The 55370-nt window shown below is 69.3% G+C and carries 53 protein-coding genes (2 of these 53 running past the window's edge); 17 read left to right on the forward strand and 36 right to left on the reverse strand.

Features of this window, described 5'->3' with window-relative positions; all coding sequences use genetic code 11:
- Positions 1 to 368, forward strand: the 3' end of a protein-coding gene (locus FFI97_RS30275) for a LysR family transcriptional regulator (protein WP_139704012.1). It extends 532 nt beyond the left edge of the window; only the last 368 of its 900 coding nucleotides appear in the window; its start codon lies off the left edge, out of view; the stop codon is at positions 366 to 368.
- A gap of 3 nt (positions 369 to 371) precedes the next feature.
- On the opposite strand, the gene FFI97_RS30280 is transcribed toward FFI97_RS30275, so the two are convergent.
- Genes FFI97_RS30280 through FFI97_RS30295 form a run of 4 tightly spaced genes read right to left on the reverse strand, consistent with a single transcriptional unit; the run spans position 372 to position 5363 of the window.
- Positions 372 to 2375 carry a DUF4034 domain-containing protein gene (locus FFI97_RS30280; RefSeq protein WP_139704010.1) on the reverse strand — a complete coding sequence of 668 codons (2004 nt, stop codon included), beginning with the start codon at positions 2373 to 2375 and terminating at the stop codon, positions 372 to 374.
- Positions 2376 to 2388: 13 nt separating this feature from the next.
- Positions 2389 to 3198, reverse strand: coding sequence for a DUF1266 domain-containing protein (locus FFI97_RS30285; protein WP_139704007.1), 810 nt, complete (start codon positions 3196 to 3198; stop codon positions 2389 to 2391).
- The gene (locus tag FFI97_RS30290; protein WP_139704005.1) at positions 3195 to 4544 is read right to left on the reverse strand and encodes a PcfJ domain-containing protein; all 1350 of its coding nucleotides are present in this window, start codon (positions 4542 to 4544) and stop codon (positions 3195 to 3197) included. Before FFI97_RS30290 ends, FFI97_RS30285 begins: the two co-directional genes overlap by 4 nt.
- Positions 4545 to 4559: 15 nt before the next feature.
- On the reverse strand, positions 4560 to 5363 hold the full coding sequence (locus FFI97_RS30295; RefSeq protein WP_062472711.1) for an exodeoxyribonuclease III: 804 nt from the start codon (positions 5361 to 5363) through the stop codon (positions 4560 to 4562).
- 12 nt (positions 5364 to 5375) lie between these two features.
- On the opposite strand from FFI97_RS30295, the gene pyrE reads away from it, so the two are divergent.
- On the forward strand, positions 5376 to 6056 hold the full coding sequence (gene pyrE / locus FFI97_RS30300) for an orotate phosphoribosyltransferase (protein ID WP_056583914.1): 681 nt from the start codon (positions 5376 to 5378) through the stop codon (positions 6054 to 6056).
- 12 nt (positions 6057 to 6068) lie between these two features.
- Positions 6069 to 6761, forward strand: a complete 693-nt coding sequence (locus FFI97_RS30305; protein ID WP_139704002.1) for a DUF4124 domain-containing protein — start codon at positions 6069 to 6071, stop codon at positions 6759 to 6761.
- A gap of 48 nt (positions 6762 to 6809) precedes the next feature.
- Here FFI97_RS30305 and gatB read toward each other — a convergent pair whose 3' ends face one another.
- Genes gatB through gatC form a run of 3 tightly spaced genes read right to left on the reverse strand, consistent with a single transcriptional unit; the run spans position 6810 to position 10091 of the window.
- Positions 6810 to 8300, reverse strand: a complete 1491-nt coding sequence (gene gatB, locus FFI97_RS30310) for an Asp-tRNA(Asn)/Glu-tRNA(Gln) amidotransferase subunit GatB (protein ID WP_139704000.1) — start codon at positions 8298 to 8300, stop codon at positions 6810 to 6812.
- Between the two features lies 1 nt (position 8301).
- Positions 8302 to 9792: an Asp-tRNA(Asn)/Glu-tRNA(Gln) amidotransferase subunit GatA gene (gatA, locus tag FFI97_RS30315; protein WP_139703997.1), complete on the reverse strand. Its 1491-nt coding sequence runs from the start codon at positions 9790 to 9792 to the stop codon at positions 8302 to 8304.
- The gene (gene gatC / locus FFI97_RS30320) at positions 9792 to 10091 is read right to left on the reverse strand and encodes an Asp-tRNA(Asn)/Glu-tRNA(Gln) amidotransferase subunit GatC (RefSeq protein ID WP_056583926.1); all 300 of its coding nucleotides are present in this window, start codon (positions 10089 to 10091) and stop codon (positions 9792 to 9794) included. The genes gatA and gatC overlap by 1 nt, the downstream gene beginning before the upstream one ends.
- A 216-nt stretch (positions 10092 to 10307) precedes the next feature.
- On the opposite strand from gatC, the gene FFI97_RS30325 reads away from it, so the two are divergent.
- From FFI97_RS30325 to mrdA, 4 genes are all read left to right on the forward strand, one after another.
- The gene (locus FFI97_RS30325) at positions 10308 to 11351 is read left to right on the forward strand and encodes a rod shape-determining protein (RefSeq protein WP_056583929.1); all 1044 of its coding nucleotides are present in this window, start codon (positions 10308 to 10310) and stop codon (positions 11349 to 11351) included.
- Between the two features lie 86 nt (positions 11352 to 11437).
- Positions 11438 to 12400 (forward strand): rod shape-determining protein MreC, encoded by a 963-nt coding sequence (mreC, locus tag FFI97_RS30330; protein ID WP_095743224.1) that lies wholly within the window; start codon positions 11438 to 11440, stop codon positions 12398 to 12400.
- Positions 12397 to 12918: a rod shape-determining protein MreD gene (gene mreD / locus FFI97_RS30335; protein ID WP_062472721.1), complete on the forward strand. Its 522-nt coding sequence runs from the start codon at positions 12397 to 12399 to the stop codon at positions 12916 to 12918. Before mreC ends, mreD begins: the two co-directional genes overlap by 4 nt.
- 147 nt (positions 12919 to 13065) lie before the next feature.
- Positions 13066 to 15063, forward strand: a complete 1998-nt coding sequence (gene mrdA / locus FFI97_RS30340) for a penicillin-binding protein 2 (protein WP_062472723.1) — start codon at positions 13066 to 13068, stop codon at positions 15061 to 15063.
- Between the two features lie 42 nt (positions 15064 to 15105).
- Here the strand turns inward: mrdA and fahA are convergent, their stop codons facing one another.
- The 6 genes from fahA to FFI97_RS30370 form a co-directional block, all read right to left on the reverse strand.
- Positions 15106 to 16371, reverse strand: a complete 1266-nt coding sequence (fahA, locus tag FFI97_RS30345; RefSeq protein WP_139703994.1) for a fumarylacetoacetase — start codon at positions 16369 to 16371, stop codon at positions 15106 to 15108.
- A gap of 22 nt (positions 16372 to 16393) precedes the next feature.
- Positions 16394 to 17368 carry a Bug family tripartite tricarboxylate transporter substrate binding protein gene (locus tag FFI97_RS30350; RefSeq protein WP_139703992.1) on the reverse strand — a complete coding sequence of 325 codons (975 nt, stop codon included), beginning with the start codon at positions 17366 to 17368 and terminating at the stop codon, positions 16394 to 16396.
- The gene (gene hmgA, locus FFI97_RS30355; protein ID WP_139703990.1) at positions 17365 to 18675 is read right to left on the reverse strand and encodes a homogentisate 1,2-dioxygenase; all 1311 of its coding nucleotides are present in this window, start codon (positions 18673 to 18675) and stop codon (positions 17365 to 17367) included. The genes FFI97_RS30350 and hmgA overlap by 4 nt, the downstream gene beginning before the upstream one ends.
- A gap of 46 nt (positions 18676 to 18721) precedes the next feature.
- On the reverse strand, positions 18722 to 18916 hold the full coding sequence (locus tag FFI97_RS30360; protein ID WP_070063480.1) for a DUF2783 domain-containing protein: 195 nt from the start codon (positions 18914 to 18916) through the stop codon (positions 18722 to 18724).
- A gap of 5 nt (positions 18917 to 18921) precedes the next feature.
- Entirely contained in the window at positions 18922 to 20559 is a 1638-nt protein-coding gene (locus tag FFI97_RS30365) for an FAD-dependent oxidoreductase (RefSeq protein ID WP_139703988.1), read from the reverse strand.
- A gap of 64 nt (positions 20560 to 20623) precedes the next feature.
- Entirely contained in the window at positions 20624 to 21583 is a 960-nt protein-coding gene (locus FFI97_RS30370; RefSeq protein ID WP_062472733.1) for an MBL fold metallo-hydrolase, read from the reverse strand.
- A gap of 149 nt (positions 21584 to 21732) precedes the next feature.
- Here FFI97_RS30370 and FFI97_RS30375 point away from each other — a divergent pair, with 149 nt between their 5' ends.
- Together FFI97_RS30375 and FFI97_RS30380 are read left to right on the forward strand one after the other, a co-directional pair.
- Positions 21733 to 22596, forward strand: coding sequence for an IclR family transcriptional regulator (locus tag FFI97_RS30375; RefSeq protein ID WP_062472735.1), 864 nt, complete (start codon positions 21733 to 21735; stop codon positions 22594 to 22596).
- A complete protein-coding gene (locus FFI97_RS30380) occupies positions 22593 to 23372 on the forward strand; it encodes an SIR2 family NAD-dependent protein deacylase (protein WP_139703985.1) in 780 nt (259 codons plus the stop codon). Before FFI97_RS30375 ends, FFI97_RS30380 begins: the two co-directional genes overlap by 4 nt.
- A gap of 4 nt (positions 23373 to 23376) precedes the next feature.
- On the opposite strand, the gene FFI97_RS30385 is transcribed toward FFI97_RS30380, so the two are convergent.
- The 7 genes from FFI97_RS30385 to FFI97_RS30415 form a co-directional block, all read right to left on the reverse strand.
- A complete protein-coding gene (locus tag FFI97_RS30385) occupies positions 23377 to 23871 on the reverse strand; it encodes a GFA family protein (protein ID WP_139703983.1) in 495 nt (164 codons plus the stop codon).
- Between the two features lie 18 nt (positions 23872 to 23889).
- Complete coding sequence (locus FFI97_RS30390; RefSeq protein ID WP_070063477.1) at positions 23890 to 24111, reverse strand: hypothetical protein; 222 nt, start codon at positions 24109 to 24111, stop codon at positions 23890 to 23892.
- Between the two features lie 40 nt (positions 24112 to 24151).
- A complete protein-coding gene (locus tag FFI97_RS30395) occupies positions 24152 to 24841 on the reverse strand; it encodes an ABC-type transport auxiliary lipoprotein family protein (RefSeq protein WP_240531270.1) in 690 nt (229 codons plus the stop codon).
- 23 nt (positions 24842 to 24864) lie between these two features.
- A complete protein-coding gene (locus FFI97_RS30400; protein ID WP_139703980.1) occupies positions 24865 to 25821 on the reverse strand; it encodes an MlaD family protein in 957 nt (318 codons plus the stop codon).
- Positions 25822 to 25829: 8 nt separating this feature from the next.
- On the reverse strand, positions 25830 to 26684 hold the full coding sequence (locus FFI97_RS30405; protein WP_095949775.1) for an ABC transporter ATP-binding protein: 855 nt from the start codon (positions 26682 to 26684) through the stop codon (positions 25830 to 25832).
- On the reverse strand, positions 26681 to 27853 hold the full coding sequence (locus tag FFI97_RS30410; RefSeq protein WP_139703979.1) for an MlaE family ABC transporter permease: 1173 nt from the start codon (positions 27851 to 27853) through the stop codon (positions 26681 to 26683). Before FFI97_RS30410 ends, FFI97_RS30405 begins: the two co-directional genes overlap by 4 nt.
- Before the next feature lie 133 nt (positions 27854 to 27986).
- Positions 27987 to 28895 carry a LysR family transcriptional regulator gene (locus FFI97_RS30415; RefSeq protein ID WP_062472753.1) on the reverse strand — a complete coding sequence of 303 codons (909 nt, stop codon included), beginning with the start codon at positions 28893 to 28895 and terminating at the stop codon, positions 27987 to 27989.
- 86 nt (positions 28896 to 28981) lie between these two features.
- Here FFI97_RS30415 and FFI97_RS30420 point away from each other — a divergent pair, with 86 nt between their 5' ends.
- Complete coding sequence (locus FFI97_RS30420; RefSeq protein WP_139703976.1) at positions 28982 to 30499, forward strand: CoA-acylating methylmalonate-semialdehyde dehydrogenase; 1518 nt, start codon at positions 28982 to 28984, stop codon at positions 30497 to 30499.
- 66 nt (positions 30500 to 30565) lie between these two features.
- A complete protein-coding gene (locus FFI97_RS30425; RefSeq protein WP_139703974.1) occupies positions 30566 to 32200 on the forward strand; it encodes a GMC family oxidoreductase in 1635 nt (544 codons plus the stop codon).
- A gap of 301 nt (positions 32201 to 32501) precedes the next feature.
- Here the strand turns inward: FFI97_RS30425 and FFI97_RS30435 are convergent, their stop codons facing one another.
- A complete protein-coding gene (locus FFI97_RS30435; RefSeq protein WP_070063470.1) occupies positions 32502 to 32777 on the reverse strand; it encodes a GIY-YIG nuclease family protein in 276 nt (91 codons plus the stop codon).
- A 181-nt stretch (positions 32778 to 32958) separates the two neighbouring features.
- Here FFI97_RS30435 and FFI97_RS30440 point away from each other — a divergent pair, with 181 nt between their 5' ends.
- The 4 genes from FFI97_RS30440 to FFI97_RS30455 all read left to right on the forward strand — a co-directional run bounded on the left by FFI97_RS30440 (position 32959) and on the right by FFI97_RS30455 (position 38423).
- A complete protein-coding gene (locus tag FFI97_RS30440) occupies positions 32959 to 34497 on the forward strand; it encodes an aldehyde dehydrogenase family protein (protein ID WP_139703972.1) in 1539 nt (512 codons plus the stop codon).
- Between the two features lie 100 nt (positions 34498 to 34597).
- A complete protein-coding gene (locus FFI97_RS30445) occupies positions 34598 to 35506 on the forward strand; it encodes an amino acid ABC transporter substrate-binding protein (protein WP_095743237.1) in 909 nt (302 codons plus the stop codon).
- Positions 35503 to 36720 carry a pyridoxal phosphate-dependent aminotransferase gene (locus FFI97_RS30450; RefSeq protein WP_139703970.1) on the forward strand — a complete coding sequence of 406 codons (1218 nt, stop codon included), beginning with the start codon at positions 35503 to 35505 and terminating at the stop codon, positions 36718 to 36720. Before FFI97_RS30445 ends, FFI97_RS30450 begins: the two co-directional genes overlap by 4 nt.
- Before the next feature lie 29 nt (positions 36721 to 36749).
- The gene (locus FFI97_RS30455) at positions 36750 to 38423 is read left to right on the forward strand and encodes a thiamine pyrophosphate-binding protein (protein WP_139703968.1); all 1674 of its coding nucleotides are present in this window, start codon (positions 36750 to 36752) and stop codon (positions 38421 to 38423) included.
- Between the two features lie 7 nt (positions 38424 to 38430).
- Here the strand turns inward: FFI97_RS30455 and FFI97_RS30460 are convergent, their stop codons facing one another.
- Positions 38431 to 38733, reverse strand: a complete 303-nt coding sequence (locus FFI97_RS30460; RefSeq protein ID WP_082818034.1) for a hypothetical protein — start codon at positions 38731 to 38733, stop codon at positions 38431 to 38433.
- 18 nt (positions 38734 to 38751) lie between these two features.
- Positions 38752 to 39990 carry an ammonium transporter gene (locus FFI97_RS30465; RefSeq protein WP_139703965.1) on the reverse strand — a complete coding sequence of 413 codons (1239 nt, stop codon included), beginning with the start codon at positions 39988 to 39990 and terminating at the stop codon, positions 38752 to 38754.
- Positions 39991 to 40409: 419 nt separating this feature from the next.
- On the opposite strand from FFI97_RS30465, the gene FFI97_RS30470 reads away from it, so the two are divergent.
- The gene (locus tag FFI97_RS30470) at positions 40410 to 41168 is read left to right on the forward strand and encodes a sulfite exporter TauE/SafE family protein (protein ID WP_139703963.1); all 759 of its coding nucleotides are present in this window, start codon (positions 40410 to 40412) and stop codon (positions 41166 to 41168) included.
- 49 nt (positions 41169 to 41217) lie between these two features.
- On the opposite strand, the gene FFI97_RS30475 is transcribed toward FFI97_RS30470, so the two are convergent.
- The 5 genes from FFI97_RS30475 to FFI97_RS30500 form a co-directional block, all read right to left on the reverse strand.
- Entirely contained in the window at positions 41218 to 42729 is a 1512-nt protein-coding gene (locus FFI97_RS30475) for a tripartite tricarboxylate transporter permease (RefSeq protein ID WP_139703961.1), read from the reverse strand.
- Positions 42730 to 42742: 13 nt separating this feature from the next.
- Complete coding sequence (locus tag FFI97_RS30480) at positions 42743 to 43231, reverse strand: tripartite tricarboxylate transporter TctB family protein (RefSeq protein ID WP_070063464.1); 489 nt, start codon at positions 43229 to 43231, stop codon at positions 42743 to 42745.
- Positions 43232 to 43540: 309 nt separating this feature from the next.
- On the reverse strand, positions 43541 to 43948 hold the full coding sequence (locus tag FFI97_RS30490) for an RNA recognition motif domain-containing protein (protein WP_095950733.1): 408 nt from the start codon (positions 43946 to 43948) through the stop codon (positions 43541 to 43543).
- Positions 43949 to 44130: 182 nt separating this feature from the next.
- The gene (locus FFI97_RS30495) at positions 44131 to 44367 is read right to left on the reverse strand and encodes a DUF3820 family protein (RefSeq protein ID WP_056584018.1); all 237 of its coding nucleotides are present in this window, start codon (positions 44365 to 44367) and stop codon (positions 44131 to 44133) included.
- 7 nt (positions 44368 to 44374) lie between these two features.
- Positions 44375 to 44755 (reverse strand): translation initiation factor Sui1, encoded by a 381-nt coding sequence (locus FFI97_RS30500; protein ID WP_062472780.1) that lies wholly within the window; start codon positions 44753 to 44755, stop codon positions 44375 to 44377.
- A 48-nt stretch (positions 44756 to 44803) separates the two neighbouring features.
- Between FFI97_RS30500 and FFI97_RS30505 the strand changes: the two genes are divergently transcribed.
- Positions 44804 to 46081 carry a DEAD/DEAH box helicase gene (locus tag FFI97_RS30505; protein WP_139703956.1) on the forward strand — a complete coding sequence of 426 codons (1278 nt, stop codon included), beginning with the start codon at positions 44804 to 44806 and terminating at the stop codon, positions 46079 to 46081.
- 77 nt (positions 46082 to 46158) lie between these two features.
- Here FFI97_RS30505 and FFI97_RS30510 read toward each other — a convergent pair whose 3' ends face one another.
- From FFI97_RS30510 to FFI97_RS30545, 8 genes are all read right to left on the reverse strand, one after another.
- Entirely contained in the window at positions 46159 to 46920 is a 762-nt protein-coding gene (locus FFI97_RS30510) for a slipin family protein (RefSeq protein ID WP_139703953.1), read from the reverse strand.
- A 95-nt stretch (positions 46921 to 47015) separates the two neighbouring features.
- On the reverse strand, positions 47016 to 48182 hold the full coding sequence (locus FFI97_RS30515; RefSeq protein ID WP_139703951.1) for an acyl-CoA dehydrogenase family protein: 1167 nt from the start codon (positions 48180 to 48182) through the stop codon (positions 47016 to 47018).
- A gap of 5 nt (positions 48183 to 48187) precedes the next feature.
- Positions 48188 to 49348 carry an acyl-CoA dehydrogenase family protein gene (locus tag FFI97_RS30520; protein WP_095747399.1) on the reverse strand — a complete coding sequence of 387 codons (1161 nt, stop codon included), beginning with the start codon at positions 49346 to 49348 and terminating at the stop codon, positions 48188 to 48190.
- Between the two features lie 24 nt (positions 49349 to 49372).
- Positions 49373 to 50269, reverse strand: a complete 897-nt coding sequence (locus FFI97_RS30525) for an SDR family NAD(P)-dependent oxidoreductase (RefSeq protein WP_139703948.1) — start codon at positions 50267 to 50269, stop codon at positions 49373 to 49375.
- Positions 50270 to 50300: 31 nt separating this feature from the next.
- Positions 50301 to 52250 carry an acetyl/propionyl/methylcrotonyl-CoA carboxylase subunit alpha gene (locus FFI97_RS30530; protein ID WP_139703946.1) on the reverse strand — a complete coding sequence of 650 codons (1950 nt, stop codon included), beginning with the start codon at positions 52248 to 52250 and terminating at the stop codon, positions 50301 to 50303.
- Positions 52247 to 53857 (reverse strand): acyl-CoA carboxylase subunit beta, encoded by a 1611-nt coding sequence (locus FFI97_RS30535; RefSeq protein ID WP_139703944.1) that lies wholly within the window; start codon positions 53855 to 53857, stop codon positions 52247 to 52249. Before FFI97_RS30535 ends, FFI97_RS30530 begins: the two co-directional genes overlap by 4 nt.
- 73 nt (positions 53858 to 53930) lie before the next feature.
- Positions 53931 to 54707, reverse strand: coding sequence for an MHYT domain-containing protein (locus FFI97_RS30540; RefSeq protein ID WP_062472795.1), 777 nt, complete (start codon positions 54705 to 54707; stop codon positions 53931 to 53933).
- A gap of 118 nt (positions 54708 to 54825) precedes the next feature.
- Positions 54826 to 55370 carry the end of a hypothetical protein gene (locus FFI97_RS30545; RefSeq protein ID WP_139703941.1) on the reverse strand. 1114 nt of this gene lie beyond the right edge of the window, so 545 of the gene's 1659 nt are visible here — the last part of the coding sequence; the start codon falls outside the window, past its right edge — the gene reads right to left on this strand; it ends in the stop codon at positions 54826 to 54828.

Raw genomic sequence — 55370 nt, forward strand, 5'->3', positions numbered from 1 at the left:
AACCGGTCGGCACCGCGCCCTGGTCCGCGCTGCGTGGCGCCACGCTGATCGGCCTGCCGCCCGGCAACCCGATCCAGAAGGTGATCGAGCGCCAGCTCGGCGAGATCGGCCTGGCCGACGCGCAGCGGCCCGCCTTCAACTTCTTCGGCACGCTGATCTCGATGGTCGAGGCCGGCTTCGGCACCGCCGTGATGCCCACCTTCGCGCTGGCGGCTTGCCGCCGTCACCGCGTGAAGACCGACGTGCTGCTGAAGCCGCGCGTGGGCATGGACTTCTTTCGCCTGACCAAGCGCGGCACGCACGAGACCGAGGCGATGCGCGCCTTCAGCGAGACGCTGGCCAAGGCCTTGCCGGCGTTGTCCCGCTAGCCGTTACACCATCGCGTTGTCGCCGCCCGGGATCTCGTGCGCCTTGATCTGCCGGCGCGTGAGTTTGTAGAGCGTGGACGACAGGAAGCCGTCCTGGTGGGTGTTCTTGGTCACGTTCACCACGAACTCGTCCTCGGGCGCCACGGCCTGCGCGCCCATGATCCAGCGCACGCTCTCGCGGTAGTTGTAGAGCACCTTGTCGTTGGCGTCGGCCAGCAGGGTCGACAGCGTGGCCATGGCGATGGCGTCGCCGTTGGTGGCGTGCTCGCGCACGAAGTCCAGGTGGCGGTGGCGCACGGGGATGTCGGACAGGTCGCTGATGAACATCAACGCGCCCTCGGTGGCGTCGTCGTGGCCCAGCTCGCGGGCCTTCAGCATGGCCTCGACCGCCTGCGCCTGCAGCGCGGGGCGTTGCGCCGCGGGCGTGGCGTCTTCCCAGGCCATGTCGTGGCAGAGGTAGCCCAGCTTGTAGGCCGCGACGCTGTTGCCGGCCTGTGCCGCCTGGCCGTAGCAGTGCATCGCCTGCTGCCGGTCCTTGGTGCCGTGCTCGCCGCCCGCGTGGAAGATGCCGAGCGTGAGCAGGCACGATTTGTCGCCGGCGGCCAGCCCCATCTCCAGGATCTCGAAGGCTTCCTGGTTGCGCGGCACGCGCCACAGTGCGCGCGCCAGGTCGTCCCAGTTCTCGGTACCGGCGTTGCGTTCGCGCGCGGCCGCCAGCCAGGCGTTGCCGGTCGCCGCGTTGGGCACGAAGCCGAAGGCGCCCTTCAGGCTGCAGTAGCCGTGCAGGATCAGCGCGGTGTTGCATTCGTAGGCGTTGGCGCTGTTGCAGATGGCCTGGCCCAGCCAGTGGCCGTCGGGGTCCTGCTCCAGGGCGACGTGCACCGCCATGTTCATGGCGTAGTCGTCGTCGATGGGGTGGTGGCTCTCGGCCTCGCGCAGGCAGGCCAGCGCTTCGGCGTGCTGGTCGAGCATGTAGTGGCTCACGGCCAGCCAGCGCAGGGTTTCCCAGCGGTGGTAGGGGTAGAGCGCCTCCTGGGCGCGCTGGCGCGTGGCGGCCATGCGCTGCTGGGCTTCGGCCGGGTCTTCGTCCTTGTCGACGCTGTTGCCCTGGTAGTCGTCGCGCCAGATCTCGTGGCGCAGCCGGTCTTTCTCGACCTCGCTCAGGTGGGCGCAGGCGGGCGAGGCGATGAAGGCGCGCACGCGCTCGTGGCTGCCGCCCCAGCGCGGCTGCTGGAACCAGACGCACTGGCGCATGAAGAAGAACAGCCGCGGGTGCACGTGCAGCGTGGCGTGGATCCAGTAGGACGTGCCGCTGATCACCTTGCGGCCCTGCACGGGCGAGGGCAGGGCGGTGGGCACGGCCTGGGGGCAGGCGACGCGCTCGTCGTGCGCCAGGCCGGAGCGCGCGAGCTGCGCCAGCAGCTCGTCGCGGGTGGCCGCATCGTCGTCGAGCGAAAAGTCGTGCTGCAGCGGCTTGTCGGGCCAGCGGCCGCTGCGCACCAGCTCGGTCAGCCAGTCGGGCTCGTTGAAGGCCGAGGTGCTCTGCAGCAGCAGGGCGCAGGCGGTCCACATCGTGGGCGCGAGCGTGAGGGCGCGCAGCGCGGCCACGGCGCAGCGCGTGGCGCAGGCATGGGCGCATTCCCAGCCCAGCGCGGTGACCGTGCTGGCCCAGCCCGAGCCGCGGTACTCGTAGGCCCAGTGGTACCAGTAGTGCGCTTCGCACAGCCAGGCATGGGCCGATTGCGGGTTGGCGGCCTGCCATGCGGCCAGGCGGGCCAGGCCTTCGGCGCCGGCCGCGGTGCAGCCGGCCAGGTCGTCGGGCAAGGCGCCGTAGTAGCGCTCTTCCTCGTCGCGGTCTTGAAAGCTGGCGGCCAGCGCGTCGTCGAGCCGCTGGTCGAGTGCGGCGTAATCGCCGGCGCGCAGCAGGGCGTCGATGTCGCAGAGCTTCCAGCGCGCGGGCGCGGGGGGAATCACGGTCGCTGCGGCAGAGGGCGTGTGGGTGGTCATGTGCGGTTGCGCGTCAGGCCGACGCGGCGGGGGCGAGAGTGACGGGTTGGGGATCGAAGATGCGGTAGCGCTTCCAGGGCAGCGTGAGCCAGTTGCCCTGCGTGTTCTGCAGGTGCTCCTGCACTTCCAGCGTGGCGCGCGACGAGGCGGGGCCGTCCTGGCTGCTGATGCGCAGCCAGTGCAGCCGGGCCCGCGCATAGGCGTGGCCGAAGTCTTCCCAGCTCTCGAAGCTGTCCTGCGCGCGCTGCGCGTTGAGGAACAGCACCAGCCAGGCCTGCGACTCGGGCACCCAGCCCAGCAGTGCGATGCAGCGCACCAGGAAGGCGGTGCGCGCGCAGTCGAAAGCCAGTGCGTCGCGCACCTGGCCTTCGGCCGCGAGCTGTTCGTAGAAATTGGCGTGGGTGCGGCCGAGCCCGCCGACCCAGCCGACGAGCGCGGCCTGCATCTGCGTGGCGATGTCGCGCTCGGGCAGGTCGGCGGCCATGTTCATTTCGCGCAGCACCTGCTTGGCCAGCCGCTGGCGCTGCTCGGCGGGCACGTCGAGCGCCAGCGTGTCGCTGTCGCAGCGCAGGCCGTTGCGCAGCAGCAGGATGTCGCCGAGCGCCAGCGCCCAGCGGCGGCGGTTGGGCACCACCTTGCCGGCGTCGGCCCGGGCCTGCGCGGCGCGCACCGCGAGGTCGGCGTTGGCCTTTTCCATGTGGCCGATCGCCGTGCCCGAGCCGTGCACGACGACGCGGAATGCCGTGCGCACGACGAACCACGCGATGCGCACCCCGAGGTACAGCAGGCCCAGGAACACAACGATGACGATGGCCTGCGTCATGGCAATGCCGCTCCCAGCGGCGGCGCGCACACGGCGGCGCTCAGCGAGATGCCTTCGATCTCCAGCATCGCGGCGGGCGCCTGCGTGGGGGCCGCCTGCAGCGCCGGCGGCAGCCGGTTCGCGGGCAGCGTCAGCCGGGCGGCGGCGGCCACTGCCACGTCCATCTGCCGCAGCCGCGCCAGCTCGTGCGGCGCGATGCGCAGCAGCAGCCATTGCAGCGCCGGCGGCGGCTGCTCGAAGTGCTCGATCAGGTGGAAGTTGCCGCTCATCACGCTGAGCAGGAAATCGGGGCTCTGAACATCGGTGACGAACTTCCATTCACCCCGGGCGGCGTCCGAGGCCTCGGGCTCGAACACCAGGCCCATGCCCTCGCAGTCGCTGTGGCGCTCGCCGCGCGGCGGCAGCGTGCGCAGGAACTGCAGCACGTCGTCCGCGTACTTGCGGATCGGGTGGCGGTTCTGCTTGCCCTTGATCTGGTCGACGCGCAGCCCGTTCGGATGCACTTCGAGGCTGATGGTCACGTGCGGCAGGTTGCCCGCGCTGCGCAGCGTGAACAGGCGTAGCCGGCCGCTCTGCGCCGCGCTCGCGTACTGCTCGCCGTAGCCGCCATTGAGCTTCTTGATGTTGGCGAACTGGCCCAGGCAGTGCTGCATGTGGAACGACTCGTAGGCCATTTCCTCGCGCAGCGCCGCATGGCTGCCGATGAACTCGAAGATCACGCCGTTGGGCGTGCGCAGCACTTCCTTCAGCGCCAGGCCGCTGCTGGGCACCCAGCCCTTGTTGCGCTTGGCCTGCATGCGCTGGTGCTCCTGCTCCCACAGGGCCATGGCCATGAAGCAGGTGATGCGCTGCAGCTTCTGCTCGAGCCGCGTGCCGCGCCGCGAACGCAAAAACTCGACCAGCATGCGTTCGCGGTCGACCAGCAGCAGGTGGTCGGGGTCGAGGTAGTAGAAAGTCTTCGGGTTGGCTTCAGGGGCTTGCGGCTCGGGCTTGCCGGACTTGGACTTTTCCTTGTCCTGGGCGGACGCCGCGTTCACCGCGACAGGGGCGCGCGGCTGCAGCTGTTTCGCCAGCCACTCGGGCAGCGGCTTGTCGGGCCCGGCCGCGGCCAGGTAGTCGGCGGGCGACTGCACCGGCAGCACGTTGCCGAAGCTGCCGATGGCCCAGCGGAAGAAGTGGTTCAGCAGCCAGGCCGCCATGTCGGTGTCGTCGCCGCGCTCAGCGCTGCGGCGCGCGATCGCGGCCTTGACTTCGGGCGCGTTCACCACGTCGCGCGGCAGATAAGCCGCCGTCGCGGCAGGTGGCGCGGAGGGGCTCGTGGAAGGAGACGGGGTCGGGATCGGCATCGACGGGCGGGCGACTTACAGCGTGAAGTCGTACTCCACCGTGATCGGCGCGTGGTCGCTGAACTTGACCGTCTTGTAGATCGCTTCGGTGCGCGCCAGCGCGCCCATGGCCGGCGTGGCCAGGTGGTAGTCCAGCCGCCACCCCACGTTGTTCGCGTAGGCCTGGCCGCGGTTGCTCCACCAAGTGTAGGCGTCGCCCGTGGTGTCGGGCTTGAGGCGGCGGTACACGTCCACCAGGCCGGCGCCTTCGGTGCCGGCGTCGAGCAGGCGCGTCATCCAGGCGCGTTCCTCGGGCAGGAAGCCGCTGTTCTTCTGGTTGCCGCGCCAGTTCTTCAGGTCGATTTCCTGGTGTGCGATGTTGATGTCGCCGCACAGGATGAACTCGCGCTCCTTCTTCAGCGCCAGCAGGTGCGGGAAGAAACCCTTCAGGAAACGGAACTTGGCGGCCTGGCGCTCCTCGCCCGAGCTGCCGCTCGGGAAGTAGCAGCTGATCACCGAGAACTTGCGCTTGGGCGTGTCGAAGCGCAGCTCGAGGTAGCGGCCTTCGGCGTCGAATTCGGGATCACCCCAGCCCACCACCACGGCGCTGGGCGCATGCTTCGTGTAGATGGCGGTGCCCGCGTAGCCTTTTTTCTCGGCAAAGTGGAAGTGGCCCTGCAGGCCGGCCATCTGCTCGAAGCGGCCTTCGACATCGCTGGCCTGGACGCGGATCTCCTGCATGCAAATACAATCCGGCGCGAGTTCGGCCACCCAGTCGGCGACGCCCTTGGTGGCCGCCGAGCGCAGGCCATTGAGATTGAGACTGGTCAGTTTGAACACAAGGAATTTCCAATGGCTGTAGACGGTCAGACAAGCAGCGCGGTGGCACAGGACTTCGTCCAGTTCGCGCTCGACGCCGGCGTGCTTCGCTTCGGCGAATTCAAGACCAAGGCCGGTCGCATGAGCCCGTATTTCTTCAATTCGGGCCTCTTCGACGACGGCGCCAAGATCGCGCGGCTCGCCGGATTCTATGCAGACCGCCTGGTCGAAAGCGGCCTCGAGTTCGACATGATCTTCGGCCCCGCCTACAAGGGCATCCCGCTGGGCGCCACCGTGGCCGCCGAGCTGGCCCGGCGCGGGCGCAACTACCCCTTCGCCTACAACCGCAAGGAAGCCAAGGCGCACGGCGAAGGCGGCAATCTGGTGGGCGCGCCGCTGAAGGGCCGCGTGCTCATCGTCGACGACGTGATGTCGGCCGGCACCGCGGTGCGCGAATCGATCGCCGCGATCCAGGCCGCCGGCGCCACGCCGCATGCCGTGGCCATCGCCCTGGACCGGCAGGAAAAAGCCACCGAGAACGGCGTCGACGTGGACCACAGCGCCGTGCAGTACGTGCGCAACCAGCTCGGCCTCGCGGTGGTGCCCATCGCCACGCTGGACGACCTGCTGAGCTACCTCTCGGGCAACGCCGCCGCCGACCTCGGCGCGCACCGCGAGCGCGTGCTGGCCTACCGCACGCGCTACGGCGCCTGAGACGCAGCGCCGATGCGACGCCCCGCGCGCGATCCCTCTTCTGCCGCCGTCGTGGCGTCGCTGTGGCTGGGCCTGGCGGCCCTGTCGTCGTGCGCAACGGCGCTGGCCCAGCCTGCCAGGACGGACGGGCCCGGCGTCGGCATCTACACCTGCGTCGACGCGCGCGGGCGCACGCTCACGGCCGACCGGCCGATCGCCGAGTGCAGCGACCGCGAGCAGCGCGAACTGAGCCCGAGCGGCACGGTGCGCCGCAAGCTGGAGCCGACCTACACGGCGCGCGAGCAGCAGGAGCGCGAGGACCGCGCGCGCGAAGCCGCCATCCAGGCCGCGCGGCTCATCGACGAGCGCCGCCGCGAGCGCGCGCTGCTGGTGCGCTACCCCAATGCCACCACGCACGACCGCGAGCGCGTCGAGGCGCTGTCGCAGATCGACGCCGTGATCCAGGCCGCGAAGAAGCGCCTCGTCGAGCTCGCCGACGACCGCAAGAAGATCGACGAGGAGCTCGAGTTCTACAAGCAGGACACGAGCAAGGCGCCCGGCGCGGTGCGCCGCCGCATCGAGGACAACACGCAGAGCGTGGCCGTGCAGAACCGCTTCATCGCGGAGCAGGAAGAAGAGAAGAAGCGCGTGAATGCGCGCTTCGACGAAGAGCGCGGGCGCCTGAAGACGCTCTGGTCGCCGCAGAACGGCGGCAACCCCCGCTGAACGAATGAACCTGCCGGGGCCTTGCGCAAGGCCCCGGGGTTGGATGGATCAGCCCAGCTTGGCTTTCAGCAGCTCGGTGACCTGCGCCGGGTTCGCCTTGCCCCCGCTGGCCTTCATGACCTGGCCCACGAGGCCGTTGAGCGCCTTTTCCTTGCCGCCGCGGTATTCCTCGACGTTCTTCGCGTTCTTGGCAATCACCTCGTCGAGGATCTTGTCGAGCGCGCCGGTGTCGTTCATCGGCTTCAGGTCTTTCGCTTCGATGATCGCGTCGACATCGCTGCCTTCGCCGCTCCACAGCGCTTCGAACACCTGGCGCGCGGCGTTGTTCGGCAGCGTGCCGTCGGCGATGCGCGTCACCAGTTGCGCGAGCTGCGCGGCCTTCACGGGCGCGGCCTCGATGCCGATCTCGGCGGCGTTCAGGCGGCGTGCCATCTCGCCGGTGATCCAGTTGCTGGCCAGCTTGGGCGCCGCGCCGGCGTTCACCGCGTCGTCGAAGTAGCGGGCCAGCGCCGCGCCCTGCGTGAGCTGCGCGGCGTCGTACTCCGACAGGCCGTGGTCGCGCACATAGCGCTCGGCCGTGGCGCGCGGCAGCTCGGGCATGGTGGCGCGCACGCGCTCGATCCACTCGGCGGCCACCACGAGGGGCGGCAGGTCCGGGTCGGGGAAGTAGCGGTAGTCGGCCGCGTCTTCCTTGGTGCGCATGGTGCGCGTCTCCCCGGTGGCGGGGTCGAACAGCACGGTCGCCTGCTCGATGGCGCGGCCTTCTTCGAGCTCGTCGATCTGCGAGTTGATCTCGTAGTCGATCGCCTGCTGCATGAACTTGAAGCTGTTCAGGTTCTTGATCTCGCGGCGCGTGCCGAGCTTCTCGCCGGGCTTGCGCACCGACACGTTGGCGTCGCAGCGAAAGCTGCCTTCCTGCATGTTGCCGTCGCAGATGCCGATCCACGTGACGATCTTGTGCAGCTCCTTCGCATAGGCCACGGCCTCGGCGGTGGAGCGCATGTCGGGCTCGGTCACGATTTCCAGCAGCGGCGTGCCGGCGCGGTTCAGGTCGATGCCGCTCTGGCCGATGAAGTCTTCGTGCAGCGACTTGCCCGCGTCTTCCTCGAGGTGGGCGCGCACGAGGCGCACGGTTTTTTTCTCTTCACCGAGGAAGAAAGAGACCGAGCCGCCTTGCACCACCGGAATCTCGAACTGGCTGATCTGGTAGCCCTTGGGCAGGTCGGGGTAGAAGTAGTTCTTGCGCGCGAACACGCTGCGCGGCGCGATGTGCGAACCCAGCGCCAGGCCCAGCTTGATGGCGCGTTCGACCGCGCCCTTGTTCATCACGGGCAGCGTGCCGGGCAGTGCCAGGTCGACCGCGCAGGCCTGCGTGTTGGGCTCGGCGCCGAAGGCGGTGGAGGCGCGGCTGAAGATCTTGCTGGCGGTCGACAGCTGGGCGTGCGTCTCGAAGCCGATGATGACTTCATAGCCGCGCACCAGCGGGCCGGTCGGACGGCCTTGTTGTTGTGCTTCGAATGTGTTCACGGTCTCGCTCATGTCAGAAGCCCTCCGGCGTGCGCGTGTGCCAGTCGGTGGCTTGCTGGAAGCGGTGCGCTGCGTTCAGCAGCTTCGCTTCGCCGAAGTAGTTGCCGATCAGCTGCAGGCCCACGGGCATGCCGCCGTCGAAGCCTGCAGGCACGCTCATGCCCGGAAGGCCTGCGAGCGAGGCGGGCAGCGTGAAGATGTCGGCGAGGTAGTCGGCCACGGGGTCGTCGCCGTGTTCGCCGATCTTCCAGGCGGTGGTCGGTGCGGCGGGGCCGGCGATCACGTCGCACTGCGTCAGCGCCTGCTGGAAGTCGTCCGCGATCATGCGGCGCACTTTCTGCGCTTGCAGGTAGTAGGCGTCGTAGTAGCCGTGCGAGAGCACGTAGGTGCCGATCATGATGCGGCGCTTCACCTCGTCGCCGAAGCCTTCGGCGCGCGTGCGTTCGTACATCTCGGCCAAGTCCTTGTACTGCTTGGCGCGGTGGCCGAACTTGACGCCGTCGAAGCGGCTCAGGTTACTCGAGGCTTCGGCCGCGGCCAGGATGTAGTACACGGGAATCGACAGCTCGGTGCGCGGCAGCGAGACCTCGACGCGCTTCGCGCCGAGCTTCTCGTACTGCGCGAGCGCCGCATCGATGGCGGCGCGCACGCCGGGCGCCACGCCGTCGCCGAAGAACTCCTTGGGCACGCCGATGCGCAGGCCTTCGAGCGAGTCGTTCAGCGAGCGGCCGAAGTCTTCGGCGGGCTTGTCGAGCGAGGTCGAGTCGCGGTCGAGATCAGGGCCGCAGAAGGCCGACAGCAGCAGCGCGCAGTCTTCGGCCGAGCGGGCCATCGGGCCGGCCTGGTCGAGGCTCGATGCGAAGGCCACCATGCCGTAGCGCGAGGCGCGCCCGTAGGTCGGCTTGATGCCGGTGATGCCGCAGAACGAAGCGGGCTGGCGGATCGAGCCGCCGGTGTCGGTGCCGGTGGCCGCAGGGGCCAGGCGTGCCGCGACTGCCGCCGCGCTGGCGCCCGACGAGCCGCCCGGAATGCGTTCGAGGTTCCAGGGGTTGCGCACCGGCACGGCTTGGTCGTGGCCCACGGCGGGCACGGCGACGTTCTCGTTGGCCGAGCCCATCGCGAACTCGTCGCAGCTGAGCTTGCCCAGCGTGACCGCGCCGGCTTCGGCGAGGCGGCGCACCACGGTCGCGTCGAAGGGCGAGCGGTAGCCCGCGAGCATCTTCGAGCCGGCGGTGGTGGCGAAATCGGTGGTGACGAAGATGTCCTTGTGCGCAATGGGCACGCCGGCCAGCGCAGGCGCGTTGCCCTTGGCGATGAGCGCGTCGGCCGCGCGGGCCTGGGCCAGCGTGACTTCTTCGTTGACGTCGACGAAGGTGCCCAGCGACTCGTGGGCCTTCATGCGGCCGAGAAACGCCTGCGAGGCCTCGACGGCCGACACCTTGCGATCGGCCAGCGCTTTGGCCAGCGCGACCACGCTCAATTGGTGCAGTTCACCGCTGCTCATCATTCGATCACCTTGGGCACGAGGAACAGGCCGGCTTCGACGGCCGGGGCGCTCTTCTGGTTGGCTTCGCGGTTGTTCGGCTCGCTCACGACGTCGTCGCGCAGGCGCAGCGTCACGTCTTCGAGCGCGGCCACGGGATGCGCCAGCGGCTCGACGCCGGTGGTGTCGACCGCGCGCATGCGTTCGACCAGATCGAAGAAGCCGTTGATTTGAGTGAGCATGCGCTCGCTTTCATCTGGGGCAAGCTGCAGCCGCGCCAAGGAGGCGATGCGTGCAATATCGGAAGCGGAAAGAGACATAGATGGCTGACGGGTCGAAAAAACCGGAGGCAATCGCACGCCGAAGAGGGTGCCGACACGGGATTCAGAGGGGATTCGGTTATTATCCCGCCTTTGCCGCAACCCCCGCGAACGCGCCGGCTTTTGCGCCAAAAACGATCAATTCACCCCGTCAAACGACCCAAAAATAGAGCGACGACCTGCCGATGCGCAGGCCGTGCTCAGAGGATTCCGCACATGTTTGGAGCTTTCCGTCGGTACTTCTCCACCGACCTGGCGATCGACCTCGGCACCGCCAACACCCTGATCTTCGCCCGCAACAAGGGCATCGTGCTGGACGAGCCCTCCGTGGTCGCGATCCGCCACGAAGGCGGTCCCCATGGCAAGAAGGTGATCCAGGCCGTCGGCCGCGAAGCCAAGGCCATGCTGGGCAAGGTGCCCGGCAACATCGAGGCCATCCGCCCGATGAAGGACGGCGTCATTGCCGACTTCGTGATCACCGAGCAGATGATCAAGCAGTTCATCAAGATGGTGCACCCGCGCACGCTGCTCACGCCGAGCCCGCGCATCATCATCTGCGTGCCCTGCGGCTCGACCCAGGTCGAGCGCCGCGCCATCAAGGACGCGGCCGAAGCCGCCGGCGCCACCGCCGTCTACCTCATCGAAGAACCCATGGCCGCGGCCATCGGCGCCGGCCTGCCCGTCAGCGAAGCCTCGGGCTCGATGGTGGTGGACATCGGCGGCGGCACCACCGAAGTGGGCGTGATCTCGCTGGGCGGCATGGTCTACAAGGGTTCGGTCCGTGTGGGCGGCGACCGCTTCGACGAAGCCATCATCAACTACATCCGCCGCAACTACGGCATGCTGATCGGCGAGCCGACGGCCGAAGTCATCAAGAAGAACATCGGCTCGGCCTTCCCGGGCTCCGAAGTCAAGGAAATGGAAGTCAAGGGCCGCAACCTGTCCGAAGGCGTGCCGCGCAGCTTCACCATCAGCAGCAACGAAGTGCTGGAAGCCCTGACCGACCCCCTGAACAACATCGTCTCGGCCGTGAAGAACGCGCTGGAACAGACGCCTCCCGAACTGGGCGCCGACATCGCCGAGCGCGGCATGATGCTCACCGGCGGCGGCGCGCTGCTGCGCGACCTCGACCGCCTGCTCGCCGAGGAAACCGGCCTGCCGGTGCTCGTGGCCGAAGACCCGCTGACCTGCGTGGTGCGCGGCTGCGGCATCGCCCTGGAGCGCATGGACCGTCTGGGCAGCATCTTCACGAGCGAGTAAAAGGCGAAAGCCATCATCGGCCGGCCTCTGCTTGCGCAGGCCGGCTTTTTGTTATTTGATGCCGCACCACCGCCGGGTCTGACTACATGCCTCTGGGCACGCTCGATCGCACAGCGCCACCCCTGTTCAACCAGGGGCAATCGGCACTCAGCAAGCTGATCTTCTTCGGCGCGCTCTCGCTCTTCCTCATGGTCGCCGACGCCCGCTTTCACCTCGTGAAGCCGATCCGCTCGGCCATCGGCGCGGTGCTCTACCCGGTGCAGATGGCGGCGCTCAAGCCGGTCATGCTGGTGATGGGCGGAAGCCGCTACTTCGAAGAGCTGCAGACCGCGCAGCGCAACGAAGACGAGGCCCGCAAGGCCCTGATGCTGCAGGCCGAGACCGCCAGCCGCGCCGACACGCTCGCGCAAGACAACGCCCGCCTGCGCGAGCTGCTCGAGCTGCGCCAGACCACCACCACGCCGGGCCGCCCGGCCGAGGTGCTGTACGACGCGGCCGACCCCTACACGCGCAAGATCGTCATCGACCAGGGCCTCGCGCAGGGCGTGGCCGCCGGCTCGCCGGTGATCGACGCGCGCGGCGTGCTGGGCCAGGTGACGCAGGTGCTGCCCTTCACGAGCGAGGTCACGCTGGTGATCGACCGCGACCTGGCCATTCCCGTGCAGAACACCCGCACCGGCGTGCGCAGCGTGGCCTTCGGCGACGCCTCGGCGCACGGCGGCGGCATGGAGCTGCGCTTCATGGCGGCCAATGCCGACCTGCAGGAGGGCGACCTGCTCTCTACCAGCGGCGTCGACGGCATCTACCCGGCCGGCCTGCCGGTGGCCAAGATCGAACGCATCGAGCGCCGCGCCGATTCGGCCTTCGCGCGCATCTACTGCGTGCCGCTGGCCCGCGTGACCGCGGCGCGCTACGTGCTGGTGCTCGAGCCCTCGGGTGCCCCGGTGGCGCCGCCGCACGTCGAGGCCGCGTCCACCCAGCGCAAGCGCCCCGAAGGCAAGCCGGGCGCCGGCAAGAACGAGAAGAAACCGGCGGGAGCGACGCGATGATCAAGCGCCCCGGCCAGCAGCAGCTCTTGCTGCCCGTCAGCCCCGTCTTCATGTGGACCAGCCTGCTCGTGGCGTTGCTGGTCAACATGATCCCCATCGGCCGCGCCGCCTGGATGCCCGACCTGCTGGCGCTGGTGATCGTGTTCTGGGGCGTGCACCAGCCCGCGCGCGTGGGCATCGGCGCGGCCTTCATGTTCGGCCTGCTCATGGACGTGCACCAGTCGTCGATGCTGGGCCAGCATGCGCTGTCCTACACCACGCTGGGCTTCTTCGCGATCATGATCCACCGGCGCCTGCTGTGGTACCCGGTGCTCTCGCAGGCGTTGCAGGTGCTGCCGCTGTTCGCGCTGTCGCAGTTCATCGAGGTGATCACGCGCATGATCGGCGGCGGCGTGTTCCCGGGCTGGGGCGTGCTGGTCTCGCCGGCGCTCGAGGCGGCGCTGTGGCCGCTGGCCACCGCGCTGCTGCTGGCGCCCCAGCGCCGCACGCCCGAACCCGACGAGAACCGCCCCCTCTAGTCATGGTGCCCCCCGGCTTTTCACTTCGCTTCGCTGCGTGTAACTCCACCCCCCGAGGGGGAGGCGCGGCCCGCCTTGGGGCGGCCCGGCGGCGGCCGCCCGTCGCATTTGCCATCGCACCTGCGCACGCCTAAGCTTCCTGACGCCATGACCGAAATCCGCAACGTTGCCGCCGACCTGGCGCGCTTCAAGCGCCGCGTGATCGTCATCGGCCTGGCGGTGCTGTTCGCCTTCAGCTTGCTGGGCTCGCGGCTGGTCTACCTGCAGGTCGTGCGCCATGCCGACCTGGCCGAGCAGGCCGAGAGCAACCGCACGGCCGTGGTGCCGGTGGTGCCGAACCGGGGGCTCATCCTCGATCGCAACGGCATCGTGCTGGCCTCCAACTACTCGGCCTACACGCTGGAGATCACGCCCTCCAAGGTCGGTGATGTTGAGGAGACCATCAACAGCCTGACCAGCGTGCTCGAGGTGTCGCCGCGCGACCGCCGCCGCTTCAAGCGCCTGCGCGAAGACTCGCGCAGCTTCGACTCCATTCCGATCCGCACCCGCCTGAGCGACGAGGAAGTGGCGCGCTTCGCGGCGCAGCGCTACCGCTTCCCGGGCGTGGAGATCAAGGCGCGCCTGTTCCGCAACTACCCGCAGGGCGAGCTGGCCTCGCACGTGCTGGGCTACATCGGCCGCATCAACCAGCGCGAGAAGACCGCGATGGAAGACTGGGACGAGGAAGACCAGGCCAACTACAAGGGCACCGACTACATCGGCAAGCTGGGCATCGAGCAGAGCTACGAGAAGATGCTGCACGGCCAGACCGGCGTCGAGCAGATGGAAACCTCGGCCGGCGGACGCGCCGTGCGCCGGCTCGCGAGCCACCCGGCCACGCCGGGCAACACCGTCATGCTGTCGCTGGACATCAAGCTTCAGAAGCTGGTGGAAGACATGTACGGCGACCGGCGCGGCGCGCTCGTGGCCATCGACCCCAAGACCGGCGAGGTGCTGGCCTTCGTGAGCAAGCCCACATTCGACCCCAACCTCTTCGTCGAGGGCATCGACACCGAGAGCTGGCAGGCGCTCACCGAATCGATCGACAAGCCGCTGCTCAACCGCGCGCTGCGCGGCACCTACCCGCCGGGCTCCACCTACAAGCCCTTCATGGCGCTGGCGGCGCTGCAGACCGGCAAGCGCGCCGCGAGCGTGGTGGTGAACGACCCCGGCTACTTCAACTTCGGCGGCCACCGCTTCGGCAGCCCCGAGGGCTACCTGGGCGGCGTCGACATGCGCCGCTCGATCCAGGTGTCGAGCAACATCTACTACTACTCGCTGGCCAACGAGATGGGCGTGGACCTGATCCACGACTTCATGAAGCCGATGGGCTTCGGCCAGATCACCGGCATCGACCTGGGCGGCGAGGTGCGCGGCGTGCTGCCCAGCACCGAGTGGAAGCGCAACGCCTACAAGCGGCCCGAGCAGAAGAAGTGGTACGCGGGCGAGACCATCTCGCTGGGCATCGGCCAGGGCTACAACGCCTTCACCATGCTGCAGCTGGCGCAGGCCACGGCCATCGTGGCCGACGGCGGCATGAAGCACCGGCCGCACCTGGCGCTGGCGATGCGCAACACGGTCAGCGGGCAGGTCGTGCCGCTGCCGCAGCCGCCGGCCGAGAACCTGGGCTACACGGCGGCCAACGTGGCCGTGATCCGCGAAGGCCTGACCAGCGTGGTCACCAGCGGCACGGCGCGCGGCGTGTTCGCGGGCGCGGGCTACCAGGCGGCCGGCAAGACCGGCACGGCGCAGGCCGTGACGCAGGCCAAGAACACCAAGTACAACGCGCGTGCGCTCGAAGAGCACCAGCGCGACCACGCGCTGTTCATGGCCTACGCACCGGCCAACAACCCGAAGATCGCGCTCGCCGTCATCGTCGAGAACGCCGGATGGGGCGCGGGTGCTGCGGCGCCTTTGGCGCGCCGCGTGTTCGACTACTGGCTCATGGACCAGTACCCGAGCGAGGCCGACATGGCCGCCGTGCGCATCGGCCGCGCGGGCGCGCCGATGGGCAAGCCGCGCGTGGCCAGCGAGGTGGCCTGGCCCGCGGCGGCCGCGGTGCCGGCACCGGCGGGCGCGGCATCGTCGGCGGCGCCGACGCCCTGAAAGATGCGCCCGCGGGGCGCACCGTCGATCAAGCCAGCAGGTTCAGACCACCGTCCCGGCGACTTCACCCAGGCCGATGCGCACCGCGCCTTCGCGCTCGCACCAGCCGCGCATCACCAGCGTGTCGCCGTCTTCCAGGAAGGTGCGCTTCTCGCCGTTCGGCAGCGTGACCGGCTGCTTGCCGCCCAGCGTGAGCTCCATCAGCGAGCCGGCCTGGTCGGGCTGCGGGCCCGACAGCGTGCCCGAGCCCAGCAGGTCGCCGGGCTGCAGGTTGCAGCCGTTCACCGTGTGGTGCGTGATGAGCTGCGCGGCGGTCCAGTAGGCGGCCTCGGTGGTGTTGCCGAGCGTGAGGCGCACGGGCGCCACGCCGTCGGCGCGCATCTTCGCGGTCTGCAGCAGCACTTCGAGCGTGATGTCGAGCGCGCCGCTGTCGCGGTTCGACGGGGCGTCGAGGTAGGGCAGCGGCTGCGGGTCTTCGGCGGGGCGCTCGAACTTCGCGCGGAACGGCGCCAGCGCTTCGGTCGTCACGATCCAGGGCGACAGCGTGCTGGCGAAGTTCTTCGCGAGGAAGGGGCCCAGCGGCTGGTATTCCCAGGCCTGCAGGTCGCGCGCCGACCAGTCGTTGAGCAGGGTCACGCCGAACAGGTGGTCCTCGGCGTCGCCGATGGCGATGGGCTCGCCGAGCGCGTTGCCGCGGCCCACGAGGAAGCCCAGCTCCAGTTCGTAGTCCAGCCGCTTCGAGGGGCCGAAGCTCGGCGCCACTGCGTCGGGTGCCTTGGTCTGGCCTTGCGGGCGCTTGAAGACCTGGCCGCTCACGCCGATCGACGAGGCGCGGCCGTGGTAACCGATGGGCACCCACTTGTAGTTGGGCATCAGCGGCTGGTCGGGGCGGAACAGCTTGCCGATGGTGGTGGCGTGGTGGATGCCCGTGTAGAAGTCGGTGTAGTCGCCGATGCGGCAGGGCACGGTCATCTCGGCCTGGGCTTGCGCGAGCAACGCCTTCGACCATGCAGCCTGCTGGCCGCTGCCTTCGGCGAGGCCCGCGGAGATCGCGGCGCGCAGCGCCTGGCGGTCTTTCACCGAGGCGTTCATCAGCACGTTCATGTCGTCGGTGTCGATGAGGCCGGCCGCGCGCAGGTCGAGGATCTGGTCGCCGATGGCCACGCCGATGCGGAAGGCCTCGCTGCTGCCGGCGGCGCGGAAGCGGCCGAAGGGCAGGTTCTGGATCGGGAAGTCGGTGCCGGCCACGTTGGCGGCGGCGACCCAGCTGCGCAGCTTCGGGTCGTGGGTGGCGTTGAGTGCGGTCATGGAGGTCTTTCTTTGAATCGGATCAGTCTGCGGTCATGCCCGCTTTTTTGGCGACGTCGCCCAGGCGCTTGTATTCGGTGTCGGTGAGCGTGGTGAGCTCCTGCGCGCTCGAGCCGCGCGGCGAGAAGCCGGCCTGCTGCAGCTTGGCCTTCACGTCGGGCATCGCGAGCGCTTCGACGAACGCTTCGTTCAGCGCCTTCACGATCGGCGCCGGCAGCTTCGCCGGGCCGTACACGCCGAACCACGGCTCCAGCGCATAGCCCTTGAGGCCCGCTTCGGCCATCGTCGGCACGTCGGGCAGCGAGGGCGAGCGCGTGGAGCCCGCCACCGCCAGTGCGCGCAGCTTGCCGGCCTGGATGTGCGGCAGCGACGCCGGCAGGTTGTCGAACATCACGCCGATGGTGTTGCCCAGCATGTCGGTGATGGCCGGGCCGCTGCCCTTGTAGGCCACGTGCGTGAGCTCGGTGCCGGTCATCTGCGCGAACATCACGCCGGCCAGGTTCATCGAGGTGCCGGCGCCCGCGGTGGCGTAGGGCAGGCCGGGGTTCTTCTTCGCGGCGGCGATGAGCTCGGGCACGGTCTTGATGGCCGAACTTGCGGGCACTTCGAGCACGATGGTCGACATGCCCAGCAGGCTGATGGCCGTGAAGTCCTTGCGCGGATCGAAGGCCATCGACTTGTAGATGTGCGGGTTCAGCGCGTTGGTCGAGATCGCGCCGAAGCCGATCGTGTAGCCGTCGGGCGCGGCCTTGGCCACGGCGTCCATGCCGATGTTGCCGCCCGCGCCGCCGCGGTTGTCGATGAGCACGGGCTGGCCTAGCTTCTCCGACACCTTCTGGCCCACGGTGCGCGCCACGAGGTCGGTGGTGCCGCCGGCCGTGTAGGGCACGATGAACTTGATGGGCTTGGACGGAAAGTCGGCCGCGTGCGCGAACAAGGGCGCGGCCAGCAGCGCGAGGGCCGCGGCGCGGCGGGTGAGGGTGAGAGCGTGCGTCATGCCTTGAATTGGTCTTTCAGACCGGCCCAGCAGTCGGTGTAGTCGGTGTCGAGCGCCGGGCTTTGCAGCGCGAAGTTCGTCGGGATGAAACGGTAGCGGCTCTCGAACATGAAGGCCAGCGTGTTGTCCAGCTTGTGCGGCTTGAGGTCGGCGTGCGTCGCCTTGTCGAAGGCTTCCTCGTCGGGCCCGTGCGGCACCATGCAGTTGTGCAGGCTCGCGCCGCCGGGCTTGAAGCCGCCCGGCTTGGCGTCGTACTCGCCCAGCACCAGGCCCATGAACTCGCTCATGAGGTTGCGGTGGAACCACGGCGGACGGAAGGTGTTTTCCATCACCATCCAGCGCGGCGGGAAGATCACGAAGTCGCAGTTGGCCGTGCCGGGCGTGTCGCTGGGCGAGGTCAGCACGGTGAAGATCGAGGGATCGGGATGGTCGAAGCTGATCGAGCCGATGACCATGAAGTTGGCCGTGTCGTACTTCACCGGTGCGAGGTTGCCGTGCCAGGCGACCACGTTGAAGGGCGACTGCTTCGTCGGCGCGGTCCAGAAGCGGCCGCCGAATTTCTTCACCAGCTCGTAGGCGCCGCCATCTGCCTCGAAGGCTGCGACGGGCGCCTGGAAGTCGCGCGCGTTGGCCAGGCCGTTCGAGCCGATCGGGCCGAGCTCGGGCAGGCGGAAGTGCGCGCCGTAGTTCTCGCACACGTAGCCGCGCGAGAGCCCGTCGGGCAGCGCGACCTTGAAGGCCATGCCGCGCGGCAGCACCACGATTTCGCCGGGCTTGACGTCGAGCACGCCGAGTTCGGTCGTGACGACGAGGCGGCCCTGTTGGGGCATCACCAGCATCTCGCCGTCGGCGTTGACGAAGGCGCGCTGCTCCATCGAGCGGCCGGCCAGGTACATCAGCGAGCCGATGCCCACCTGCGACTCGGCGTCGCCGTTGGCGGCCAGCGTGTGCATGCCGTCGATGAAGTCGACGTCGGCCGCGCCGTCCAGCGGCAGCGGGCCCCAGCGCATCGGTTCGGGCGGCAGCGCGATCTCGCGGTCGGCGCCGGTGGTCCAGTGCGCCTGTGCGTAGGGCTGGTAGCGGCCCGACACCACCGAGGGCTGGCGGCGGTACAGCCAGGTGCGGCGGTTCTCATGGCGCGGCGCCGTGAAGGCGGTGCCCGAGAGCAGCTCGGTGTACAGGTCGAAGGGGCCGCGCTGCGGGTTGTTGCGGCCTTGCGGCAGCGCACCGGGTACGGCCTCGGAGGCGTATTCGTTGCCGAAGCCGCTCTGGTAGCGCCGTTCGGCGGCGGGTGTTGCTTGGGTCATGGGCTTGTCTTTCGAAAGTCGCTATGAGGTGAGAACGTGCGGCCGTTCAGCCGGCGCGCGCCGCGTCGAAGGCTTCGCGCAGCACGGCCAGAGAGCCGACGTGGTTGGCCAGCACGAGCACGAGCCGTGCGTTGAAGGCGTGGCTTTCTTCGGTGGAAAGCCCTTGGTGGGCCTCGATGAGCGCCTCGTAGAAATCGTCGGGCGCTTCGAGGTTCGGCGTGGTGATCAGTTGCTGTTGCATCGGGGTCATGCCTTTGCCAGTGCGTGGTCGAGGGCCGCGCGAAGGTTCGCTGCCGTGGGGTGGCGCCAGCGCGCGCACACGTGCTGGTCGGGCCGCAACAGGTAGACGGTGCCGGGCTGCGCGTCGTAGCGCTGCGTGGCGAGTTCGGCGTCGGCGCCGGTGCCTTCCACGCGCACCACGTGCAGCGCGAGGTCGCTGGCGTTCAGCGCCTGCAGGCTGCGCTCGGCGGCGTCGCCGGTGCCGAACACCAGCGCGGTGAAGCGCGCCACATGGCATTCGCGCAGCAGCCAGCCGGTGCTGCCGTCGGCGCGTCGCACGGGCGCGTCGGCCGCGGCGGCGCCGGGCACCATCGCGCCGGCGAAGGTGTCGGCGTCGGGCGTGTTGAGCGGCGAGTCGCGCAGCACCGTGGCCACCGACAGCCGCCCGCTGTTGACCAGCGAGCGGGCGAAGGCGTGGCGCTTGGTCAGCTCGAGCACCGCGTCGCGGAACAGCCGGCTCACCTCGCTCTTGGGCGTGATGAAGTCGGTGGCGCGCGTGGAGTTGCGGATGTTCTCGTCGGCCGCGTACTCGCGTTCGCTGGCGTAGCTGTCGAGCAGCGCGTCGGGCGCGTCGCCGGCCAGCACGGCCGCGAGCTTCCAGGCGAGGTTGTCGGCGTCCTGCACGCCCGAGTTGGCGCCGCGCGCGCCGAAGGGCGACACGCCGTGCGCCGAGTCGCCCGCGAACAGCACGCGGCCGTGGCGGAAGCGCTCCATGCGCTGGCAGGCGAAGGTGTAGACGCTGGCCCAGCCGATCTGGAACTGCACGCCTTCGAAGCCGATGCTGTCCAGCAGCGCGCGCACGCGCGGCGTGATGCGCTCGGGTTTGCGCTCTTCCACCGGGTCGGCGTCCCAGCCGAGCTGGAAGTCGACGCGCCACATGCCGTCGGCCTGCTTGTGCAGCAGCACGCTCTGGCCGGGGTGGAACGAGGGGTCGAACCAGAAGCGGCGCTCGGTGGGCAGCTGCGCGTCCATCGTGATGTCGGCGATCAGGAAGCGGTCGCGGAACACGCGGCCCTTGGCTTCCTGCCCCAGCATCTGGCGCAGGTTGGAGCGCGAGCCGTCGCAGGCGGCCACGTAGCCGGCCTGCAGGCGGTACTCGCCCTCGGGCGTTTCCACGGTCAGCACCGCGCCGTCGTCGCGCTGTTCGATGCCGACCACCTTGTTGTTCCAGCGCAGGTCGATCAGCGGCAGCGCCGCGGCGCGTTCGACGAGGTAGCCCTCGACGTAGTACTGCTGCAGGTTGATGAAGGCCGGGCGCTCGTGGCCGGGCTCGGGCAGCAGGTCGAAGCGGTAGACCTGCTCGTCATGGAAGAACACCTTGCCGACGTTCCACGACACGCCCTTGTCCACCATGCGGTCGCCGCAGCCGAGGCGGTCGAACACCTCGAGCGTGCGCTTGGCGAAGCAGATCGCGCGCGATCCGCTGGACAGGCTGTTGTCGTTGTCGAGCAGCACCACGGGCACCTGGCGCAGGGCGAGGTCGATGGCGAGCGTGAGGCCCACCGGGCCGGCGCCCACGACCACCACGGGGTGGCGGGCGGGCGCGGCGGCGTCCTGGTCGGCGTGGCGGGTGTAGTCGAAGCGCAGGCTTTGATAGTCGATCACGTGATGTCTCCGTGTCCTTGTCGTTTCCGTCGCCTTCCCCGCGCGGGGGAAGGTCGCGGCGTGATCAGCCTTCCAGGGCCTTCCACATGTCGATGTCGCGCTGGGCCGTCCACACGCGCGGGTCGGCGTGGCCCGAGGCCTCGTCGTAGGCGCGGCTCACGTCGAAGGGCATGCAGTGGTCGAAGATGACCCACTGCTGGTACTTGGGCTGCAGCTTCGCGTAGGTTTCCTTGTAGACCGCGTTCAGGTCGCGGCCGGCCTTCACGCCTTCCTGCACGCTGGCGTACACGTCGGAGATGAAGGCGCGCGTGCCGTTCAGGCCCTCGGCCACGGCTTCGGGCGTGGTCAGCGCGGCGCCGCGGCCCGGCACCAGGGCCAGGGGCTTCAGGGCGGCGATGTTGTCCAGCGTCTGCGGCCAGTCCTGGAAGTAGGCGTCGCCGGCGTACGGCGTGGCGCCGAATTCGACCAGGTCGCCCGACAGCAGCGCACGCTCCTGCGGCAGCCAGACGACCGTGTCGCCCTTGGTGTGGCCGCGGCCCAGCTGCAGCAGCTGCACCTCGAGCTTGCCCAGCCACAGCGTCATCTTGCCGGTGAAGGTCATGGTGGGCCAGGTCAGGCCCGGGGGCACCGTCTCCACGTTCTGGAACAGGCGCGGGAAGCGGCCGATTTCACTGGCCTTGTCTTCCTCGCCGCGCTCCACGATCAGGTCGCGCGTGTCCTGGCTGGCCAGGATGTGTTCGGCGCCGTAGCCCGCCGCGCCCAGCACGCGCACCGCGTGGTAGTGGGTGAGCACCACGTACTTGATGGGCTTGTCGGTCACTTCGCGGATGCGGCGCACCACGTCGGCGGCCATGGCGGGCGTGGCCTGGGTGTCGGCCACCAGCACGCAGTCGTCGCCGATGATGATCCCGGTGTTGGGGTCGCCCTCGGCCGTGTAGGCCCAGGCGTGCTCCGAGATCTGGCTGAAGGTGATCTTCTTTTCTTCCAGGTCGGCCTGGCTGGCGAATTTCTTGGCTTGGCTCATCGTGTGTCTCCGGTGGGGTGGTTTTGGGATTCGCCTGATTCGTTTAAGGCGAACGAGTTTGCAGATAACGAATTCGCGGAGTGTAAGCCCGAGATCAGTTCATGTCTAATGCCTTCTTCATGAACGAACAACCAGACGGCAAGGCGGCCATGGCAGCGACTGACACCGACCGCGCCCAGCGCGGCATCCAGAGCATCGAAGTCGGCGGGCAGCTGCTGCGCGCGCTGGTGCACCACGGCCGCCCGATGGCGCTCAAAGACCTTGCCCGCGAAGCGGACATGACGGCCGCCAAGGCCCACCCGTACATGGTGAGCTTCGGCCGGCTGGGCCTCATCGAGCAGGACCGCGCCAGCGGCCACTATCTGCTCGGCCCGCTGGCCTTGCAACTGGGTCTGATCAGCCTGCAGCAGGCCGACCCGGTGCACATCGCCACGCCGCTGATCGGCCAGCTCGCGCAGCAGATCGGCCACACCGTGGCGCTGGCCGTGTGGGGCGCGCGCGGCGCGACCATCGTGCGCACGGCCGAGTCGCCTTCGCCGGTGCACGTGAACATGCGCCACGGCACGGTGTTCTCGCTCACCAACACGGCCTCGGGCCGCGTCTTCGCCGCCTACCTCGACCCGGCGGTGGTGCGCGCGCAGCTCGAGGACGAGCGCCAGCGCCAGAAGCAGCGCAAGGGCGCCGCCGAGCCCGCGCCGCCGGCCGGCATGCCGCCGGTGCAGCCGCTGCCCTCGTGGAGCGACTTCGAGCGCCAGTGCCAGGAAGTGCGCGACCACGGCATCAGCCGCTCCGACGGCGAGGTGATCGAGGGCGTGAGCGCCATGGCCGCGCCCGTGTTCGACCACACGGGCGCCATCGTGCTGGCCGTGACCGCCATCGGCCCGGCCGGCATCTTCCACACCGCCTGGGACGGCGAGATCGCGCGCGCGCTCAAGGCCTGCGCGGGCACGGTGTCGCAGCGCCTGGGGGCGAGCGCCACCGGCGCCGTGGTGCCCTCCGTTTCCGATCGATGACCCTGTTTTCTTCCGCCTTGTCTTCCACGTCTTCTTCTTCCTCCGACGACCTCGCGCTGCGCATCGACCGCACCGTGGCGTTGCTGCGCGGCGCGCGGCGCATCGTGGTCTTCTCGGGCGCGGGGCTGTCCAAGGCCTCGGGCATCCCGACCTACCGCGACGCCGACGGTCTCTGGATGAGCCAGAACGCGCTCAAGTTCTCGCATGCCGACGACCTCGCGCGCGACCCGGGCGGCTTCACGAAGTTCTGGGCCCAGCGCCTGTCGCAGATCGAGACCGCGTCGCCCAACCCCGGCCACCTCGCGCTCGCGCAGCTGCAGCGGCTGCGTCCCGCGACCCGGCTCATCACGCAGAACGTCGACGGCCTGCTCGGCAAGGCCGGCGGGCAGGACGTGCTGGAGCTGCACGGCTCGCTGCGCCGCTGGCGCTGCGACCACTGCGGCAACCGCAGCGGCCCCTGGCCCTTCCACCGCTGCCTGCGCTGCGGCTCGCACGCGCGGCCCGACGTGGTCATGTTCGGCGAGATGCTGAACGCCGGCGTGCTGCTCGACGCGCAGGTGGCGGCACAGGAGTCCGACCTGTTCCTGGTGGTCGGCAGCACCACCATCGTCTACCCGGCGGCCGAACTGCCCAAGCTGGCGATGGCGCGCGGGGCGCGGCTGGTCACGCTGAATATCGAGCCGCTGCCGCATCTGGACGATGCAGCGGCGGTGGTGTTGCGGGGGGCGTCGGAAGACCTGCTGCCGAAGTTGGTCGCCGGCATGGCGGGCGACTGAAGCGCTAGCCGGCCCGCATTTTCTCGCGCAGCACGCGCCAGCGCGCGAGGCTTTCGGCGGGCCAGTAGTCCTTGCGGTCGTAGTACTCGTGCACCGCCGCTGCGCCGGGCGGCAGCACCACCCACGGCTGCTTGGACATCGTGAAGATGTGCAGATCCGGCGGCAGCCGGTCGGGCGTGTCGAGCGTGCCCACGCGGATGAAGCTCACGGCGTCGCCGGCGCCGGCGTAGTGACTCCACAGCGCGACATGGCAGGCCGGGCAGCGCGCGTACTTCTGGCCGCGTCCGCTGGCCGAGGGCGTGAGCACCAGATCGACCGCGCCCTGCAGCACCTGCACCTGTTCCGGTTCGATCAGCGCATTGAGCGCGAAGGGCGAGCCCGTCTCGCGCTGGCACCAGCGGCAGTGGCAGCAGTGCACGAACAGCGGCGGGGCGTTCAGGCGGTAGCGCACCTGCCGGCAGGTGCAGCCGCCTTCCAGCGGCACGAAGGCGTCGGCCATGGCAGTGGTCGGCGGGCGTCAGCCCTTCTTGCCACCCAGCAGCACCAGCGCGCCGCCCACCACGATCGCCGCCACGCCGGCCCAGGCCGGGATGTTGATGGTCTGTTTTTCCTTCACCGAGAACTCCAGCGGGCCCAGCTTGGCCTGGTGGGTTTCCTTGGTGAAGCTGAAGCCGCCCAGGCCGAGCCCGGCGATGCCGGCCACGACCAGCAGGATGCCGACGATGCGCGTTGCGTTCATGGGACGGGTCTCCTCAGGGTTGGTTGGAATGAAAAGCCGTTCAGCGCCGTGGCGCCGCCACACGCGGCTGCGGCGGCTCCTGCTGCTGCAACTGGTCGACCCACTGCACGACCTCGGCCATGGCCGCGTCGCTCGCCGCGATGAGCGCCTTCACTCCGCCGGGCGCGTCGGCGCTGGCGGCGGGACGGCGCACGGTGAAGGTCCGCTGGCCCATCACGCGGTCGCCGCCGGTGGCGGTGCGGACCAGCGTGGCGCGCAGGCGCACCAGGCCCGTGCTGCTGGCGGGCGCATCGAAGTAGTGGCTGAACTCGTCGAGCGAGATGCGCAGCGTGTCGGGCACGATGCCCTCGGTGCGCGCGAGCGTCGCGCTTTCTTCGGGGCCGAGCACGGTGCGGCGCTCGGCCAGCGTGTCGCGCAGCCGCTGGCGCAGCAGCTGCGCGGGCGGCAGGCTCCAGCGCGACTGGCCGTAGGGGCGCAGTTCGTTGGCGTCGGCATAGCCCAGGCGGTACAGGATCTGCGTGCCGTCCAGGCGCGTGTTGCTGTCGAACTCCGCGAGGGACAGCGCCGGCAGCGCGGTGGCCGGCGCGGCAGCGGCGGCAGGTGCGGCGGCCGAAAGACCGGGGCCGAAGTCGTACAGCGTGGCGCGCGCCGGCTTGTCGGGCAGCATGCCGCAGCCGGCGACCAGCAGCACACAGCCGAGGCTGGCGAGGGCGGGGAGGGTGTTCTTCATGCGCATGGTTGGTCTGCTCCCGGTCAGTGGCGTGCGGCGGGTGCGACGAAGCCGGGCTCGCCCGGGCCCGCGGCGGCGCCGCCATTGCCGAACAGCAGCGATTGCGGGTTGTCGTTGATGCTGTCGGCCGCGCGGCCCAGGCGGCGCACCGCGTGGGCGGTGTCGTCGGCCACGCGGTTCACGCGCGGCAGGGTGGCGGCGTTGAACGAGTCGACCGCCTGCGCCAGCGCCTTGGTGCCCTCGCTCAGGCGCTCGACCGGGCCGTCGGGTGCGTTGAGCCGGCCCACGGTGGAATTGAAGTTGTTGGCCACGCGCGAGACATCGCCGGCCGCCTTCTTCACCGTCGACAGCGTTTCGGGCATGGCGGCCAGCGTCGGGTTCAGGCCGGTCTTGACGGTGTTGTCGAGCTGCTTGAGCAGTGTGTTGGCGCTGGCCGAGGCGGCCGCGATGTTCTCCAGCGCGTCGGCCACGCGCTTCTGGTTGGCGTCGGCCAGCAGCGCGTTGGCGCGCTTGGTCACTTCTTCCACCTGGTCGATGATCTCCTCGCCGCGGTCCTGCAGCTTCGCGAGCATCGAGGGCTTGAGCGGAATGCGCGGCGGGTTGTTGTTGTCGGGCTTGAGCGCGACGGTCGATTCGCCCTCGTCGTCCAGCGCGATGAAGGCCAGGCCGGTCACGCCCTGGTAGCTCAGCGTGGCAAAGCTGGAGGTGGTGAGCGGCACGCGCTCGTCGACCGTGATGCGCACGCGCACGTTGCCCTTGGTTTTGGGGTCGAAGTCGATCGAGGTCACCTTGCCGACCGAGATGCCGCGGTAGCGCACCTGGGCCTGCGGCTGCAGGCCGCTCACGGCGTCGCGGGTGGAGAGTTCGTAGACGTTGCGCACGGTGTTGTCGCGCGTGAACCAGACCACCAGCGCGACGAGCGCGGCGATCAGGCCGAGCACGAAGGCGCCGGCGGCGAGGGCATGGGCCTTGTTTTCCATGGGGGGACCTACCTTTCTTCAGCGCGCGCGGCCTCGGGCTGCGGCGCGGGTGGTGCTTTGCCGGCGGCGGGCTTGTCGTGCAGCGCCTCCAGGGCGCGCTGGCCGCGCCCGCCGAGAAAGTATTCGTGGATGAAGGGATGCGGGTAGGCGATGACTTCGCGCGCCGTGCCGCTCACGATCACCTTCTGGTCGGCCAGCACCGCGATGCGGGTGCTCAGGTCGAACAGGGTGTCCAGGTCGTGCGTGACCATCACGACCGTCAGGCCCAGCTCGCGGTGCAGGCCGCGCAGCAGGTCGCAGAAACTGTCGGAGGCTTCGGGGTCGAGGCCGGCCGTGGGTTCGTCCAGCAGCAGCAGCGGCGGGTCCATGATGAGCGCGCGCGCCAGCGCCACGCGCTTGATCATGCCGCCCGACAGGTCCGACGGGCTCTTGTTCGCATGCTGCGGCTCCAGCCCCACCATCTGCAGCTTCACGAGCGCGGCGTTGCGGATCAGCTCGTCGGGCAGCAGCTTGAGTTCGCGCAGCGGAAAGGCGATGTTCTCCAGCACGCTGAAGGCCGAGAACAGCGCACCGTGCTGGAACAGCATGCCCACGTTGGCCGCACCGGCCGCGCTGAGTTCGCCCGGCGCCCGGCCCAGCACCTCGACCGCGCCCTTCGTGGGCTTCTGCAGCCCGAGGATCTGCCGCAGCAGCACCGTCTTGCCGGTGCCCGAGCCGCCGACCAGCGACAGCACCTCGCCGCGGTCGAGGTGCAGGTCGAGGTCGCGGTGCACCACCTGTTCGCCATCGGGGCTCTTGAACACGGTCCAGAGCTTGCGGATGTCGACCACGGTGTTCGACGGGGATGTCGCGGCGGCGTTCATCCGCGGAATCCTATGCCCTTGAAGAGCACTGCGAAGAGCGCGTCGACCAGGATCACGGCGGTGATCGAGGTCACGACCGACGACGTGGTGCCGCGCCCCAGGCTCTCGGTGTTGGGTTTGACCTTCATGCCGAAGTAGCAGCCGATCAGCGCGATCAGCACGCCGAACACCGCCGACTTGGCCAGGGCCAGCCAGAGGTTGGAGATGGGCACCGCGCGCGGCAAGGCCGACAGAAAATACGACGGCGAAATGCCCAGCGCCGCATCGGCCGCGAGCATGCCGCCGGCCAGCGCCGCCATCGAGGTCCACAGGCTGATCAGCGGCATCGCGATGGCCAGCGCCAGCACGCGCGGCATCACGAGACGGAAGCCGTGCGGGATGCCCATCACGCGCATGGCGTCGAGTTCTTCGGTGACGCGCATCACGCCGATCTGCGCCGTGATCGCCGAGCCCGAGCGGCCCGCGATCAGCACGGCGGCCAGCACCGGCCCGAGCTCGCGGATCAGCGACAGCCCGAGGATGTTCACCACGAAGGCCTCGGCGCCGTAGTTGCGCAGCTGCTGGGAGATCAGGTACGCCAGCACCACGCCGATCAAGAGGCCGACCAGCGCCGTGATGTGCAGCGCCGTGGCGCCGAACTGATAGAGGTGGCCCGAGAAGTCGCGCCACGGCGCGCGGTGCGGCGCGCGCGCCAGCGTGCACAGGTCGAGCGCGAGCTGGCCGATGAGGCCGACGAAGTCGCGCAGCACGACCATCGCGCGCGGGCCGTGGTGGGCCAGTGCGTGCAGCCGGTCGCTCAGCGACTTGGGCGGCTCGTCGGGCGTGGCCACCGTGAACTTCGCCACCTGGTCGAGCACCGCCTGGTGCTGCGGCGACAGCTCGATCGTGGCCGGCCAGGCCTGGCGCCAGTGCTCCCACAGCAGCTGGGCGCCGATGTGGTCGAGCTGGCCGATGGGGCGCAGGTCCCAGGCCCGGTCGTCCGCGGGCGGCAGCGCCGCGAGGTCCCTGGCCAGCGCCTCCCAGGCCGGGCGCGTCGACATCGCCAGCGTGGTCCAGCAACCGCTGGCCACGGCCCAGGTACGGCCGTCCACGTCCTGCGTCTGCGCGCGCGGCGGCGCGAAGGCGTCGTCGGTGGCGGGGGCGTCAGCGGGCGACGGGGTAGGCGACATGGGCAAAGGTGCGGGACAAAACGTAAACAAAGGTCCAAGCGAGAGCGCGCATCGTAACCGCGTGCATCCGGGGCTTGTGTGCGTCTGGCCCTTCGTTTGCGTAGGGCCAGACGCCGTTTTTTTCAGCCAATCTTCAGCTCCAGGCCCGGGCCAGCGCATCCCAGGCGCTGGCGATCACGGGCTCGTCGCGCCGTGCGGCCAGCGAGACGAAACGCAGCGCGCAATCCAGCCGCACGCGGTCGGCCAGCACGAGGCCGTGGGCCTGGCTTTCGCGGATGGCGATCGAGTCGCGCACCAGGCTCAGGCCGACGCCCGACTTCAGCAGGTCGAGCATCGAGGCCTCCTGGTCGACCAGCGCCACGCGCCGGGGCGCCAGGCCGAGCGGGCCGAACACGCGTTCCAGCAAACGGTGGTGCGCCGACTCGGGCGGCGTGGCCAGCCAGGGCAGGGCGGCCAGCGCCTTCCAGTCGCGGCCCAGCACCTGCGGGCCCCAGCCGGCCGGTGCGACCACGCGGTAGCTGAAGCGGGTGAGGGTGCGCACCGCCAGCGGCGCCGGGGCGGCGTCGTCGGGTTCATCGCCCGGGTCGAGGTGAAAACCCACGTCGAGCTCGCCGCGCAGCACCTGCGCCAGCACGCTGCCGCTCATGCCGTGGCGCAGCTCGGTCTCGATCTGCGGCGCGGCCTCGACCAGCTCGCGCAGGAACACGCCGAGGCGCGTGAATTCGGGGTCGAGGATGGTGCCGATGCGCAGCGCCCCGCGCACCGTGACCTGCAGGTTGCGCGCGGCCTGCTGCAGGTCGCCCACGGCCGCCAGCACGCGCTCGGCCTGCGGCAGCATGGCCGCGCCGTCGGCCGTGAGCGCCAGCCCGTGAGGCGTGCGGGTGAACAGCACCAGCCCGGTTTCTTCCGCAAAACGCTTGAGCTGCAGGCTCACCGCGGGCTGCGTCAGGTGCAGCTTTTCGGCGGCGCGCGAGACGTTGCCCTCGCGCGCCGCCAGGATGAAGGCGCGCAGAATCTGGAGGTCCATCGATGACGTAGTCATATAAGACTGATTTATAGCGCCATCGACGCGAATTCATTGGCTTTCTCTTCGTGGATTGGGCCAAATTGCCTTCAGGAGACCCGCACATGTCCATCAGCACCCGAAATATCGACCACCACATCGCCGGCGCCCCCGCCGCCAACACCTCCGGCCGCACGCAGGACGTGACCAACCCCGCCACCGGCGCCGTCACCGGCAAGGTCGGCCTGGCCGACGCCGCCCAGGTGGCCGCCGCCGTGGCCGCCGCGCAGGCCGCGTTCCCGGCCTGGGCCGACACGCCGCCGATCCGCCGGGCGCGCGTGATGTTCAAGTTCCTGGAGCTGCTCAACCAGCACAAGGACGAACTCGCCCACCTCATCACCGCCGAGCACGGCAAGGTCTTCACCGACGCGCAGGGCGAGGTGAGCCGCGGCATCGACATCGTCGAGTTCGCCTGCGGCATCCCGCAGCTGCTCAAGGGCGACTTCACCGACCAGGTGAGCACCGGTATCGACAACTGGACGCTGCGCCAGCCGCTGGGCGTGGTCGCGGGCATCACGCCCTTCAACTTCCCGGTGATGGTGCCGATGTGGATGTTCCCGGTGGCCATTGCCGCGGGCAACACCTTCGTGCTCAAGCCCAGCCCGACCGACCCGAGCCCGTCGCTGCTGATGGCCGAGCTGCTCAAGAAGGCCGGCCTGCCCGACGGCGTGTTCAACGTGGTGCAGGGCGACAAGGCCGCGGTCGACGCGCTGCTGGAGCACCCCGACGTCAAGGCCGTGAGCTTCGTGGGCTCCACGCCCATCGCCAACTACATCTACGAGACCGGCGCGCGCCACGGCAAGCGCGTGCAGGCCCTGGGCGGCGCGAAGAACCACATGGTCGTCATGCCCGACGCCGACATCGACCAGGCCGTGGACGCCCTCATCGGCGCCGGCTACGGCTCGGCCGGCGAGCGCTGCATGGCGATCAGCGTCGCGGTGCTGGTGGGCGACGTGGCCGACCGGCTGCTGCCCAAGCTCATCGAGCGCACCAAGACGCTGAAGGTGCTCGATGGCGAGAACCTCGCGGCCGAGATGGGCCCGATCGTCACGCGCGCCGCGCACGAGCGCATCACCGGCTACATCGCGCAGGGCGAGAAGGAAGGCGCGAAGCTGCTGGTCGACGGCCGCAGCTTCGACGGCAACAAGGCGGGCGAAGGTTGCGGCGACGGCTTCTGGATGGGCGGCACGCTGTTCGACCACGTCACGCCCGAGATGCGCATCTACAAGGAAGAGATCTTCGGCCCCGTGCTGGGCTGCCTGCGTGTCGCGACCTTCAAGGAGGCTGTGGACCTCATCAACGCGCACGAGTTCGGCAACGGCGTGAGCTGCTTCACGCGCGACGGCAACGTGGCGCGCGAGTTCGGCCGCCGCATCCAGGTCGGCATGGTCGGCATCAACGTGCCGATCCCGGTGCCGATGGCCTGGCACGGCTTCGGCGGCTGGAAGAAGAGCCTGTTCGGCGACATGCACGCGTATGGCGAAGAGGGCGTGCGCTTCTATACGAAGCAGAAGTCGATCATGCAGCGCTGGCCGGAGAGCATCGGCAAGGGCGCAGAGTTCGTGATGCCCACCGCGAAGTAAAAAGGGGCGCCGCACGCGCGGCGCTGCTTCGATCCGAAGAACAACGAGAGACAAAAGCCAGCCGCCATGAGCGACACCACCTTCGACTACATCATCATCGGCGCCGGCACCGCCGGCTCGCTCATCGCCAACCGGCTGAGCGCCGACAAGACCAAGCGTGTGCTGCTCATCGAGGCCGGCCGCAAGGACGACTACCACTGGATCCACATTCCGGTGGGCTACCTGTATTGCATCGGCAACCCGCGCACCGACTGGCTCTACAACACCGAGCCCGACGCGGGCCTCAACGGCCGCACGCTGCGCTATCCGCGTGGCAAGACGCTGGGCGGCTGCTCCAGCATCAACGGCATGATCTACATGCGCGGCCAGTCGCGCGACTACGAGCACTGGGCTGAGCTCACGGGCGACGAAGGCTGGCGCTGGGAGAACGTGCTGCCGGCCTTTCGCAAGCACGAAGACTTCTACCTCGGCGCCGACGAGATGCACGGCGCGGGTGGTGAGTGGCGTGTCGAGAAACAGCGGCTGCGTTGGGACATCCTCGACGCCTTCGCCGACGCGGCCGTGCAGGCCGGCGTGCCGCACACCGCCGACTTCAACCGCGGCAGCAACGAAGGCGTGGGCTACTTCCAGGTCAATCAGAAGAACGGCTGGCGCTGGAACACCGCCAAGGCCTTCCTGCGGCCCACCTGCTACGGCCGCCCCAACTTCGAACTGTGGACCGGCGCGCAGGTGTCGCGCCTGCTGTTCGAGACGCTGCCCGACGGCACGAAACGCTGCACCGGGGCGCAGGTGTGGGACGGCACCGAGATGACCACCGCGCATGCCGAGTGCGAAGTGATCCTCAGCGCGGGCGCCATCGGCTCGCCGCAGATCCTGCAGCTGTCGGGCGTCGGCCCGGCCGAGCTGCTGCGCCAGCACGGCATCGAGGTGGCGCTGGACGCGCCCGGCGTTGGCGCCAACCTGCAGGACCACCTGCAGATCCGCGCGGTCTACAAGATCGAGGGCGCGCCCACGCTCAACGTGCTGGCCTCGTCGCTGGTCGGCAAGGCGAAGATCGGCCTCGAATATTTGCTGAAGCGCAGCGGCCCGATGAGCATGGCGCCGTCGCAGCTCGGCGCTTTCACGCGCAGTTCGCCCGACCGCGCGTGGCCCAACATCCAGTACCACGTGCAGCCGCTGTCGCTCGACGCCTTCGGCGAGCCGCTGCACAGTTTCCCGGCCTTCACCGCGAGCGTGTGCAACCTGAACCCGACGAGCCGGGGCTCGGTGCGCATCAAGAGCGCGCGTTTCGAAGATGCGCCCGCCATCGCGCCCAACTACCTGAGCACCGAGGAAGACCGCAAGGTGGCGGCCGATTCGCTGCGCGTGACGCGCCGCATCGCGCAGCAGCCCGCGCTCGCCAAGTACAAGCCGCAAGAGTGGAAGCCTGGCGTGCAGTACCAGACCGACGACGACCTCGCGCGGCTGGCCGGCGACATCGCCACCACCATCTTCCATCCGGTCGGCACCACCAAGATGGGCGCCGACGGCGACCCGATGGCGGTGCTCGATGCGCGCCTGCGCGTGCGCGGGGTGCACGGCCTGCGCGTGGTCGATGCGGGCGCGATGCCCACCATCACGAGCGGCAACACCAACAGCCCGACGCTGATGATGGCGGAGAAGGCGGCGGGCTGGATCCTGGAAGACAACCGCAACCGCTGAGCCGGCTCAGCGGCGCGGCTTGGCGCCGCGCTGGGTGTCAGCCTGCAGGCGCGCCTTCGCGCCTTCGAGCATGAGGTCCACGCCGACCTCGAACATCGCATCGGGGCCGGCCTTGCGGTAGCTGGCGAAGGCCTCGGCCAGCAGCGGGCGCGAGGCCGCGGCGGCATCGAGCGCCTGCTGCCGAACTTCCGCATCGGGCGGTGCCGCCTGCTCCTCCAGCCCACGGCGCAGGGCTGGCCGGCGCCGTGCGCTATCTGCTGTGCCTGCCGGTGATGCTGCGCAGGTCGCCTGCGGCGGGTGGCTAACTGTCGAAGAACGCCAGCTTGCGTGCGCGAGGCAGCGCCTTGAGCGCGATCTCCGCCCGCAGCGCGGCGCCCTTGTCGGGGTACTGGCGCGCCGCCAGCACGCGCTGCGGCGGACGCGCGCGCGTGAACTTGGCGCCCAGCCCGAAGACATGCTGGAAGAAGCGCTGCTCCACGTCGAGCGCGATGCCCGCGTAGTACACGCCGCCTTCGCATTCCAGCAGGTAGAGCCAATAGGGTGGGGGCGGCGAGGGATCGGACGGTTTTCGGGGCACGCGCGCATTGTGCGGGCAGGCGTTTGTCGTGCGTCGAACGAAGGTGTCACCACGAAGTTCATTCGCAAAACGCACCAAGTCCTTCCAATTTTTCGCTAGGCAAGGGCGCGGGTTTCGCACATATTGGCCCGTTAACGCCGTTGCATTTCTTCTTCTGTACTTCCTTCTCCCTGGAGCGTCCATGCCAGAAGCCCAGACCCCCGTGTCCCTTCCCGCCGAGGTCGAACAACTGCTGCATCGCCTGGGCGTGCCCCGCACCGCCCACACCCGCGGCGACCTCACGGTGCGCTCGCCGGTCAGCGGCGAGGTGATCGCGCAGGTGCCGCAGACCACGGCCGTGGAAGCCACCGGCGCCATCGGCCGCGCGCACGAGGCCTTCAAGGCCTGGCGCCTGGTGCCGGCGCCGCGTCGCGGCGAGCTGGTGCGCCTGCTGGGCGAAGAGCTGCGCGCCGCCAAGCGCGACCTGGGCCGCCTCGTCACGCTGGAGGCCGGCAAGATCCCGTCCGAAGGCGCGGGCGAGGTGCAGGAAATGATCGACATCTGCGACTTCGCCGTCGGCCTCTCGCGCCAGCTCTACGGCCTCACGCTGGCCACCGAACGCGCCGAGCACCGGATGATGGAAACCTGGCATCCGCTGGGCGTGTGCGGCGTGATCTCTGCCTTCAACTTTCCCGTGGCCGTGTGGTCGTGGAACGCGGCGCTCGCGCTGGTGTGCGGCGATCCGGTGGTGTGGAAGCCGTCCGAGAAAACACCGCTCACCGCGCTGGCCGTGCACGCCATCGCGCAGCGCGCCATCGAACGCTTCGGCGACGCGCCCGAAGGCCTGCTCGGCCTGCTGCTGGGCCCGCGCGACATCGGCGAGGTGCTGGTCGACGACCCCCGCGTGCCGATCCTCTCGGCCACGGGCTCCACGGCGATGGGCCGGCAGGTCGGGCCGAAGCTGGCGGCGCGCTTCGCCCGCGCGATTCTCGAACTCGGCGGCAACAACGCCGCCATCGTCACGCCCTCGGCTGACCTCGATCTCACGCTGCGCGGCATCGCCTTCGCGGCCATGGGCACGGCCGGCCAGCGCTGCACCACGCTGCGACGCCTGTTCGTGCACGAGAGCGTGTACGACCAGCTGGTGCCCAAGCTCGTGAAGGTCTACGGCAATGTGCAGGTGGGCGACCCGCGCGAGGCCGGCACGCTGGTCGGTCCACTGATCGACCGCGCCGCCTTCGACGGCATGCAGAAGGCCCTGAACGAAAGCCGCGAGACCGGCGCCACGGTGCACGGCGGCCAGCGCGTCGAGGGCATCGGCACGCAGGACGCGTTCTATGTGCGCCCCGCGCTGGTGGAGCTGAAGTCGCACGCCGGCCCCGTGCTGCGCGAGACCTTCGCGCCCATCCTCTATGTGGTGCGCTACAGCTCGCTCGACGAAGCCATCGAATGGCACAACGCGGTGGGCGCGGGCCTGTCGTCGTCGATCTTCACGCTCAACGTGCGCGAGGCCGAGCGCTTCATGTCCAGCGCGGGTTCGGACTGCGGCATCGCCAACGTCAACATCGGACCGAGCGGTGCCGAGATCGGCGGCGCCTTCGGTGGCGAGAAGGAAACCGGCGGCGGACGCGAAGCGGGCTCGGACAGCTGGAAGGCGTACATGCGCCGCGCCACCAACACCATCAACTACTCGACGGCATTGCCCTTGGCTCAAGGCGTGACCTTCGACATCGGCGACTGAACAACCCCGGCCCGTGGTGCCTGCCGCGCGGCGTTTCGCCGCAGCGGCCAGGCAGCGGCCGTACCTATCCCCCCAGAAAAACCACCAGGAGACAGCAAAGATGAAGATGCAACTGAAGACCCTCGCCACCGCCGCGCTGCTTGCGCTCGCCTTCGGCACCACCGCCACCGCGCAGCAGGCGCCCACGGGCGGCACGCTCGACAAGATCAAGGCGAGCGGCAAGGTCGTGCTCGGCGTGCGCGAAGCCTCGCCGCCCATGGCCTACATGCTGGGCGCGGGCGAGAAGTACGTGGGCTACCACGTCGAACTCTGCGAGCGCGTGCTCAAGGACATCACGCCCAACGCCAAGCTCGAGTACATGGCCGTGACCGCGCAGAACACCATCCCGCTGGTGCAGAACGGCACGCTGGACATCGGCTGCGGCCCCACCACCAACAACACCGCGCGCCAGCAGCAGGTGGCCTTCGCGCTCACCACGTACGTGAGCGAAGTGCGCATGGCGACCAAGGTCGACTCGGGCATCACCACGCTCGACCAGCTCGCGGGCCGCAACGTGTCGGCCTCGACCGGCACCACCGCCGTGCAGCTGCTGCGCAAGCGCGAGCGCGCGCAGAACGTCTCGTACAACACGATGCTCGGCAAGGACCACCTGGAGAGCTTCCTCCTCATGGAGTCGGGCCGCGCCGATGCCTTCGTGCTCGACGACAACCTGCTCGCCGGCATCATCGCGAACTCGAAGAACCCGACGGCCTACCGCATCACCGGCGAGGCGCTGGGCTCCGAGCCGATCGCGCTGCTGTTCCGCAAGGACGACCCGGCCTTCAAGGCGGCGGTCGACGATTCGCTGCGCAAGCTCATGAAGAGCGGCGAGCTCGAGAAGATCTACACCAAGTGGTTCGTGGCCGCGATCCCGCCGAAGAACACCAGCCTCAACCTGCCGATGAGCCCCGCGCTCAAGCAGCTGCTGCTCGAGCCCAACGACAAGCCGCTGGAGGCCTACGCCAAGTGACAGACGCCGCCGTGTTCTCGCCGGCGCAACGCGTGCGCGCCATCCACGTCTCGGAGATCCTGCGCATCACCGACCATGCGCAGGCGCTCAAGCGCGCCGGCCGCCCGGTGATCGTGCTGGGCGCGGGCGAGCCCGACTTCGACACGCCCGAGAACATCCGGCATGCGGCTTCGCAGGCCATTGCGCGCGGCGACACGCGCTACACGGTGCTCGACGGCAGCCCGGCGATGAAGGCGGCCGTGCAGCTGAAGTTCAAGCGCGACAACGCGCTGGACTTTGCGCTCGACGAGATCAGCGTGAGCGCGGGCGCCAAGCAGGTGATCTTCAATGCGCTGATGGCGAGCCTGAACCCGGGCGACGAAGTGATCCTGCCTGCGCCGTACTGGACCTCGTACGCCGACATCGTGCAGATCTGCGGCGGCGTGCCGGTGTCGGTGGCGTGCGGCGAGGAGAACGGCTTTCGGCTGACCGCCGCGCAGCTGCAGGCGGCCATCACGCCGCGCACGCGCTGGCTGTTTCTCAACTCGCCGTCTAACCCGAGCGGTGCGGCCTACAGCGCGGCGCAACTCAAGCCGATCACCGACCTGCTGCTCGATCATCCCCACGTCTGGGTGCTGGCGGACGACATCTACGAGCACATCCTCTACGACGGCCTCGCGTTCGCAACGCCGGTGGCCGTGGAGCCGCGCTTGCGCGAACGCACGCTCACGGTGAACGGCGTGTCGAAGGCCTATGCGATGACCGGCTGGCGCGTCGGCTACGGCGCCGGACCGCGCGCGCTGATCGCCGCGATGGCCGTGGTGCAGAGCCAGTCGACCTCGTGCCCGTCGTCGGTGAGCCAGGCCGCGGCGATCGAGGCGCTCACCGGACCGCAGGGCATCGTGGCCGAGCGCTGCGCATCCTTTCAACAGCGCCGCGACTTCGTCGTGGCCGCGCTCAATCGCACGCCAGGCCTGCATTGCCGCGTGCCCGAGGGCGCCTTCTACACCTTCGCAAGCTGCGCCGGCGTGCTCGGCAAGCGCACTGCCAGCGGCGCGCTGCTGCAGACCGACAGCGACTTCTGCCGCTACCTGCTGCAGGACTTCGAGGTGGCGGTGGTGCCGGGCAGCGTGTTCGGGCTCGCGCCGTATTTCCGCATCTCGTATGCGACGTCGATGGCACAGCTCGAAGAGGCGTGCGCGCGCATCGCCGCGGCCTGCGCCGCGCTCTCCTGACCTCTCCTCTTCATTCCACTGGAACCCTCATGACTTCCTCCCGCACCGGCGGCCAGATCCTGGTCGACCAGCTCATCACCCACGGCGTCCGGCAGCTTTTCTGCGTGCCCGGCGAAAGCTTCCTGGCCGTGCTCGACGCGCTGCACGACGCATCGATCGACGTGACGGTGTGCCGGCAGGAGGGCGGCGCAACGATGATGGCCGAGGCGCAGGGCAAGCTCACGGGCCAGCCCGGCATCTGCTTCGTCACGCGCGGCCCCGGCGCCACCAACGCGGCGGCGGGCGTGCACATCGCGCACCAGGATTCGACGCCGCTCTTGCTGTTCGTCGGCCAGGTCGCGCGCGACGCGATGGGCCGCGAAGCCTTCCAGGAGCTGGACTACGGCGCGGTCTTCGGCACGATGGCCAAGTGGGTCGTGCAGATCGACGATCCGGCGCGCGTGCCCGAGCTGGTGTCGCGCGCTTTTCATGTCGCGACCTCGGGCCGGCCCGGTCCGGTGGTGATCGCGCTGCCCGAAGACATGCTGACCGAAGCCGCCGTGGTGGCCGATGCGCTGCCGTATGCCGTCACCGAAACCTATCCGGGCGCGGCGCAGATCGCCGAGCTGCAGCAGCGCTTGTCGCAGGCGCAGCGGCCCGTCGTCATCCTGGGCGGCAGTCGCTGGTCGGAAGCCGCGACGCAGCAGTTCGCGAAGTTCGCCGAGGCGCATGCGCTGCCCGTGTACTGCTCGTTCCGCCGTCAGATGCTGATGTCCGCCGAGCACCCCTGCTATGCGGGCGACCTGGGGCTCGGCGCCAACCCGCGCATGCTGGCGCGCATCCGCGATGCGGACCTCGTGCTGCTGGTGGGTGGGCGTCTGTCGGAAGTGCCGTCGCAAGGCTATGAGCTGTTCGCGATCCCGCAGCCGAAGCAGGCGCTGGTGCACGTGCATGCCGATGCCGACGAGCTCGGCAAGCTCTATCGCCCGACGCAGGGCATCCACGCCACGCCGCAGGCGTTCGCCGAAGCGGTGTCCGCGTTGCGTCCGGCGTCACCGCCCGTGTGGCAGGCCGAGACGAAGACCGCGCGCGAAGACTTCCTGCGCTGGAGCGACCCGGCCGCGGTCCGCATCCCCGGCCCGCTGCAGATGGGCGAGGTCATGCAGCACCTGCGCGAGGTGCTGCCGGCCGACACCATCTTCTGCAACGGCGCGGGCAACTTCGCGACCTGGGTGCATCGCTTCTGGCCGTTCCGCGCGTTCGCGAGCCAGCTCGCGCCGACCAGCGGCTCGATGGGCTACGGCCTGCCGGCGGGCGTCGGCGCCAAGCGGCTGTGGCCCGAACGCGAGGTGGTCGTGTTCGCGGGCGACGGCGATTTCATGATGCACGGCCAGGAGTTCGCGACCGCCGTGCAGTACGGCCTGCCGATCCTCGTGGTGCTGCTGGACAACGGCATGTACGGCACGATCCGCATGCACCAGGAAAAGCACTACCCCGGCCGCATCAGCGCCACGCAGCTGAAGAACCCCGACTTCCGTGGCTATGCCGAGGTGTTCGGCGGGCACGGCGAGCGCGTGACCACGACGGAAGAATTCGGCCCCGCACTGGCGCGTGCGCGCGCCAGCGGCAAGCCGGCGATCCTGCATTGCCTGCTGGACCCGGAGGCGATCACGCCCGCGAGCACGCTGGCGTCGATCCGCAAGGCGGCGCTGGCCGCGAACTGAGGCGTCGTCAGCGCAGCCCGCCGACATAGCGCGGCGGCGGCGTGGGCGGCAGGCCGTCGGGCTGGCGCGCCGCCAGCCGCGCGGCGCGGGCCAGCGGTTCCATGGCCTGCTCGAGCCGCGTGGCGAGCTGGTCGAGTTCGTCGTCTTTCGTCTCGGCGGCGTGCTGGCGCGTCATGCGCACGATCTCGGCGGCGTACTCGGCGTTGGTGGCCATCCATTCGGTGTCGGTCACGCGCCCGTGCTTTCGCCGCAGTGCCACGTGAAGGCGTGCTGCAAGCGCGATGCGTTCGCTTTCGGACATGGATGGCATGGCGTCTCCCTCGGGTGGTCAGGCTCCCAGGTGTTCACGATGCTGAGCAAGATCGAGGCCCACCAGTTCGCTCTCGGGGTCGACGCGCAATCCGACCAGCACATGCACCAGGAACAACACGATGGCTGTGCCGGCCGCGCTGTAGATCGCCACGCTGGCGACCGCGATCGCCTGCGTCAGCACATTGCCCGCCGCGCCCGAGATGCGCGGGTCGGCGAAGACGCCAGTGAGCAGCGCGCCCACGATGCCGCCGATGCCGTGCACGCCGAACACGTCGAGCGAGTCGTCCGCACCGAGCAGGTGCTTCAGGCCCGTGGCGCCCCAGTAGCAGGCCAGCCCGGCGATGGCGCCGATGGCCAGCGCCGACAGCGGCGTGACGAAGCCGGCCGCCGGCGTGATCGCCACCAGCCCCGCCACGAGGCCGGAGCACAGGCCCAGGAGCGACGGGCTGCGGCGCACGATCCATTCACCGACCATCCAGCTCATGGCGCCGGCCGCCGCCGCGATGTGCGTGACCAGCATGGCCAGGCCCGCGCGCCCGTCGGCCGCCACCGCCGAGCCGGCATTGAAGCCGAACCAGCCCACCCACAGCAGGCCCGCGCCCGTCATGGTGAGCGCCAGGCTGTAGGGCTCGAAGGCCTCGCGCCCGTAGCCCCGGCGCGGCCCGAGCGCATAGGCGCACACCAGCCCCGCGATGCCCGCGTTGACGTGCACCACCGAGCCGCCCGCGAAGTCGAGCGCACCCATCTGCGCGAGCCAGCCGCCCGGCTCCCAGACCCAGTGCGCGACCGGCGCGTACACGAGCACGCTCCACAGCAGCGCGAACCACAGCAGCGCCGAGAAGCGCATGCGCTCGACAAAGGCGCCGAGCACCAGCGCGGTGGTGATGATCGCGAAGCTCAGCTGGAACATGGCGTAGACCGATTCCGGCACGTTCGGCGCCACGTGGCTCACGGCCACCTGGCCGGCCTCTTTCAGGTACTCGAAGCCCGAGAAGCCGATGTGCGAGAGCTTGCCCAGCCAGGGCCAGCCGGGCGTGAAGGCCAGCGAGTAGCCGAGCGCGAACCAGGTCAGCGAGACCACCGCGGCGATCGCCACCACCCCGGCCATGGTGGCCAGCACGTTCTTGCGCCTCACCATGCCGGCATAGAAGAGCGCGATGCCGGGCAGCGTCATCAGCAGCACCAGCGCGGTCGAGGTCATCATCCAGGCGGTGTCGGCCGCGTTCAGGGAGGCTTGGGGTGCCAGCAGGGCCATGACCGTTTCTTCTTGGAGTGGTGGACAGAAGGCCTGTGTGCACGAGTCATGCCATCTTGTTAACTGACTGAAACACTTTGGTTTCCCAACCGGGAGGTCGAAGTAACACGAAGCGGGTAATTCCTAATGCACCGGGCGGGTGCGCGCTTGCACAATCTGCGCACTCGCGACGGGCCCTGCTCGTACTGCCGAGGGTCCGAGGAGACAAGCTTCCGATCGATCAACAAGAACATTCTTCAAAGGCTCCGTACGAGATGCCTGTCTGATATTTGAAAAGCGCCGCTGGTCGGCGCTTTTTTTTGCCTGTTCGCAGCGCGAATGCAGGCGCTTTCTTCCAAGCCAAACAAGCCGCTTGGCCAGCCGGTACCGGCCACCATAGCTATCGTTTCGATAGCGGGTCCGGTGAGACAATCGCCCGCATGGAAATGCTGGTGGTCACGGGCGCCTCACTGCTCGCGGGTTTTATCGATGCGATCGTGGGCGGCGGCGGGTTGATCCTGGTGCCGGCCCTCTTTGCGGTGTTTCCGGGCGCACCGCCCGCCACGCTGCTGGGCACCAACAAGAGTGCGTCCATCTGGGGCACGGCGGCCTCGGCGGCCCAGTTCAGCCAGCGGGTGCAGATGCGCTGGAGCGCCATGTGGCCGGCCGCGCTGCTGGGTTTCGGCGGCTCGATGCTCGGCGCCTGGACCGTCACGGTCTTCCCGGGCGACTTCCTGCGCCGGGCGCTGCCGGTCATCCTGCTGGGCGTGCTGGTCTACACGCTGGCGCGCAAGGACATGGGCCGGCTGCACGCGCCGCGCTTCAGCGGCCGCGCCGAGACGCTGGCGGCCAGCACCATCGGCCTGACCATCGGTTTCTACGACGGCTTCTTCGGGCCGGGCACGGGCAGCTTCCTGGTGTTCCTGTTCGTGCGCTGGATGGGCTACGACTTCCTCAACGCCTCGGCCTCGGCCAAGGTCATCAACACCCTGACCAACGCCGCCGCGCTGATCCTGCTGGCCGCCAAGGGCCACGTCTGGTGGCACTACGGGCTGGTGATGGCGGTGGCCAACGTGGCCGGCAGCCTGGTCGGTACGCGCGTGGCGCTGAAGCACGGGGCAGGCTTCGTGCGGATCGTGTTCATCGTGGTGGTGAGTGCGCTGATCCTGAAAACCGCCTACGACGCGTTCCTGAAATAAAAAAAGCCCCTGGCGTCTGGCCAGGGGCTTTTTTCTTGGGGCGCCGAGGTCAGTCTTCGACAAACGCCTCTTCGCGTTTCGCCTTGATCGCCGGCAACAGCACGATGGCCAGCAGCAGCGCCGCGGCGATCAGCAGCCCCGCCGACAGCGGCCGCGTGACGAACACGCTCCACGCGCCGCGCGACAGCAGCAGCGCGCGCCGCAGGTTCTCTTCCATCATCGGCCCGAGGATGAAGCCCAGCAACAGCGGGGCCGGCTCGGTGCGCAGCTTCAGGAACAGGTAGCCGATGAAGCCGAAGATCGCCACCATCCACACGTCGAAGGTGTTGTTGTTGGTCGAGTACACGCCGATCGCGCAGAACAGCACGATGGCAGGGAACAGGAACTTGTAGGGCACCGTCAGCAGCTTGATCCACATGCCGATCAGCGGCAGGTTCAGGATGATCAGCATCGCGTTGCCGATCCACATCGAGGCGATCAGGCCCCAGAACAGCTCGGGGTTGCTGGTCATCACCTGCGGGCCGGGCTGGATGTTGTGGATGGTCATCGCGCCCACCATCAGCGCCATCACGGCGTTGGGCGGGATGCCCAGCGTCAAGAGCGGAATGAAGGAGGTCTGCGCGCCGGCGTTGTTGGCCGACTCGGGTGAGGCCACGCCGCGGATGTTGCCCTTGCCGAAGGCGACTTCGCCGGGGCGCATCTTGATCTTCTTTTCCAGCGCGTAGGCCGCGAAGGCCGCCAGCAGCGCACCGCCGCCCGGCAGGATGCCCAGCGCCGAACCCAGCGCCGTGCCGCGCAGCACGGCGGGCGTCATGCGCTTGAAGTCGTCCTTGGTGGGCCACAGGCCCTTGACCTTGTGCGTGAACACCTCGCGCTCGTCGTCGGGCTGCGAGAGGTTGCCGATGATTTCGCCGTAGCCGAACACGCCCATGGCGATCACCACGAAGCCGATGCCGTCGGTGAGCTCGGGAATGTCGAAGCTGAAGCGCGCCACGCCCGAGTTGACGTCGGTGCCCACGATGCCCAGCAGCAGGCCCAGCACGATCATCGCCACCGCCTTGAGCAGCGAGCCCGAGGCCAGCACCACCGCGCCGATCAGGCCCAGCACCATCAGCGAGAAGTACTCGGCCGGGCCGAACTTGAAGGCCAGCTCGGTCAGCGGCGGCGCGAAGGCCGCAAGAATGAGCGTGCCGACGCAGCCCGCGAAGAACGAGCCCAGGCCGGCCGCGGCCAGCGCGGGGCCTGCGCGGCCCTGCCTTGCCATCTGGTAGCCGTCGATGCAGGTGACCACCGAGGACGACTCCCCGGGCAGGTTCACCAGGATGGCCGTGGTCGAGCCGCCGTACTGGGCGCCGTAGTAGATGCCGGCCAGCATGATCAGCGCCGAGACGGGCGGCAGCGCGTAGGTGGCGGGCAGCAGCATCGCGATCGTCGCGACCGGGCCGATGCCCGGCAGCACGCCGATCAGCGTGCCCAGGATGCAACCGACCAGGCAGTACAGCAGGTTGGTGAAGGTGAAGGCGACGCCGAAGCCGGTCGCCAGGTTGTGGAACAGTTCCATGGCGGTGTGCTCCTCAACCCGAAATGAAGGTGGGCCAGACCTGGATCTGGAGCTTGAGCGCCCAGATGAAGGCCACATAGCTGCCGGCCGCCAGGATGGTGGAGAGCACCAGCACGTCGCGCAGCTTGAAGTGCTCGCCGGCCATGCTCGAGATGATCGTCAGCGCGTAGATCGCGATGATCATGCCCATCGCCGGCAGTCCGACGCTGGGCAGGCCGCCCAGCAGCACGCCGAAGGCCAGGTTGGCGCCGAGCACGAAGGCCAGCGGCTTCCAGGCCCATTTGCCGATCTTGTCGCCGTCGGCGCTCTCGACCACCATGGCCTGGAACATGATCAGCGCCCCCAGCAGCGCCAGCAGGATGCCCAGCATCAGCGGAAAGTACCCCGGCCCCATGCGGGCGCCGTCGCCGATGGTGTAGGTGGTGGCACCGATGGCGAACGCGCCACCGACGGCGGCGAACATGACTCCTGAGAAGAAGTCCGCCTGTCTCTTGATTTTCATTGTCTCGACCCTCTGTTTTCGAAGGGACGAGGGTCGTCGCCAGCGGCTGACCGTCGGCTGACCAGCGCGGTACGGACAAATGCTTACAGGGAAAGTACGGGCTCTCCCCAGGCTTCGCGCAGTTCGTGTCGCTTTCGCCAACCCCCTTCCGGGGGCGACACCGGCGGCCCGGCAAAGCCGGTTCCGCGGTGTTCCTCGAAGGGGCAGGGACCGGGGCCGGGTTGTGGGGGCCGGAAACGAAAAAAGCTCCCGAAGGAGCTTTTTATTCATTCAGAGCGCCGAGGCGCTCATGAGTGTGTGGGGGAGGGCTTAGTAGCCGCCGCGGCCACCGCCGCCGCCGCCGTAACCACCGCCGCCACCGCTACGGCCGCCACCGCCGCCGCCGTAACCGCCGCCGCCGCCACCACCGTAGCCGCCGCCGCCACCACCGCCGTAGCCGCCACCACCGCCGGTGCGGGGGGGACGTGCTTCCATCGGACGGGCTTCGTTCACCGTCAGGGCGCGGCCCTGCAGCGATGCGCCGTTCATGCCTTCGACAGCTGCGAGTGCTTCAGCGTCCGTGCCCATTTCGACGAAGCCGAAGCCCTTCGAACGGCCGGTGTCACGTTCCATCATGACCTTGGCGCTGACGATCGAGCCGAACTCGCCGAAAGCCTGTTCCAGGTCGTTGTCACGCACGGAGTAGGCGAGGTTGCCCACGTAAAGTTTCTTGCCCATGGAGGGACTCCTAATTCAAACCAAAAAAACACAAAGCGATGGAGTCCCAGAATCACAACAAACTAATGCGCTGTGGCGCGAAACTGACCGATCACCAAATTACGTGCACGGGAGCCAAGGCTCGCAGACACGTGAGCCGGATTATCCGGCCCGATTTCCGAAAAAAGGGGGGAAATCTTGTGTTATCGAGAAACATTCCGACCCGACGGGCGGTTTCGCAACGGTTTCAGGAGGTCGGACAGGCCGTTGTGGTCTATTTCATGCATCAAAGCGAGCAGCCGGCCAATTTCTCCCGCGGGAAAACCCTCGCGCGCAAACCAGGTCAGGTAATTTCCGGGCAAATCGGCAATCAGCGTGCCCTTGTGCTTGCCAAAAGGCATTTCGAGCGTCACCAGGCGCTGCAGGTCTTCGGGGTTCATGCGTGCTTCAGCCGCCTGCGCGCTTGACCGTGTGGCCCTGCTTCACGAGGGCGGCGATGACGACCTCGCGGTGATCGCCCTGGATCTCCACGGTGCCATCCTTCACCGTACCGCCCGTGCCGCAGGCTGCTTTCAGCTGCTTGCCCACGGCCGCCAGCGCCGCCGCGTCGAGCGGCAGGCCCTTGACCACGGTCACGCCCTTGCCCTTTCGGCCCTTGGTCTCGTGCGATACGCGGACAATGCCGTCCGTGGCCGCCGTGCGGGCCTTCGCGAGTTCCTTGCAGCGGCATTGCGCCATCGGGGCGCCGCAGTCGGGGCACATGCGCCCGCCCGCCTCGGTGGAGTACACCAGCGTGCTGCCGGTGCGGCTGTTCTTCATCGTTCCCATTCGATCCGTCTTTCTTTCGATCTCTCTCTTTTTCCCGGTGCCCGTTCCATGCCATTCGATACCCTGGGCCTGACCCCCGCGCTCGCGCAAGCGGCCGCCGCGAGCGGCTTTGCCGCGCCGACCGCCATCCAGGCGGCGGCCATCCCTGCCATTTTGCAGGGCCGCGACCTGCGGGGCTCGGCACAGACCGGCTCTGGCAAGACGGCCGCATTTTCCCTGCCGCTGCTGCAGCGCCTGGCCGCCGAGCCTGCCTCGTCGGCGTCGCGCCGGCTGCGCGCGCTGGTGCTCGTGCCCACGCGCGAACTCGCGGCCCAGGTCGGCGAGACGCTGGAAGACTTCGCACGGCACCTGCCCGAGCGCCTGAAGATCGTCGTCGCGGTCGGCGGTGTCTCGATCAACCCGCAGATGATGCGGCTGCGCGGCGGCGCCGACATCGTGGTCGCCACGCCCGGCCGGCTGCTCGATCTGGTCGAACACAACGCGCTCGCGCTCGACGCCGTGTCGACGCTCGTGCTCGACGAGGCCGACCGCCTGTTCGACCTGGGCTTTGCCGAGGAGCTGCAGCGCATCCTGGCGCTGCTGCCGGCGCGGCGCCAGAACCTGCTCTTTTCGGCCACCTTCCCGATCGCCATCCAGGCGCTGGCCGACGACATGCTGCACGACCCGGCGCTGGTCGACGTGCAGGGCGAGCCCGGCACCCGCCCCGACATCGTGCAGCGCGCCATCGAGGTCGACGCCGCCCGTCGCACCCAGCTGCTGCGCCAGCTGCTGAAGGACAACGAAGGCACCTGGGACCGCGTGCTGGTGTTCGTCGCCACGCAGCACGCCGCGCAGACCGTGGCCGAGAAGCTGTACCGCAACGGCATCTACGCCGTGCCCTTCCACGGCGACATCGCGCAGGGCACGCGCCGCGACATCCTGGCGCAGTTCAAGCAGAGCCGGTGGGACGTGGTGATCGCCACCGACCTGGCGGCGCGCGGCCTGGACATCGCGCAGCTGCCCGTGGTCATCAACTACGACCTGCCGCGTTCGCCCACCGACTACATCCACCGCATCGGCCGCACCGGCCGCGCGGGCGCGAGCGGGCTGGCGATCAGCTTCGTGAGCCCGGCCACCGAGGCGCACTTCCGCCTGATCGAGAAGCGCCAGGGCCAGCGCGTGCCGCGCGAGCGCATCGCGGGCTTCGAGCCGATCGAGACGGCGCCGGTGGTGGTCGACACCTCGGGCAACGGCGGCATCAAGGGCGCGCGGCCGAGCAAGAAGGACAAGCTGCGCGCCGCGGCCGCGCTGGCCGCACAGGCGGGCGGTGGGGAAGACGCGGACTGACGCGCGTCAGGCGTCAGCCGGCATGAAAGGATGCCGGCGGGTGCTTCGAACGGTTTTCCGCTTTCGTGCGTTGCGCGCTATGCGTGCTGCTTGCCGAGCAAGCTCGCCATCAGGTCCACCGGCAGCGGAAACACGATGGTCGTGTTCTTGTCCGCGCCGATCACCGTGAGCGTTTCCAGGTAGCGCAACTGGATGGCCTGCGGCTCCTGCGCCAGCACGCGCGCGGCCTGGAACAGCTTCTCGGATGCCTGCAGTTCGCCCTCGGCATGGATCACCTTGGCGCGGCGTTCGCGTTCCGCCTCGGCCTGCCGTGCGATGGCGCGGATCATGGATTCGGTGAGGTCGATCTGCTTGATCTCGACGTTCGACACCTTGATGCCCCATGACGCGGTTTGCACGTCCAGCGATTCACGCACATCCAGGTTGAGCTTCTCGCGCTCGGCCAGCATGTCGTCCAGCTGGTGCTTGCCGAGCACCGAGCGCAGCGTGGTCTGAGCCAACTGGCTGGTCGCGTTGAAGAAGTCCTTGACCTCGATGATGGCCTTGGCCGCATCGACGATGCGGAAGTAGACGACCGCGCTGACCTTCACCGACACGTTGTCGCGCGAGATCACGTCCTGCGTCGGCACTTCGAGCACCACGGTGCGCAGGTCGACGCGCACCACCTGCTGGATGGCCGGGATCACGAACACCAGTCCGGGCCCTGCCACCTTCGAGAAGCGCCCCAGGGTGAACACGATGCCGCGCTCGTACTCCCGGAAGATCCATATCGCCGAAAAGAGCAGCGCCGCCAGCAGGACCAGGGCGACGGCGCCGATGCCATAAGTGAAAGAGAGCATGGTGATCTCCCGCGACTCAGCAAAGGTGCTGAACGGTTGGACACCCGCTGCGCAGCGGCGTTCCGGCCGGGCCGGAAGAAAGGTCGGCTCTGCCGCTACACCCACCCGAGTTGGCGCGCCGCCAGCTCCTTCATGATCTCCTCGGCCCCGCCGCCGATCATCATCACCTTGACCTCGCGGTAGACGCGCTCGCTCACCGTGCCGCGCATGAAGCCCATGCCGCCGAGGATCTGCACCGCCTGGTCGGCGCAGAACTGCATGGTCTGCGTGGCGTGGTTCTTGAGCAGGCAGACCTGCGCCACCCACTCGGGCGCGTTGATGCGGCCCGCCGCCTCGTGCGCGTCGCCCTCGGCGGACACGGCCTCGAGCCAGGCCTCGGTCGAGGCGATGCGCATCTGCATGTCGACCAGCTTGTGGCGCACCGCCTGGTGTTCGATGAGCGCGGCGCCGAAGGTCTTGCGCTCGCGCGACCAGGCCAGCGCCTCGTCCAGGCAGGCCTGCGCGAAGCCCAGCGCACCGGCCGCGAGCCCGACGCGCTCGCCGTTGAAGTTGCCCATGACCATGCGGAACCCGCCGCCTTCGTCGCCCAGCAGGTAGCGCGCGGGCACGCGCACGTTGTCGAAGTGCAGCGTGGCGGTGTCGGAGCACAGCCAGCCCATCTTCGCGAGCCGGGTGCGCGAAAGGCCGGGCGCGTCGCCCGGCACCAGCAGCATCGAGAGCCCGCCCGCGCCGCGGCCTTCGCCGGTACGCACGGCCACGGTGATCCAGTCGGCGCGCATGCCCGAGGTGATGAAGGTCTTCTCGCCGTTGAGCACGTAGTGATCGCCATCACGCTTCGCCGTCGTGCGCACTGCGGCCACGTCGGAGCCGCCGCCGGGTTCGGTGATCGCAAGCGCGGCGATCTTTTCACCGCGCAGCACCGCGGGCACGACCTCGCGGCGCACATCGTCGCTCGCATGCAGCACCACGGGCGGCAGGCCGATGTTGTGCGAGAACAGGCTCGCGAGCACGCCGCCGCTCTGGCCGTGGCGCGCGAGCGCGACCCACGCGGGCAGCTTCAGCGCATAGGAGGCGGGCGTGCCGCCGAGTGCTTCCGGGTAGCCCAGGCCCAGCAGGCCCAGCTCGGCCGCGCGGGCGTACAGCGCGCGCGGGAATTCGCCGGCCTCGTCCCAGGCCAGCACGTTCGGTGCGATCTCGGTCTGGGCGAAGCGGCGCACCGTGTCGGCGAGCGCCGCACGGTCGGCCTGCAGTTCAGCGTCCATGGCGCTCAGCCGCGCGGCGGGCGCTTGGCGATGCCCATGGTCTTGGCGAGGATGCCGAGCATCACCTCGTCGGCGCCGCCGCCGATGGAGCCCAGGCGGCCGTCGCGGTACAGGCGCGAGACACGGTTCTCCAGCGTGAAGCCCATGCCGCCCCAGAACTGCAGGCAGGTGTCGGCCACTTGGCGCGTGAGGCGGCCGGTCTTGAGCTTGGCCATCGACGCGAGCTCGAGCACGTCCTCGCCCTTCACGTGCAGGTCGCAGGCGCGGTAGGTGAGGGCGCGCAGCGCCTCCACCTCGGTCTTGAGCTCGGCCAGCTTGAACTGCACCCACTGCTGGTCGGCCAGCGTGGCGCCGAACATCTGGCGCTGCTGCGCCCATTCGATGGTCTGCGTGATGCAGTCGTCCATCGGCGCGAGCGAGCTGGCCGCGCACCACAGGCGCTCTTCCTGGAACTGCTGCATCTGGTAGACGAAGCCCTGGCCTTCCTCGCCGATGCGGTAGCGCTGCGGCACGCGCACGTTGTCGAAGTAGATGAGGCCGGTGTCGCTCGAGTCCATACCGATCTTGCGGATCTTCTTGGCCTTCTCGATGCCGGGCAGGTTCATCGGCACCATCACGAGCGACTTGTTGCGATGCACCGGGCCCTCGCTGGTGTTGACCAGCATGCACATCCAGTCGGCCTGCAGGCTGTTGGTGATCCACATCTTCTGGCCGGTGATGAGGTAGTCGTCGCCGTCCTTCTTCGCGTAGGTCTTCAGGCCCGCCACGTCGCTGCCCGCGCCGGGCTCGCTCACGCCGATGCAGCCGACCGTGTCGCCCGCGATGGCGGGCACCAGGAACTCGCGGCGCAACTCATCGCTGCCGAAGCGCGCGAGCGCGGGCGTGCACATGTCGGTCTGCACGCCGATGGCCATCGGCACGCCGCCGCAGCTGATGTGGCCCAGCCCCTCGGCGAAGGCCATCGCAAACGAGTAGTCGAGCCCGGCGCCGCCGAAGGCCTCGGGCTTGTTCAGGCCCAGCAGGCCGAGGTTGCCGAGCTTCTTGAAGACCTCGTGCGCGGGAAAGATCTCGGCCTCTTCCCATTCGTCGACGTGGGGGTTGATCTCCTCGTCGATGAACCGGCGCAGGGTGTTCTGCATCTCGAGGTGTTCATGGGTGTACTGCATCACTGGTCTCCGTTCGTTCGCTCGTTACTTGTCCTGGAACACGCGCGGTGTCTGCGCGAGGTGAAAGCCGTCGTAGGGCCGCACCGCGGGGCGCTGCTGCGCCTGCGCATCGGGCAGTTCCATCGGCCAGCCCATGCGCGCCTGCGGGCGCGCGCCGTCCACGCGCAGCACGGTGCCGCTGATGAAGGCGGCGGCCGGGCCCAGCAGGAAGGCGATGGCGGCGGAGGTCTCGGCCTCGTTGCCGAAGCGGCCCGCGGGCACCGTCTTGCGCATGGCGCGCAGCATGTCGCCGGCCTCGGGCGGGTAGTGGTCCATGCCGCTGGAGGCGATGTAGCCCGGCGCCACCGCGTTCACGCGCACGCCGCTCACGGCCCATTCGGCGGCGGCGGTCTCGGTGAAGCTCACCATGCCGGCGCGTGCGGCGCCGCTGTGGCCCATGTTCGGCATCGACCCCCAGATGTCGGCCACGATGTTGACGATGGCGCCGCCGTTCGCCTGCATGCTCTGCAGGTAGCACTCGCGCGCCACCAGGAAGCCGCCCGTGAGGTTGGTGTGGATCACCGCCTCCCAGCCCTTGGCCGAGATGGCGGACAGCGGCGTGATGTACTGACCGCCCGCGTTGTTGACCAGCCCGTCGATGCGCCCGTGCGCCGCGACGATGGCCTTCACGGCCTCGCGCACGGCGTCTTCCTGGCGGATGTCGAAGGCCTGCGTGCTGGCGTTGCCGCCGGCGGCCTCGATCTCGGCGCGCACCGCGTCGAGTTTCTCGGGCTTGCGCCCGACCAGCACCACGTGGGCGCCGAGCGAGGCCAGCTCGTGCGCGGTGCAGCGGCCGATGCCGGAGCCGCCGCCGGTGACGACGATGCATTGCCCGGCGAACAGGCCGGGCGCGAAGACGGAGCGATAGTGGGATGCGTTCATTCGACAGGTTCTCGAAAAAGGGGAGGGGCCTTCAGGCCTCGGCGATCTCGGCCACGATGTGGCGCGCGGCCACCTGCGTGCCCACGGCCACATGCAGCGCCGCGACGCGGCCCGCGCGCGGCGCGCAGTGCACGTGTTCCATCTTCATGGCTTCGAGCGTGACCAGTGGTTGGCCCGCCGCGACGGTGTCGCCCTCGGCGGCCAGCAGCGCGACCACGCGGCCGTTCATCGAGGCGCGCAGCAGGCCGTCACCGCCGCCCGCGCCGGCGCGCGGGACGGCCACGTGCGTGAGGTCGTCGAGGCGGTGGGCGAGGCCGTCGAAGTGGAGGTCCGTGCGTTCGCCGCGCCGCACCACCCATGCCTGCGCGGCCACGCCGTTGCAGGCAAAGCGCACCGGGCCGTCGTCCGGCAGCGCCAGCAGCGCGAGCGTGGCCGGCGCGGCGTCGTCCAGCACGACCTCGAAATGCGCCGCGCCGCGCGGCGTCACGCGCGCCGTGTGGACGGCACCGTCGAGCGCAAAGCGCAGGGCGTTGGGCAGCGTGTGCGCCAGCGGCGAAGGCCAGCCGCGCGCGCCGGTCTGCAGCAGCAGGGCCGCGAGCAGGGCGGCGCGCGTGTTGCTCGCGGTGTCGGCGGCCAGCAGCGCGTCGAGGTGGTCGCCGATGAAGGCGGTGGTCGCACCGCCGCCCGCGAACACCGGGTGCGCGAGCGCGCGCTGCAGCAGCGCCTGGTTGGTCGGCAGGCCGAGCGCTACCGTGTCGCGCAGGCCGGCCAGCAGCCGCTGCCGTGCTTCGTCGCGCGTGCGGCCCGATGCGATGAGCTTGGCGATCATCGAGTCGTAGAAGGGCGGCACTTCGGCGCCGTCGCGCAGCGCGTGTTCGGTGCGCAGCGCGGGCGACGGGCGCCACGCCGTGAGCGTGCCGCTTTGCGGCAGGAAGCCCTGCTGCGGGTCTTCGGCGCACAGGCGCACTTCGATCGCATGGCCGGTGATGCGCACGTCGTCCTGCGTGAGCGGCAGCGGCTCGCTGGCGGCCACGCGCAGCTGCAGCTCGACGAGGTCCAGCCCCGTCACCGCTTCAGTCACGGGGTGCTCCACCTGCAGCCGCGTGTTCATCTCCATGAACCAGTACTGGCCTTGCGCGTCGAGCAGAAACTCGAGCGTGCCCGCGCCTTCGTAGGCGATGGCCTTCGCGGCGGCCACGGCGGTGGCGCCCATGCGCGCGCGCAGCGCGGCATCGACGGCCGGCGAGGGCGCTTCCTCGATCACCTTCTGGTGGCGCCGCTGCACCGAGCAGTCGCGCTCGCCGAGGTGGATCGCGTGGCCGTGCCGGTCGGCAAACACCTGGATCTCGATGTGGCGCGGCGCGACGATGGCGCGCTCCAGGATCACGGTGGCGTCGCCGAAGGCATGCAGCGCCTCGGACTGCGCGCTCTGCAGCTGCTCGGCGAAGGCGCCGGCCGAGGCCACGAGCCGCATGCCACGCCCGCCGCCGCCGGCCGTGGCCTTGATCATCACGGGCCAGCCGATGCGTTCGGCCTCGGCGGCCAGCGTTGCGGAGCTTTGATCGTCGCCCTGGTAGCCGGGAATGCACGGCACGCCGGCCGCCTGCATGAGCCGCTTGGCGCCGGCCTTGTCGCCCATCGCGACGATGGCCTCGGGCGATGGCCCGATGAAGACCAGCCCTGCGTCGCGGCAGGCCTGCGCGAAGGCCGCGTTCTCGGCCAGGAAGCCGTAGCCCGGATGCACCGCGTCGGCGCCGCTGGCGCGGGCCGCGGCAACGATCGCGTCAATGTTCAGGTAGCTCTGCGCGGGCAGCGGCTCGCCGATGCACACGGCCTCGTCGGCCTGGCGCACGTGCTCGGCGTCTGCGTCGGCGCGGGAGTACACGGCGACCGTGCGGTAGCCCATGGCGCGCGCGGTGCGCATCACGCGCACGGCGATCTCGCCGCGGTTGGCGATCAGGATCTTCTTGAATGCGCTCATGGCCGTGCCACCGAAAACTGCATGGGTTGCGGGGCGCGTGCCTCGGCGTCGCGGCAGATCGACAGCGCCTCGGCCAGCACGGCGCGCGTGTCGCGCGGGTCGATCACGCCGTCGTCGAGCAGCAATGCGCTGGTGGTGAAGACGCTCATCTGGCGGTCGAAGCGCTCGACGATCTGGCGCTGCATCGCGTCGATCTTGTCGCGGTCGACGGCACCCTTGCGGGCCATGCCGGCCTCCATCACGATGGCCATGGTCTGCGCGGCCTGCTCGCCGCCCATCACGGCGGTGCGTGCGTTGGGCCAGCTGAAGCAGAAGCGCGGCGCAAAGCCGCGCCCGCACATGCCGTAGTTGCCCGCGCCGTACGAAGCGCCGCAATGCAGCGTGATCTGCGGCACGTTGGCGCTGGTCACGGCCTGGATCATCTTGGCGCCGTGCTTGATGATGCCGGCCTCCTCGTGCGCGCGGCCGACCATGTAGCCCGTGATGTTCTGCAGGTAGACGATCGGCGTGCGCGACTGGCAGCAGGCCTGGATGAAGTGCGTGGCCTTGGTGGCGCCGTCGGAATCGATGGGGCCGTTGTTGGTGATGATGCCCACCGCGTGGCCTTCGAGCCGGATGTGGCCGCAGACCGTGGCGCTGCCGTAGTGCTCGCTGAAGGCCAGGAACTCCGAGCCGTCGGCGATGCGCGCGATGACCTCGCGCATGTCCACCGGCCGGCGGCCGTCGGCGGGCATGAGGCCCATCAGCTCCTCGGCGTCGTGGCGCGGCGGCGCGAAGGCGCGCGGTGCCTCGTCGCGCGCCCAGTCGATGCCGCCGAGGATGGCGCGCGCGATGCGCAGCGCGTCACGGTCGTCCTCGGCCAGGTAGTCGCCCAGGCCCGAGATGTGGGTGTGCATGACGGCGCCGCCCAGTTCTTCCTCGGTGGCGATCTCGCCGGTGGCGGCCTTCAGCAGCGGCGGGCCGGCCAGGAAGGCCCGCGTGCGGTCGCGCACCATCACGATGTAGTCCGACAGGCCCGTCTGGTAGGCGCCGCCCGCGGTCGACGAACCGTGCGTCACGGTCACCACCGGCAGGCCCGCGGCCGAGAGCCGTGCGAGGTTGCGGAAGATGTTGCCGCCGCGCACGAAGTCCTGCACGCGGTACTGCATGAGGTTGGCGCCCGCGCTTTCCACCAGCTGGATGAAGGGCAGCTTGTTCTCCAGCGCGATCTCGTGCAGGCGCAGCTGCTTGTCCAGCCCCATGGGCTGCAGCGCGCCGGCGTCGATGCCGGAGTCGGAGGCGCTGATCATGCAGCGCACGCCCGCCACGCGCCCGATGCCGGCGATCAGGCCGCCGCCGGGCACGCTTTTCGAAAGGTCGGGGTTGTCCTGACCCAGGCCCGCCAGCGTGGCCAGCGGCAGGAAGGGCGCGCCGGTGTCCAGCAGCAGCGCGAGGCGTTCGCGCGGCAGCAGCTGGCCGCGCTTGGCGAAGCGCTCGGCCGAGGCGCTGGAGGCGGCCACGGCGCGGGCTTCATGGGACCGGACCTGCTCCAGCAGCGAGAGCATGCTGGCGCGGTTGGCCTGGTAGCTGTCTCCGGCGGTGTGCAGCCGGGATTCGAGGAAGGGCATGGGGGTCTGTGCGGTGCGCGCGTGTCGTTTCGCACAGACTTTAGGAGGCGGGCCCCCGGCCCGCTTGCGCCAACTAGCTGGGGCGCACGCGCCGTTGTGCGGCGGGGGCGGCGTCCAGGCTGCTGCCCGTGACCACCCAGTAGATGAAGATCAGCACCGCGCCGGCCGTGCCGAACACCGTGAGGCCCATGTAGCTGCCGCCCAGCGAGAGCGCGTCGACCGGGGCGGCCGCCGTGCAGATCATGCTGGCCGCGCTCATGCCCACGTAGTGCATGGTGCACACCGCCACGCCCATCACGGCGGCGGCGGCCACCTGGTGGCTCAGCTTGCGCAGGTTGAAGGCCAGCCACAGCGCCGCGGCGGCGGCCGTGATGGCGATGACCACCGACAGCGCGACCATGCTGAAGTCGAAGCTCATCGTGGCCCGCATGTTCATCGCGAACATGCCCATGTAGTGCATCACGCACACGCCCAGGCCCGCCAGCAGGCTGCCCGCCAGCCAGCCCGAGCGGCTGAACTTGGCGCGCCCGCCCGCCAGGTACAGCGCAATGCCCGAGATCAGGATGGCCGCCACCAGCGACACGATGGTCAGCGGCATGTTGTAGGCGATGCCGAAGGGCAGCCGGTAAGCCAGCATGCCGATGAAGTGCATCGACCAGATGCCGATGCCCCCCAGCGCCACCGCGGCGCAGGCCACGATGGCCAGGTTGGGTTTGCCGTCGGCACCGACCATGCGCCCGGCGCAGATCAGGGCCACCAGCGAGCCGAAGAAGGAAATGACGAACGAAAGCGCGACCAGCCCCAGGGAGTATTCGGGCGATAGCACTTGGCCTACGACGAGTGGAGTCATGCGATGTCCCTTCGGAAAGAGCGCTTCGCAGACCCCGACTGCCCTATGCGATCGGAACGCTGCGACGCGTCCCGACCAGTTTGTAATATGTGTTTATAAAAGTAAACAGAAACTTGTACTAATTGTTACCCTGAATGACAGGCCGAATTCGATAGATCGAATTGTTCCTGTCGGCCGCCACGTAGACCGTGCCGTCGCGGCCCACGGCCACGCCCGTCACCACGTAGGGCGGGGGCAGGCCGGGCCCGGCGGCCAGGCCGATGGGCAGGTTCTCGGCGACGGTGCGGCGGGTGCCGGTGGCCGGGTCGATCTCGACCAGCCGGCGTGCCGCGCTCTCGGCCACGATGAAACTGCCCCACGGCGTCTGGGCCAGGCCCTCGGGCAGCGCCAGCCCGTCGGCCACGGTGCGCAGCGGCGCGCTGGCGTCCAGCGGAATGCGCAGCAGCTTGCCGGCGGCCTCGGTCACGTAGAGCGCGCCGTCCTGGCCGACCACCAGTTGCACCGGGCCGTTCAGTCCGCTAGCCAGCACTGACTTCTCCGCAAACTTCGGCCCGCTGGCGCGGGTGATGCTGCCGGTGGCGAGCTCGGCGTAGATCACGCTGCCGTCGGGCATCGGCAGCGCGTCGAACGGCGCTTTCAGGCCGTGGATCGTTTCGACCGTCT

Origin of the sequence: Variovorax sp. KBS0712 (assembly GCF_006323185.2) — a bacterium.
In the GTDB taxonomy this organism is placed as follows: Bacteria; Pseudomonadota; Gammaproteobacteria; order Burkholderiales; family Burkholderiaceae_C; genus Variovorax; species Variovorax boronicumulans.

Bases quoted from the DNA above. Each gene is read 5' to 3' on its own strand.
- FFI97_RS30280 (WP_139704010.1), bottom strand. From the start codon at position 2,375: ATGACCACCCACACGCCCTCTGCCGCAGCGACCGTGATTCCCCCCGCG.
- FFI97_RS30285 (WP_139704007.1), bottom strand. From the start codon at position 3,198: ATGACGCAGGCCATCGTCATCGTTGTGTTCCTGGGCCTGCTGTACCTC.
- FFI97_RS30290 (WP_139704005.1), bottom strand. From the start codon at position 4,544: ATGCCGATCCCGACCCCGTCTCCTTCCACGAGCCCCTCCGCGCCACCT.
- pyrE (WP_056583914.1), top strand. From the start codon at position 5,376: ATGGCTGTAGACGGTCAGACAAGCAGCGCGGTGGCACAGGACTTCGTC.
- FFI97_RS30305 (WP_139704002.1), top strand. From the start codon at position 6,069: ATGCGACGCCCCGCGCGCGATCCCTCTTCTGCCGCCGTCGTGGCGTCG.
- gatB (WP_139704000.1), bottom strand. From the start codon at position 8,300: ATGAGCGAGACCGTGAACACATTCGAAGCACAACAACAAGGCCGTCCG.
- gatA (WP_139703997.1), bottom strand. From the start codon at position 9,792: ATGAGCAGCGGTGAACTGCACCAATTGAGCGTGGTCGCGCTGGCCAAA.
- gatC (WP_056583926.1), bottom strand. From the start codon at position 10,091: ATGTCTCTTTCCGCTTCCGATATTGCACGCATCGCCTCCTTGGCGCGG.
- FFI97_RS30325 (WP_056583929.1), top strand. From the start codon at position 10,308: ATGTTTGGAGCTTTCCGTCGGTACTTCTCCACCGACCTGGCGATCGAC.
- mreC (WP_095743224.1), top strand. From the start codon at position 11,438: ATGCCTCTGGGCACGCTCGATCGCACAGCGCCACCCCTGTTCAACCAG.
- mreD (WP_062472721.1), top strand. From the start codon at position 12,397: ATGATCAAGCGCCCCGGCCAGCAGCAGCTCTTGCTGCCCGTCAGCCCC.
- mrdA (WP_062472723.1), top strand. From the start codon at position 13,066: ATGACCGAAATCCGCAACGTTGCCGCCGACCTGGCGCGCTTCAAGCGC.
- fahA (WP_139703994.1), bottom strand. From the start codon at position 16,371: ATGACCGCACTCAACGCCACCCACGACCCGAAGCTGCGCAGCTGGGTC.
- FFI97_RS30350 (WP_139703992.1), bottom strand. From the start codon at position 17,368: ATGACGCACGCTCTCACCCTCACCCGCCGCGCCGCGGCCCTCGCGCTG.
- hmgA (WP_139703990.1), bottom strand. From the start codon at position 18,675: ATGACCCAAGCAACACCCGCCGCCGAACGGCGCTACCAGAGCGGCTTC.
- FFI97_RS30360 (WP_070063480.1), bottom strand. From the start codon at position 18,916: ATGCAACAGCAACTGATCACCACGCCGAACCTCGAAGCGCCCGACGAT.
- FFI97_RS30370 (WP_062472733.1), bottom strand. From the start codon at position 21,583: ATGAGCCAAGCCAAGAAATTCGCCAGCCAGGCCGACCTGGAAGAAAAG.
- FFI97_RS30375 (WP_062472735.1), top strand. From the start codon at position 21,733: ATGGCAGCGACTGACACCGACCGCGCCCAGCGCGGCATCCAGAGCATC.
- FFI97_RS30380 (WP_139703985.1), top strand. From the start codon at position 22,593: ATGACCCTGTTTTCTTCCGCCTTGTCTTCCACGTCTTCTTCTTCCTCC.
- FFI97_RS30385 (WP_139703983.1), bottom strand. From the start codon at position 23,871: ATGGCCGACGCCTTCGTGCCGCTGGAAGGCGGCTGCACCTGCCGGCAG.
- FFI97_RS30390 (WP_070063477.1), bottom strand. From the start codon at position 24,111: ATGAACGCAACGCGCATCGTCGGCATCCTGCTGGTCGTGGCCGGCATC.
- FFI97_RS30395 (WP_240531270.1), bottom strand. From the start codon at position 24,841: ATGAAGAACACCCTCCCCGCCCTCGCCAGCCTCGGCTGTGTGCTGCTG.
- FFI97_RS30400 (WP_139703980.1), bottom strand. From the start codon at position 25,821: ATGGAAAACAAGGCCCATGCCCTCGCCGCCGGCGCCTTCGTGCTCGGC.
- FFI97_RS30405 (WP_095949775.1), bottom strand. From the start codon at position 26,684: ATGAACGCCGCCGCGACATCCCCGTCGAACACCGTGGTCGACATCCGC.
- FFI97_RS30410 (WP_139703979.1), bottom strand. From the start codon at position 27,853: ATGTCGCCTACCCCGTCGCCCGCTGACGCCCCCGCCACCGACGACGCC.
- FFI97_RS30415 (WP_062472753.1), bottom strand. From the start codon at position 28,895: ATGACTACGTCATCGATGGACCTCCAGATTCTGCGCGCCTTCATCCTG.
- FFI97_RS30420 (WP_139703976.1), top strand. From the start codon at position 28,982: ATGTCCATCAGCACCCGAAATATCGACCACCACATCGCCGGCGCCCCC.
- FFI97_RS30425 (WP_139703974.1), top strand. From the start codon at position 30,566: ATGAGCGACACCACCTTCGACTACATCATCATCGGCGCCGGCACCGCC.
- FFI97_RS30440 (WP_139703972.1), top strand. From the start codon at position 32,959: ATGCCAGAAGCCCAGACCCCCGTGTCCCTTCCCGCCGAGGTCGAACAA.
- FFI97_RS30445 (WP_095743237.1), top strand. From the start codon at position 34,598: ATGAAGATGCAACTGAAGACCCTCGCCACCGCCGCGCTGCTTGCGCTC.
- FFI97_RS30455 (WP_139703968.1), top strand. From the start codon at position 36,750: ATGACTTCCTCCCGCACCGGCGGCCAGATCCTGGTCGACCAGCTCATC.
- FFI97_RS30460 (WP_082818034.1), bottom strand. From the start codon at position 38,733: ATGCCATCCATGTCCGAAAGCGAACGCATCGCGCTTGCAGCACGCCTT.
- FFI97_RS30465 (WP_139703965.1), bottom strand. From the start codon at position 39,990: ATGGCCCTGCTGGCACCCCAAGCCTCCCTGAACGCGGCCGACACCGCC.
- FFI97_RS30470 (WP_139703963.1), top strand. From the start codon at position 40,410: ATGGAAATGCTGGTGGTCACGGGCGCCTCACTGCTCGCGGGTTTTATC.
- FFI97_RS30475 (WP_139703961.1), bottom strand. From the start codon at position 42,729: ATGGAACTGTTCCACAACCTGGCGACCGGCTTCGGCGTCGCCTTCACC.
- FFI97_RS30480 (WP_070063464.1), bottom strand. From the start codon at position 43,231: ATGAAAATCAAGAGACAGGCGGACTTCTTCTCAGGAGTCATGTTCGCC.
- FFI97_RS30490 (WP_095950733.1), bottom strand. From the start codon at position 43,948: ATGGGCAAGAAACTTTACGTGGGCAACCTCGCCTACTCCGTGCGTGAC.
- FFI97_RS30495 (WP_056584018.1), bottom strand. From the start codon at position 44,367: ATGAACCCCGAAGACCTGCAGCGCCTGGTGACGCTCGAAATGCCTTTT.
- FFI97_RS30500 (WP_062472780.1), bottom strand. From the start codon at position 44,755: ATGGGAACGATGAAGAACAGCCGCACCGGCAGCACGCTGGTGTACTCC.
- FFI97_RS30505 (WP_139703956.1), top strand. From the start codon at position 44,804: ATGCCATTCGATACCCTGGGCCTGACCCCCGCGCTCGCGCAAGCGGCC.
- FFI97_RS30510 (WP_139703953.1), bottom strand. From the start codon at position 46,920: ATGCTCTCTTTCACTTATGGCATCGGCGCCGTCGCCCTGGTCCTGCTG.
- FFI97_RS30515 (WP_139703951.1), bottom strand. From the start codon at position 48,182: ATGGACGCTGAACTGCAGGCCGACCGTGCGGCGCTCGCCGACACGGTG.
- FFI97_RS30520 (WP_095747399.1), bottom strand. From the start codon at position 49,348: ATGCAGTACACCCATGAACACCTCGAGATGCAGAACACCCTGCGCCGG.
- FFI97_RS30525 (WP_139703948.1), bottom strand. From the start codon at position 50,269: ATGAACGCATCCCACTATCGCTCCGTCTTCGCGCCCGGCCTGTTCGCC.
- FFI97_RS30530 (WP_139703946.1), bottom strand. From the start codon at position 52,250: ATGAGCGCATTCAAGAAGATCCTGATCGCCAACCGCGGCGAGATCGCC.
- FFI97_RS30535 (WP_139703944.1), bottom strand. From the start codon at position 53,857: ATGCCCTTCCTCGAATCCCGGCTGCACACCGCCGGAGACAGCTACCAG.
- FFI97_RS30540 (WP_062472795.1), bottom strand. From the start codon at position 54,707: ATGACTCCACTCGTCGTAGGCCAAGTGCTATCGCCCGAATACTCCCTG.